This is a genomic window from Streptomyces sp. NPDC050703 (assembly GCF_040654435.1).
GTDB lineage: Bacteria > Actinomycetota > Actinomycetes > Streptomycetales > Streptomycetaceae > Streptomyces.
The window spans coordinates 290,826-338,626 of sequence record NZ_JBFAHX010000003.1; the positions used below are offsets into that span (position 1 = coordinate 290,826).

Consider the following 47,801-nt stretch of genomic DNA (forward strand, 5'->3'; position numbering starts at 1 on the left):
TATGCGCGAGCGCAGCACAGGGATTCCGCGTGACCCCGCGCACATGACCGGGCGCCGAGGCCAAGATGGCGAGCACGCACATACCCCCGCGGCCCCGCCCCAAGTCCCGCCAACCGCGCCGCGCCCCGCGCCGCGCCCCGCGCCGCGCCCCGCGCCGCGCCCCGCGCCGCGCGTTTCCACGCCACGCGTCCTCGCGCCACGCGTGCCCGCACCACGCGCCCCCACGCCGCGCGTCCCCGCACGCCGCGCCCCCGCACCACTACCCCTCCACCCCTTGCCTGATGGACCGTCAGATACCACCATGGCCGCCAGTCCGACCGAGCGGAAGGTGGCGTTGGGCATGGGTGGATTCCGGCAAGGGCGGCTCGCGTACGGGATGCAGTTGCCCGTGCAGTCGCAGAGCTCCCTCTACGCCGAGCCCTGGGAGAGAACCGCAGGCCCGGACGACCTCGCCGAGGTCGCCCGCACAGCGGACCGCACCGGCTTCGCCTACCTCGCGGGATGCGACCACGTAGCCATCCCGCGCCGCCTCGCCGAAGCCATGAGCACCGTCTGGTACGACCCCGTCTCCACCCTCGCCTACCTCGCCGGCATCACACACACCGTCCACCTCATGGCCCACGTAGCCATCGTCGGCCTCCGCCACCCCCTGGCCACCGCCAAGCAGTACGCCACCCTCGACCACCTCAGTCACGGCCGCCTCATCCTCGGCGTCGGCGCGGGCCACGTACGGGAGGAGTTCGAGGCCCTGGGGGTCGACTTCGAGCAGCGGGGCCCGATCCTCGACGAGAGCGTCGACGCCCTGCGGGCGGCCCTCGGCCAGGACGAGTACCCCGCCCACCACGGCGAGCGCTTCCACTTCGAGGGGCTCGGCCAGCTTCCCCGCCCCGCCCAGCCCCGCGTCCCCCTGTGGATCGGCGGTTCCTCACCCGCGGCCCTCCGCAGGGCCGCGACCCGCGGTGACGGCTGGCTGCCCCAGGGCGACCCGAGGGACGAGCTGCCCGCGCAGATCGACAGGCTCAGGCGCCTGCGCGCGCAGGCGGAGATCGACGAGCCGATCATGATCGGCGCGATCACCGAGCCGCTGTACGTCGGCGAAGCCGCCTGGCCCGTGGGCCGCCGCACCCTCACCGGAAAACCGGACGTCCTCGCCGAGTCCCTGCGCGCCTACCGCGCGATGGGCGTCGACCAGATCCAGGTGCGCTTCCGCAGCCGCACCCGCACCGAACTCACGGACCAGATGACGGCGTTCGCCGCAGAAGTGGCCCCGCACCTGGACGACTGACGCCCGACGGCTGACGACTGACGCCCCACACCACCCGACACAAGGGAGCACGGCATGGGCAAGCTGGACGGCCGCGTGGTCATCGTCACCGGTGGCGCGCGCGGCCAGGGCGAGCAGGAGGCGCGGCTCTTCGCCGCCGAAGGGGCGAGGGTCGTCGTCGCCGACGTGCTGGACGACCAGGGCGAGGCCCTGGTTAAGGAGATCCAGGAGGAGCGAGGGAAGGGGGCGGCAACCTACATCCACCTGGACGTCGGACAGGAGACCGACTGGCAGGCAGCCGTCACCACCACCAAGGAGACCTACGGAAAGGTGGACGGCCTCGTCAACAACGCCGGCATCCTCCGCTTCAACGAACTGCTCAGCACCCCCCTCGCGGAGTTCGAGGAGATCATCCGGGTCAACCAGATCGGCTGCTTCCTCGGCATCCGCACCGCCGCCCCGGAGATGGCCGCCGCCGGAGGCGGCACCATCGTGAACACGGCCTCCTACACGGCCCTCACCGGCATGGCGTACGTGGGCGCGTACGCCGCCACCAAGCACGCGATCCTCGGTCTCACGAGGGTCGCCGCGCTCGAACTGGCCGGGCGGAACATCCGCGTCAACGCCGTCTGCCCGGGGGCCGTCGACACCCCCATGACGAACCCGGCGCAACTCGACCCCACCGCGGACCCGGAGGAGGCCAGGGCGGCGGTCGCGGGGCTCTACAAGAAGCTGGTGCCGCTCGGGCGGGTCGGCGCGCCCGAGGAGGTCGCGGCGCTCGCGCTGTTCCTGACCGGCGACGACTCCGCGTACATCACGGGCCAGCCCTTCGTCGTCGACGGCGGCTGGCTGGCGGGCGTCAGCGTCATCTGAGCGTGCCCCCGGGCGGGGCGCGGGCCCGGGCGGGGCGCGGGCCAGGCCGGCCGGGTGTCGGCCCTTGACGGTCCACGGCCCCGGTGGAACAGTCGACGCAGCACGATCTGACGGGCCGTCAGAAAGGGTCGTCGGACACGACAAGCGGCACAGCGGACCTCTTGAGGACGGTGAACCTCCTTGGAATTCGGTCTCTTCGTACAGGGATACGTGCCCGCCGCGCGGGCCCAGGTCGACCCCGAAGCCGAGCACAAGGCGTTGATCGAGGAGACCGAGTACGTCATCCAGGCGGACAAGTCGGGCTTCAAGTACGCCTGGGCCTCCGAGCACCACTTCCTGGAGGAGTACTCGCACCTCTCCGCCAACGACGTCTTCCTCGGATACCTCGCCCACGCCACCGACCGCATCCACCTCGGGTCCGGCATCTTCAACCCGCTCGCCCCCGTCAACCACCCGGTCAAGGTCGCCGAGAAGGTCGCGATGCTGGACCACCTCTCCGAGGGGCGCTTCGAGTTCGGCTCGGGGCGCGGCGCCGGGTCGCACGAGATCCTCGGCTTCATGCCGGGCGTCACCGACATGAACCACACCAAGGAACTCTGGGAGGAGACGATCGCGGAGTTCCCCAAGATGTGGCTCCAGGACGAGTACGCCGGCTTCCGGGGCAAGCACTGGTCCCTGCCGCCGCGCAAGATCCTGCCGAAGCCGTACGGGACGTCGCACCCGGCGATGTGGTACGCCGCCGGGTCCCCCTCCTCGTACGCGATGGCGGGGAAGAAGGGGCTCGGTGTGCTCGGGTTCAGTGTGCAGAAGGTGTCCGACATGGAGTGGGTCGTCGAGTCGTACAAGACGGCCGTGCGGGACGCCGAGCCGGTCGGCGCCTTCGTCAACGACAACGTCATGGTGACGTCCACGGCGATCTGCGCGGAGACGCACGCCAAGGCCGTGGAGATCGCGGTCGGCGGCGGCCTCAACTACCTCCAGTCGCTGCTGTTCCGCTACCACGACACGTTCCCGCGGCCCGAGGGCATTCCCGAGTGGCCCGAACTGCTCCCCGCGTACAGCGAGGAGATCATCGAGCTGCTCATCGCCGAGGAGCTGATGATCTGCGGTGACCCGGACGAGGTGCTGACGCAGTGCAAGCGGTGGGAGCAGGCGGGGGCCGACCAGCTCAGCTTCGGGCTGCCGATCGGGATCTCGCCCGAGGACACGAAGAACACGATCCGGCTGATCGGGGAGCACGTGATCCCGAAGATCGACACGGACCCTGTCCACCGGACCACGAGGTTCCGCCGGGCGGGGTGAAACGTTGATGCTCCCCGGCTTCCTCTCCCGGACGGAAGCCGGGGTCTTCGCCAGACGGGCTGGTCCCCGTGCTCCGGGGCTGGTTCCCCTGGCCGGGGCTGCGTCCCTGCGCATCGCCCTGCGGGCTCGTCCTCAAACGCCGGACGGGCTTGATCGTCGCCCTGCGGGCTCGTCCTCAAGCGCCGGACGGGCTTGATTGTCGGCCTGCGGGCTCGTCCTCAAGCGCCGGACGGGCTTGATTGTCGCCCTGCGGGCTCGTCCTCAAGCGCCGGACGGGCTTGATTGTCGCCCTGCGGGCTCGTCCTCAAGCGCCGGACGGGCTGTCAGGGCTCCGGCCGCGTTGGAGTGGTTCGGAAGACCGGGCGCCGACCGGCGACACCGTACTCCGGACCGGTGAGACGTAACCCGAGTCGTCCGCTTCCTGGAAGGGATCGTCCCGTCATGCTCGACCACCTCATCAAGGGCGCGACCGTCGTCGACGGGACCGGCGCCCCCGCCCATGTCGCCGATGTCGGGCTGCGGGACGGGCGGATCGCCGTCATCGCCGAGCCGGGGACCGTCGCCGAGGAGGCGCGGTCCGCGGAGGAGGCCCGGAGGCTCGTGCTCGCGCCCGGGTTCGTCGATCCGCATACGCACTACGACGCCCAGCTCTTCTGGGACCCGTACGCCACGCCGTCGCTCAACCACGGCGTGACGACCGTCGCCGGCGGCAACTGCGGGTTCACGCTGGCGCCACTGCACCCGGGGCGGCCCGAGGACGCCGACTACACGCGGCGGATGATGTCGAAGGTCGAGGGCATGTCGCTGGTCGCCCTCGAAGAGGGGGCGCCCTGGACGTGGAGCTCGTTCGGGGAGTACCTGGACGCCCTGGAGGGCCGCGTCGCCGTCAACGCGGGGTTCATGGTCGGGCACTGCGCCCTGCGGCGGTACGTCATGGGCGCGGACGCTGTCGGCGGGCAGCCCGGGCCCGCCCAGCTCGACGCCATGGTGCGGCTGCTGCACGAGGCGATGGACGCGGGCGCCTGGGGGCTGTCCACCACCCAGTCCTCTACGCACTCCGACGGCGACGGGCGGCCCGTGGCCTCCCGGCACGCCGGGCCCGAGGAACTGCTCGCGCTCTCCCGCGCCGTCGCCGAGCACGAGGGGACGCAGCTCGAAGCGATCGTCACCGGATGCCTCGACCAGTTCAGCGACGAGGAGATCGAGCTGTTCGTCGGGATGAGCGTGGCCGCCGGGCGCCCCCTGAACTGGAACGTGCTGACCATCGACGCCGCCGTCCCCGAGCGCGTGCCGCGCCAGCTCGCGGCCAGTGAACGGGCCAGGGACGCCGGGGGCCGCGTCGTCGCCCTCACGATGCCGATCCTCACGCCCATGAACATGTCGCTCGGCACGTTCTGCGCCCTCAACCTCATCCCCGGCTGGGGCGACGTCCTCGGCCTCCCCGTGCCCGAGCGGATCGCGCGGCTGCGCGACCCGGCGGTCCGCGCGGAGATGCTGCGGCGCGCGGACAGCAAGGAGGCGGGCGTCTTCCGGCGGCTCGCCCGCTTCGACCGGTACGTCATCGGGGACACGTACAGCGAGCGGAACCAGGGGCTCACCGGGCGCGTCGTCGGTGACATCGCGGCCGAGCGCGGGCAGGAGCCCTTCGCGTGCCTCGTCGAGATCTGCGCCGCCGACGAGCTGCGCACCGTGCTCTGGCCGATGCCCACCGACAACGACCCGGACTCCTGGGCGCTGCGCGCCGAGACCTGGCGGCACGAGGACGTGCTGCTCGGCGGCTCGGACGCGGGGGCGCACCTGGACCGCATGTGCGGGGCCCCGTACACGACCCGGTTCATCGGTGACTGCCTGCGCGGCCGGAAGCTGGTCGGTCTCGAGGAGGCGGTCAAGATGCTCACCGATGACCCCGCCCGGCTGTTCGGGCTGCGCGAGCGCGGCCGGATCGTCGAGGGGTTCCACGCCGACCTGGTCCTCTTCGACCCGGAGCGGATCGACGCGGGCAAGGCCACGCTCGTCCACGACCTGCCGGGCGCAAGCCCCCGCCTGGACTCCAGGGCCATCGGCGTCAGCGCGGTCTGGGTCAACGGTGTCGAGGCCATCCGCGAGGACGTCGTCACCGGAGCCGTGCCCGGCAGGATTCTGCGCTCGGGCCGCGACACCAGGACGGTGGGCACCAAGTGAGCGGTGGCCACGGCCCGCAGCGGCTGTTCATCGGCGGTGCGTGGGTGGAGCCCGACCACGGCCACCACGAGGTCGTCGACCCCGCGAGCGAAGAGGTCGTCGGCCTCGCGCCCGAGGCGAGCCGGGAGCAGGTGTACGCGGCGACCGCCGCGGCCCGCGAGGCCTTCGCGAGCTGGTCCCGCACCACTCCCGATGAGCGGTCCGCCCTCCTCGCCCGCGCCGCCTCGGTCATGCGGCGCGACAGCGAGGCGTCCGCCCGGCTCGCCCAGGCCGAGACCGGCGCGACGACCGCCACCGCGCGCGGTATGCAGGTCGCGGTGGCCGTCGCCCGTTTCGAGCGGTACGCGAAGGGCGCGCTCGAACCGCTGGAGACCGCCCTGCCGCCGCAGATCAACGCGGCCGGGCCGATGGGGAAGGCGGCCGTCGTCGGCGCGCTCGCCGTGCGGCAGCCGGTCGGCGTCGTCACGTGCGTCACCTCGTACAACAACCCCTGGGCGAACGCCGCGGGCAAGGTCGCGCCCGCGCTCGCCATGGGCAACACGGTGGTGGTCAAGCCCGCCCCGCAGGACCCGCTCTCCGTCTACCGGATGGCGGCGGCCCTGGAGGAGGCGGGCGTCCCGCCCGGCGTCGTCAACGTCGTCTCGGGCACCGACGTCGCCGTGGGCGAGGCGGCCGTCGGCTCCCCGGACGTCGACATGGTGAGCTTCACCGGGTCGACCGCCGTCGGGCAGCGCATCGGCGAGGTCTGCGGGCGCACGATGAAGCGCCAGCTCATGGAGTTGGGCGGCAAGGGCGCGGCGATCGTCCTCGACGACGCGGACCTGGACGTGGCGGTGGCCGGCATCGGCACCACCTTCTCCTTCTACAGCGGCCAGATCTGCACCGCCCCGACCCGCGTCATCGCCCAGCGGGCCGTGTACGAGCGGCTGCTCGCGAAGTTGGCCGCGTACATCGAGCACCTGCCGGTCGGCGACCCGCGGCAGCGCGGCACCGTCGTGGGGCCGGTCATCTCGGCGGCGCACCGCGAGCGGATCGAGGCGTACGTCGAGTCGGGCCGCAAGGAGGGCGCACGCGTGGCCGCGGGCGGCGAGCGCCCGACGGGGCCCGGCTCCGGCCGCGGCTTCTACGTCGCCCCGACGCTCCTCGCGGACTGCACCAGCGACATGCGGGTGGTCCGCGAGGAGATCTTCGGCCCGGTCGTCGCCGTCGTCCCGTTCGACGGCGACGACCCGAAGGACCCCGGGTCCGCCGAGGAGGCGGCGGTCGCCCTGGCCAACGACAGCGACTACGGCCTCGTCGACTACGTCTTCTCCGGCGACGTGGCCCGCGCCTTCCGCGTCGCCCGCCGCCTGCGGGCGGGTGGCGTCGGCGTCAACACGGTGGGCCGCAACATGGAGGCCCCGTTCGGCGGCTTCAAGCGGAGCGGCGTGGGCCGCGACGTCGGTTCGTACGCGCTCCACGCGTACAGCGAGACCCAGGCGATCGTCTGGCCGGGGTGAGGCGCGCCCCCGGCCGGACGGCGTCAGGCGCGGCCCAGGAACACCGGGTTGGTGAACGCGGCCAGCGGGCCGGGCAGGCCCGGGGTCGTCGCGGGGTGGCGGACCTCGGCGCGGACGTACGCCGCGTACGACGCGGTCGTCCGCCAGACCAGCGTGCCGTCGCCGGAGGCCGGCAGGGCGGGGCCGGTGTGCAGGACGCCCTGGTCGGTGACGAAGCGGGGGACGCAGCCGGGGGCGCCGCGCACGTCGAGGCGGACGGTCAGCGGGGCGTCGCGGTCGACGTCGAGGCGTTCGCCGATGCCCGCGTGCCCGCCCTTGCCGCCCGTCGCGGTGAAGGTGAGGGCGACGTCCTTGGACTCGGCCACGTACGCGTGCCCGCGGCGCAGCCCTTCGAGGATGGCCTCGCGGGTCAAGTCGTCGGCCAGGACCACCGTCTGGGGGCCGCCGACCGGGTCGGGCTCCCGGTGGGCGTCGCTGCTGCCCATCGCGGGAATCCAGGGCCGCCCGCCGCGTACGGAGGCGACGAGTTGACTGTCCCAGTCGGCGAGGGCCACCTCGTCGTCCGGGGTGTACGGGCCGTTCCATGCCTCGATCACGTCCGCCTCGCCGAAGCCGAACTTCCAGTTGCAGCCGACGCAGGTGGCGTGCGGGTGGGCGGGGACGACGAGGCCGCCGGCGTCGCGGATCTTCCGCGCGTACGTGCCGAAGCGGTTGTCGCGGGCGCGGTAGCGCCAGTCGATGAACGTGCCGGGGTCGGTGCCGAGGGCCACCACGTGGCCGTTGCGGGTGGTGACCTCCTCGCCGACCATGATCAGCAGGTCGTCGCCCGCGTGCTCGGCCCAGTGGGCGTGCGCCGAGTGGGTGTTGTGCTCGGAGCTGTTGATGAAGTCGAGCCCGGCGGCGCGCGCCGCCGCGGCGACCTCGGCGAGGGTGCGTCTGCCGTCGGAGTGGACGGAGTGCAGATGGCAGTCGCCCCGGTACCAGGCGCGGCCCCGGCCCCTGGCCCGCTCGGGCGGGTACACCGGCCTCGGGGTGGTGCCGGGCGCCCCGTAGGTGAGCGTGATCGTCACCTCGTAGGGGAGGCCGCCGGGGGCGACGGTGTACGGGCCGAGGGCGATGTGCCAGGTGCCGGCGCGGACGCGGCCCGGGATGTAGCCGGGGGTGGCGTCGTCGGCGCGGATGAAGAACTCCGTGCGGGCGCCGCCGGACCAGCCGCGGAAGCCGCGCCCGCCGAGGCCGGTGCCGCGCTCGTCGAAGACGCCGATGTCCAGGGCGTTGCCCTGGGTGCCCGCGGGCACGGACGGCCTCTCGTACGTGTAGGCGACGCGGAGTTCGCTGACGCCGTGCGGTACCTCGACGGGGAGGTAGACGAAGTCGGGGGCGCCCGGCGGCAGCGTGCCGCGGACGGTCCTCGTCTCCTTGCCGTCGGCCGGTGCGCGCCGCTCGGCGCCGCTGGCGAAGTTCACGGTGCCCAACGTAAGCGCGGCGGCGGCTCCCGTCACGAACAGTCCTCGCCGGTTCAGCGGCTGGTGTACGGCGTCCTGGCACATGCTGCGGCTCCCCAGGGTGTCGGTGGTGACGCGGGTGGTGCGTGCAACCCTGGTATTGAGCCGTGAACAGTGGCGCAAGGGAAGGTGATTGACGTACTCAGTCGGTGTGTCGGTTCTTCGGCCCGCCCCGGAGCGTCACGCCACAGCCATGGACCAACCGGCCGTCCGGGGATAGGAAGGCCCGAGGACGTGCCGCACCCCCCGAAGCCCCCGGAGGCACCCGTGCGCATCTCGGCCACGCTGTACCTGACGGACGGCACGATCGGCCCCGCCCGGCTCGGCCGTGAGCTGGAGGTGCGCGGCTTCGACGGCCTCTACGTGCCGGAGCACACGCACATCCCCGTGCCCCGCGAGACCGTCTACCCGGGCGGTGAGCTGCCGCCCGAGTGCGCCCGCATGCTCAGTCCCTTCGTGGCCCTCGCCCAGGCGGCGGCCGTCACGGAACGGATCACGCTCGGCACCAACATCGCCCTGGTCGCCCAGCACGACCCGATCGACCTGGCCAAGCAGGTCGCGACCCTCGACCACCTCTCGGGAGGCCGCGTCACGTTCGGCGTCGGCTACGGCTGGAACCGCGAGGAGGCCGAGGACCACGGGGTGCCGTGGCCGAGGCGGCGGGCCGTGGTGCGGGACAGGCTGGCGCTGATGCGGGCGCTCTGGGCGGACCGGCCCACGGAGTACGAGGGGGAGTTCGGCTCGGTGCGCTCCAGCGAGGTGCATCCGAAGCCGTCCCTGGCGCCGCGCGAGCGGCCGGGCAGGGCACCGCTGTACGGGCCGCGCACGCTGGTCGGCGGCGCCGCGGGACCGGGGCTCTTCGCGCACGTCGCGGAGTACGCCGACGGCTGGATGCCGATCGGCGGCAGCGGGCTGCGCGAGGCGCTGCCGGTGCTGCGCACGACGTGGGCGGAGGCGGGCCGCGACCCGGACGACCTGTACGTGGCGCTGACCGGGGTGGCCCCCGAGCCGGGCAAGCTCGCGCACTACGCGGAGCTGGGCGTCGACGAGGTGATCGTGCAGCTGCCCGCGGCCGGGGAGACGGAGGTCCGCCGTGCCCTGGACGGGATGCGGCACTGCGTGACCCCGCGGGAGTGAGACGTGGTGGAAAAAAGGGAGGGAAGTGCCTGTCCGTGTCAGGTGGGGCCGCTCGTATGCTCGGGGACATGACCAACAGCGCGCAGCGACCCGAGGCCGGACGACCCACCGCGAACGCCATGCGCCGCGCGCTCAGGCGGGCCAGGGACGGGGTCGCGCTCGACGTGACCGAGGCGGCCGTGCTGCTCCAGGCGCGCGGCGAGGACCTGGGCGACCTGGCGGCCTCCGCGGCGCGGGTGCGGGACGCGGGTCTGGAGGCGGCGGGGCGGCCCGGCGTCATCACGTACTCCAAGAGCGTGTTCATCCCGCTCACCCGGCTCTGCCGCGACAAGTGCCACTACTGCACGTTCGCGACCGTGCCCGGCAAGCTGCGCAGGGACGGCCACGGCATGTTCATGTCCCCGGACGAGGTCCTCGGCATCGCCCGGCGCGGCGCCGAACTCGGCTGCAAGGAGGCCCTGATCACCCTCGGCGACAAGCCGGAGGACCGGTGGCCGGAGGCCCGCGAGTGGCTGGAGGCCGAGGGGTACGACGACACCATCGCGTACGTCCGCGCCATCTCCATCCGCATCCTGGAGGAGACCGGGCTGCTGCCGCACCTCAACCCCGGCGTCCTGACCTGGACGGACTTCCAGCGGCTCAAGCCGGTCGCGCCCAGCATGGGGATGATGCTGGAGACGACCGCCGAGCGGCTGTGGAGCGAGCCGGGCATGCCGCACCACGGCTCGCCCGACAAGGAGCCCGCCGTGCGGCTGCGGGTCCTGGAGGACGCCGGACGCTCCTCCGTGCCGTTCACCAGCGGACTGCTCATCGGGATCGGCGAGACGTACGAGGAGCGCGCCGACTCGCTGTTCGCGCTGCGGCGGGTGGCGCGGGCGTACCACGGCGTCCAGGAGCTGATCATCCAGAACTTCCGCGCCAAGCCGGACACGGCGATGCGCGGCATGCCCGACGCGGAGATCGACGACCTCGTCGCGACCATCGCCGTCGCCCGGCACATCATGGGTCCCTCGGGGAACATCCAGGCGCCGCCGAACCTCATCGCGGGCGAGTACGAGCGGCTCATCGGGGCGGGGATCGACGACTGGGGCGGCGTCTCGCCCGTCACCATCGACCACGTCAACCCCGAGAAGCCCTGGCCGCGGGTGGCGGAGCTGGCCGAGCGGTCCGCGGCGGCCGGCTTCACACTGGCCGAACGGCTCTGCGTCTACCCCGAGTTCGTGCGGCGCGGCGAGCCGTGGCTCGACCCCCGCCTCCTGCCGCACCTGCGGGCCCTCGCCGACCCGGAGACCGGCCTCGCGCGCCCCGACGCGGTGGTCGAGGGCCACCCCTGGCAGGAGCCCGACGAGGGGTACGTGGCCTCGGCGGGCCGCACCGACCTGCACCGCACCATCGACACGGAGGGGCGCACCAGCGACCGGCGCGACGACTTCGACGAGGTGTACGGCGACTGGGATGCGCTGCGGGAGCGCGCGGCGCCCGGCATGGTGCCCTCCCGCATCGACGGCGACGTCCGCGCGGCCCTGAAGCAGGCCGCCGACGACCCGACGAAGCTCACCGACGACGAGGCGCTGGCGCTGCTGCACGCCGACGGGCCCGCGCTCGACGCGCTCTGCGGCGTCGCCGACGACATCCGCAGGACGGTCAGCGGCGACGACGTCACGTACATCGTCACCAGGAACATCAACTTCACCAACGTCTGCTACACCGGCTGCCGCTTCTGCGCCTTCGCGCAGCGCAGGACCGACGCCGACGCCTACACGCTCTCCCTCGACCAGGTCGCCGACCGCGCCGAGCAGGCGTGGGGCGTCGGGGCGGTCGAGGTGTGCATGCAGGGCGGCATCCACCCCGACCTGCCGGGCACCGCCTACTTCGACATCGCGCGGGCCGTGAAGGAGCGCGTGCCGGGCATGCACGTGCACGCGTTCTCGCCGATGGAGGTCGTCAACGGCGCGACCAGGACCGGTCTGTCGATACGGGAATGGCTCACCGCCGCCAAGGAGGCGGGGCTCGACTCCATCCCGGGGACGGCCGCCGAGATCCTCGACGACGAGGTCCGCTGGGTCCTCACCAAGGGCAAGCTGCCGACGGCCACCTGGATCGAGGTCATCGAGACCGCCCACGAACTCGGCATCAGGTCCTCGTCCACGATGATGTACGGGCACGTGGACCAGCCGCGGCACTGGCTCGGCCACTTCCGCACGCTGGCGGCCGTCCAGCGCAGGGCGCTCGACAAGGGCGTCGACGGCTTCACGGAGTTCGTGACGCTGCCGTTCATCCACACCAACGCGCCCGTCTACCTCGCGGGCATCGCCCGCCCCGGGCCGACCACCCGCGACAACCGGGCGGTGACGGCCATGGCGCGGGTGCTGCTGCACCCGTACATCCCCAACATCCAGACGAGCTGGGTGAAGCTGGGGCAGGAGGGCGCCGCCGAGATGCTCAGGTCGGGCGCCAACGACCTGGGCGGGACGCTGATGGAGGAGACCATCTCCCGCATGGCGGGCTCCCGTTACGGCTCCTACCGGTCCATCGAGGACCTCGTGGCCATCGCGGAGGCGGCGGGCCGGCCCGCGAAGCCGCGGACGACGCTGTACGGGGAGGTGCCCGAGGAGCGGCAGCGGGCCGCCGCCGCCTCGGACGGCCACCTGCCGGAGCTGCTGCCACTGGCGGACTGAGAGCCCGTGCCCGGCCGGGCGGCGCGGCGGGTCAGCCGACCAGGGTCCGGCCGAAGTGGGTGCCCGTCCACTTGATCACCGTGCCGTCCGAGCCGTGCTCGGGGGCGCCGAGCGCCGCGGGGCCGAAGGACGCCACGCGGCGCGGGCCGATGCGGGGCCCCGGCCCGGAGGACGTGCCGTTCAGGACCCATGCGGCGCCCGCGTCGGGGGCGGCACCGTCCTCGCCGGGGGCGCCCACCGCCAGCTCGGGCCGGCGGTCGCCGGTCATGTCGGTCAGGAGCAGCGCGCTGCCGAAGCCGTCCCCGGGCTCGCCCGTGCCCGGCATCCCCGGCGTGTCCTGGCCGAAGGAGCGCGCGCCCGCGCCGGTCAGACCGGTGGGTGAGCCGAAGAGCAGGACCACGCCGCCCCTGCCGCCGTCCTCGCCGGGTACGCCGACCGCGACGTCCGCCCACCCGTCGTCGTCGACGTCGCCCGCCGCGAGCGCGGAGCCGAACTGGTCGCCCTCCGCGCCGGTGCCGGGAACGCCCGCGGTCTCCTGGTCGATCACGGCCGCCTCGCGCCCCGGGCCCGACGGCGAGCCGCGCAGGACGCGGATCTCGCCCTCGTCGTGCTCCGCGGACTCCGATACGGCCCCGAGCTCGCGGACGACGAGGTCGCCGTACCCGTCGCCGTCGACGTCGCCCACGGTGCCGGTGCCGTTGTAGGTGTTCAGCTCCTTCGGCTCGCGGGCGAGCCCCGCCGCGCCTCCCGCGAAGAAGTAGCCGCGGTACTGCATCTCCTCGAAGCCCTGGCCGGTGACCACGTCGTCGCGGCCGTCGCCGGTGAGGTCGCCGACGGTGACCGTCCGGGGCACGTCGGAGTCGCCCCAGGCCCTCTCCGGCGCGGAGCCCTTCCTGCTCGGCTTCCCCGAGCGGTCGAAGGGCCCGTACGAGACGGCCAGGTCCGCCGCGAGCAGGTCGGCGTGGCCGTCCCCGTCGAAGTCGCCGCCCCGGACCCCGCCGACGGCGAGCGTGCCGCCGGTGCGCAGCCCTCGGGGCGAGCCCCACAGCACGGTCCTGCCGAGCGCGAGGTCGGTGAAGCCGTCACCGTCGAGGTCGCGGGCCACGGCGTCGGTGCCGAACTGCTCCTCGCGCGCCGCGAGATCGCCGAGCGGCCCCTCGGCGGCGCGGTCGACGACCTGCGGGCGGCGCAGGTCGGGCCCCGCCGCCGAGCCGTGGACGACGGAGACGGAGCCCGCGAGCCGCACACCGCCGGCCGTGCTGAGCCGGGCGGGGACGACGAGGTCGGCGTGCCCGTCCCCGTCGAAGTCCGTGACGACCCGCTTGCCGTGCGCCTTCGCGGGCCCCTCGGGCGGCCGGCCCGTGTCACGGCCGAGGACGACGGCGCCCGCGGCCAGCGCGACCGCCACGCACACCGCGCCCGCCCACCGGGCCGCGCGGCGCCGGCGGGGGCGAAGGGCCCGCACGGGCGGCCGGTCCCGGTGGACGGGCACGCGGTCGACGGGCATGCGGTGCTCCTCGGGGAGGGTGGCGGGACGCGGGACAGCCTCTGCCTGCGGCACCTGGGGCGTGTGGCGGAAGTCCCGCCTGTCCGGCGGGCGGACGACGCCGCTTTCGCAACGCGCCCTAGCGCGCCAGCGCGCTGCCGAACTGCACGCCGCCCTTTTCCCTGGCGCCGATCGCCGCCGGGCCGAACGAGTCGATGCCGGTGGTGGTCAGGCCGTTCGCGGTGCCGCGCAGGTGCCAGACCGCGCCGGAGTCGGCGTAGGTGCCGTCCTCGCCGGGCGCGCCCACGGTCAGGTCGGCCTTGCCGTCCTTGCCGGTGTCCGAGAGCAGGACGGTGCCGCCGAACTTGTCGCCCTTCTCGGAGGCGCCGGGGACACCGGCCTTGGACTGGTCGAAGGCCTGCGCGCCGGTGCCGGTCAGGCCGGTGCGGGAGCCCTTGAGGAGGACGACGCTGCCGGCGTCGGCGGTCGTGCCGATGTCCTCGTGGGGGACGCCGATGGCCACGTCCGCGTAACCGTCGCCGTTCACGTCGCCCGCGCTGACGGCGGTGCCGAACTCGTCGCCCTCCTCACCGACGCCGGGGACGCCCACGGTGTCCTGGGTGATCTTCGTGGTGCGGTCCGAGAGGCCGGACGCCGCGCCGTAGCGGACGAGGACCGTGCCCTTCTGGTACGGCATGTCCTCGAAGTTGCCGCCGATGTCGCGGGTGACGAAGTCGCCGTAGCCGTCGCCGTCGACGTCCGCGACCGCGCCGCCGAGGGAGGGCGCGAGCTTCTGCGAGGTGGTGGCCACGCCGTTCTTGCCGCCCTTCCACAGCTGGCTCTTGTGCGCCGCCTCCTCGAAGCCGTGGCTGGTGACGATGTCGTCGGCGCCGTCGCCCGTCACGTCGCCCGCGACGAAGTCGCCGGGGCCGAAGGTCTGGCTCGTGACGACCTGCTGGGTGCTCGCGGCCCTGCCGTCCCGCTTGAAGGGCCCGTACGCGATGGTCATGCCCTCGTCGTCGTTGTCCATCGGGTCCTCGGGCTCCGGGTACTCGGCCGTGACGAGGTCGCCCTTGCCGTCGCCGTTGAAGTCGCCGGCGGTGACGCCGGCGCCGTTCGAGTCCAGCGTGGAGCTGCCCGAACCGGTCAGGCCCTGGGCGGAGCCCCACAGCACGACGGGCTTCTTGCCGCCGGTGACCACGAGGTCGGTGTAGCCGTCACCGTCGAGGTCGGCCGCGGCGGTCCGGTTGCCGAAGTGCCCGCCGTCCGCGGAGGAGCCGGGCACCCCGGCCGTGGCGCGGCTGATGGTGACGGCGTTCGCCTTGTCGGGACCGTTCGCCGAGCCGTACACGAGGGAGACGCTGCCGGGCACGTCGCTGTCGTACGCGCCCGGGGCCGAGATGGCGAGGTCTGCGTATCCGTCCTTGTTGAAGTCGACGACCGGGGCCTTGGCGGCGCGCGGGGCGGCTGACGCGCTGCCGGTGGCGGCCAGGGCGAGCGGGGCGGTGAGAGAGGCGACCGCCACGGCGGTGATGAGACTGCGGCGCACGTGCTTGTCCTCCTGTGGGGAAAGTGTGTGACACAGCTTCAGACGCCCGTTCCGCGAATTCGGTTGTACACCGCAGAGACTTTTTGGGGGCAACGTGCGGTAACCGTCCGTTCACGGGGCACTTCCCGTCGCATCTGCGAAGCTTCCGTGAACGCCTTCCAAAAGCCGCCTCAAGGGCGACTCTTCGCATACCACTTGACGTCCGAACCGATCGTTCGCAGTCGATTACAGTGCTGCGCAGTCGCAACCGGTCGAGGCACGGAGGGAGGTCCCGGTGGGCACTGCAGCAGCCACCGGTGTCTGGGGCCGCGCCGAGCAGCAGAACTTCCGCAGCCGGGTGCGGGGCACGCTCCTCGGGGCCGCCGTCGGCGACGCCTTCGGGGCACCCGTCGACGGGCTCTCCCTGGACGCCATCCGCGCGGAGCACGGCGCGGATGGCCTGGTCGACCCCGTGCCCGCGTACGGCAGGCGCGGCGCGGTCACCGCCGCCACCCAGCTCACCCTCTTCACGGTCGACGGGCTGATACGCGCCCAGGTGCGGCGCGACACCGGGGCCTGGCACCCGCCGACGGACCTGCACCGCGCCTACCGCCGCTGGGCCGCGACGCAGAGCGACTGGGGCCCGGACGAGCGGCGCGAGGAGGACGGCTGGCTGGCCCGCGAGGAGTGGCTGTACGCGCGCCGCGGCCCGTCCCGCGCCTGCCTCCTCGGCCTCGGCAACGACGTCATGGGCACCCTGGAGGCCCCCAAGAACCCCGGCGAGCGCGGCCCCGAGGCCGCCGTCAGGTCCGCGCCCTTCGGGCTGCTCGTCGGCTGGGAGCCGCAGCTCGTGCTCCAGCTCGCCGTCGAGTGCGCCGCCCAGACCCACGGCCACCCCGCCGCGTGCCTGGCGGCGGGCGCCCACTCCGTCATCCTGCACGGCCTCGCGCGCGGGGAGTCCCTGGACGGGGCGATCCAGCGGGCCCTGGCCCTGCTGGCCTCGCGTCCGGGCCGGGAGCCCGTCACGGACGCCCTGCGGCACGCCCTGGGCGCCGTACGCCAGGGCATGCCCACGGCGGCCCGGGTGGAGGAGCTGCTCGGTGACGGGGCCGCCGAGGGTGCGCTCGCCGTCGCGGCGTACTGCGCCCTGGTCGGCGAGGACATCCGCCACGGGGTGCGGCTCGCCGTCAACCACGGCGGGCCCTCGTCGGCGACGGGCGCGCTCACCGGGGCCCTGCTCGGCGCGCTGCACGGGGAGACGGCGCTGCCGCCCGGCTGGCTCACGGAGCTGGAGGGCCGGGCGACGATCCTGGAGCTGGCGGACGACTTCGCGATGGAGATGACCCAGGGCCCCGCTCTGCACGGCCCCGCGGCCTCCTCCCCCGGCTGGCTCGCCCGCTACCCCCGCGCCTGATCAGTCCTTCACGGGGGTGCCCACCGCGCCGTCCCGCGGCTCGGCGGGCGAGGGGACGGCCGCCGCGGCGCCTTCCGGTCCGTCGTCGTCGGTGTTGATGCGCTCGATGAGCGCGTCCCGCTCCGGGGTGTCCTCCGGCTTCACGTGACCGATGACGATGTAGAGGACCAGCGAGACCGCCAGCGGGATGGACACCTGGTACTGGAGGGCGACGCCGCCGTCGATGGCGTCGTTGATCGGGTAGTTGACCAGGTAGAAGGCGAACAGTCCGGCCGCCCAGCCGGTGAGGGCCGCGGTCGGTCCCGACCTGCGGAAGGTGCGCAGCAGGCCCAGCATCATCGGGATCGCGATGGGGCCCATGAGGCCGGCGACCCACTTGATGACGACGGTGATGATGTCCTTGAAGGCCGGCGAGTTCACCTGTGTGGCGACCGCCATCGACAGGGCGAGGAAGACGACGGTGGTCAGCCGGGCGGCGATCAGGCCCTTCCGCTCGCTCCACGCCCGGGCCCGCGCGGAGAACGCGGGCGCCACGTCACGGGTGAAGACGGCGGCGATGGCGTTGGCGTCGGAGGAGCACATCGCCATGGTGTGCGAGAAGAAGCCGACGATGACCAGGCCGAGCAGGCCGTGCGGCAGGAGCTGCTCCGTCATCAGCGCGTACGCGTCCGAGCCGTCGGGCTTCTCGGCGTCGACGAGCAGCGGCGACATCCACATGGGGAAGAAGAGGACGAGGGGCCAGACCAGCCAGAGGATCGCGGAGAGCTTCGCGGAGCGCGCGGCCTCCTTGGCGTTCGCGGTCGCCATGTAGCGCTGCGCCTGGTTGAGCATGCCGCCGTTGTACTCGAAGAGCTTGATGAAGAGGAAGGCGAGCAGGAAGACCGTGCCGTACGGGCCGACCAGCGGCTTTCCGTGTCCGGCCAGCTCCGGTTCGTCCCAGACGCCGAAGAACCCGCCGAACTCGCCCAGCTCGGCGACGACCGCCACGAACATGGCGATTCCGGCCAGGAGCTGGATGACGAACTGGCCGAGTTCGGTCAGCGCGTCGGCCCACAGGCCGCCGATGGTGCAGTAGATGGCGGTGACGACGCCGGTGATCAGGATGCCCTGGTTGAGGGAGGCGCCCGTGAACACCGAGAGCAGCGTCGCGATGGCGGCCCACTTGGCGCCGACGTCCACGATCTTGAGCAGCATCCCCGACCAGGCGAGGGCCTGCTGGGTCTTGAGGTTGTAGCGGGTCTTGAGGTATTCGAGCGGCGATGCCACGTGCAGCCGTGAGCGCAGCCGGTTGATGCGGGGCGCGAAGAGGCGGGCGCCGATGGCGATGCCGAGCGCGATGGGGAACGACCAGGTGACGAAGGACGTCACGCCGTAGGTGTACGCGATGCCGGCGTAGCCGGTGAACATCACCGCGCTGTAGCCGGACATGTGGTGCGAGATGCCCGACAGCCACCAGGGCATCTTTCCGCCGGCCGTGAAGAAGTCGCTGACGTTGTCGACCCGCTTGTGGGACCACACGCCGATCGCGACCATCACGCCGAAGTAGCCGATGAGCACGGCCCAGTCGAGACTGTTCATATGGCCCTCCAGGGGTCCGCCTGGTGAACTGCGCATGCATGGCTCGCACTCCGCCGGTACCGGCCGACGGGACCATGAACGCCCCGGAAGTGCCCGCTCATCGTGGGTTCGGCCACAGCTCCCCGACAACCGCGCGACAGGTCAAGAGCGAGTAAAATGGTTCGGTTAGCTGACCTGTGTTCATGTACGTGACCTCGCTCGGATGTGCCCGGAGCATGAAAAAGCGCCCCCGGAGGGGCGCCGTGGTCGAGGGGCGTCAGCGCATCAGCTCACCCGCGTTGACCAGCAGGGACTGCCCCGTGATGGCCCGCGCCCGGTCCGAGGCGAGGAAGGCCACGGCATCGGCCACGTCGCCGTCCGTGGCCAGCTCGGGCAGCGCCATCCGCGACGTCAGGCGGTCGACGACCTCCGCCTCCTGCACGCCCTCGGTCGCCGCGGTGTACTGGACGTACGCCTCCACCGGCGGGCCCCACATCCACCCCGGGAGCACGGTGTTGACCCGGATGCGGTGCGGCCCGAGCTCGCGCGCCAGGGAGTACATGGCCGAGGTCAGTGCCCCCTTCGACGCCGCGTACGCGGCCTGCCGCACCTGCGAGGGCGCCGCGACCGCGGACTGCGTGCCGATGAAGACCACGGAACCGCCCCGCCGCTCCTTGAGCGCGGGCAGGCACGCCCGCGTCATCCGCAGCGTGCCGAGCAGGTTCACGTCGAGCACCCGGTGCCAGGTGTCGAAGTCGGCGTCCTCAACCCCGCCGAAGTGGCTGTCCCAGGCGGCGACGTGCACGACCGCGTCGATCCCGCCGAACCGGTCGGCGGCCAGCCCCGCCAGGGCGTCGCACTGCCGCTCGTCGGTGATGTCGGTGGCCAGATGGGCGGTGCGCGCCCCCTCGGGGTCGATCTCCGCGGCCGTCTTGGCGAGGTGCGCCGCCGTGCGCGCGCCCAGCACGGCGTTGCCCCCGTCGCGGATGACGGCCGCCGCGACCCGGTGGCCGAGCCCCGCGCCGACGCCCGAGACGACGACGGTCTTTCCCCGAAGGAGCGACGACGGCATGGGGCGCCTCCCGGCTCTGGCGGTTTCGCTGACGGGGCGTCAGAGTATGGGCGTGCGCCGGAGGAAGGAAGAGGGAGACAGGGGAGAGGCATGGCCGAGGAGACCCGCAGTGACGTCTACGCCGAACTCGCCGCCCTCGGGCCCTACGGAGTGCGCCCCGGGCACGCCCTGATCACCATGGTCGAACCGCACCCGGGCCACGAGTACGCGTACAACCGCTGGTACGAGGACGACCACTACTACGCCGGCGCGATGGCCATGCCCTGGATTCACGCCGGGCGCCGCTGGGTGGCCACCCGGGACCTCCAGCTCCTGCGGCGCCCCGAGAAGTCCGCCGTCGCCGAGCCGGTCACCGCCGGGTGCTACCTCTCCACGTACTGGGTGACGGAGGGGCGCTACGACGACCACATGAAGTGGACCGTCGGCATCAACAAGCGGCTCAACCGCGACGGCCGCGTCTACCGGGAGCGCCGCCACGTCTTCACCGCCTTCCAGGACCACGAGGCGACCGTCTACCGCGACGGAGCCGCGGGCCCGCGCGACGTCCACGCGCTCGACCACCCCTACCGCGGCCTTGTCCTCGAAGTGATCGACGCCGAGGACGCCGCGGGGCGGGCGGAGCTGCTCGCATGGCTGCGCTCGCGGAACCTGCCGCGCGCCCTGGCCGGTTCGTCCGCCGCGATGGTGACGGTCTTCCGGCCGACACCGCTGCCGGGGGACCGCATGGCGTACGTGAAGCAGGTGGAGGGCGTGGACACCCGGCTGACGCTGCTGTGGTTCCTCCAGGACGATCCGCGGGAGTGCTGGGAGGCATGCTTCACGGGGCGGGAGGAGGCGGTGGCCGGGTCAGGGCTCGGACGCGTCGAACTGCTCGCGCCGTTCGTCCCGACCGTGCCGGGAACCGATCTCTACGTGGACCGGCTGCGCTGACCGGCCGGCTCGGCGGCGGGCGGGCCAAGGACCGAGCCCCCTCGGCCGGGACGGCGGACCAGTCGAGAGGGCTCATGCGATGTTGCCTTGTGCGGAGACGCGGACCGCGGACGGCGCCGCGTCACGCGAGTTCGGCGGCCCCTCGGCTCACCTCGCTGACGAACGCGTTCCAGGACGCCGCGGGGAAGGCGAGGACCGGCCCCTCGACGACCTTGGAGTCCCGCACGGAGATGCCGGTCTCCACAGGGGACCTGACCTCGACACACGCACCGTTTCCGGTGGAGTGGGAGGACTTGGTCCACGTGCTCGAAGAGCCTCGCTGAATTGCCATGTCTGCTCCGGTTGCCCAGTTGGTGAGTTGATGTCCACCGCGTGACCGCGGTCGGCGCCGACGTGCCTGCTCGCTGCGGGCTCGATGGCGTGAATGACGCTACTCGCCAACATCGGCGGGTGAAGAGGGCGTTCACTCGACCGGATGGCATATTCCAGGTGGGTCTTCCGCCCCGCCCGGGCGAGGGTGTACCTTGCCGCGGTTTCTGCCGGGACGACCGCCGGAGGCCCGGATTCAGCGGGCGTACTCCTTGGCGATGTCGGCGATGAGCTGGCGTGACTGGTCGACGTTCAGCGCCTGGGCGCGCAGGTGCTCGTACATGACGCTGTACTGCTGCACGTCGTTCGCCTTCTCCAGGTACAGGTCGCTGGTGACGCCCTCGATGTAGACGACGCTGGAGTCCGCCGCGTCGGGGAACTCCAGGATCGCGTACTGGCCGTTGAGGCCGGGGTGGGCGCCCATGTCGAAGGGGATCACCTGCACCGTCACGTGCGGCAGCTGGGACTGCTCCACGAGGTGTTCGAGCTGGTCGCGCATGAGGTGGCGCGAGCCGACGACGCGGCGCAGCGCGGACTCGTCGAGGACGGTCCACAGCCGCAGCGGGTTCTCCGGCGCGGAGATGCGCTCCTGGCGGCGCATGCGCACCTGGACGCGCTTCTCGATGTCGGTCGGCGTCGTCTCCGGGAGCGCGCCGGTGATCAGCGCCTCGGCGTACGCCCGGGTCTGCAGCAGACCCGGCACGACCTGCGGGTCGTACACGCGCAGGGACGCGGCGTCCGTCTCCAGACCGATGTAGACGCTGTACGGGATGTCGCCGAAGGAGTGCCACCAGCCCTGCTGCCGGGAGTCCTTGGCCATCTGCATGAGGGAGTCGACGATGCGGTGGTCGTCGACCTCGTAGACCCCGCACAGGTCGCGTACGTCGCGCTGGCTGATCGAACGGCGGCCGTTCTCCAGCCGGCTGATCTTCGACTGCGAGACGAGCAGCCGCTCGGCGACCTCCTCGGCCGTCATGCCCTTCAGCTCACGGAGCCTGCGGAGCTCCTGGCCGAGTCGGCGGCGCCTGACGGTGGGATTGACATTGGACGCCACGGGACGTGCACCTCCGGCTTGCCTGCCTCGAATTTACGTATCTACTGCTCAGCAGAGTGCCACCAACGTGTGCGGCACCGCTGGGAAACAGTGGATGTACGTGATCGAGGCCGATGTCGGGGGTGCGGTGGTCCTGCCCTGCGGCACCAACGGGTGTGTGGCCGCGCGGAGGTGGGGCCGGTGCCGTCGCACGGACGGTCCGGCGCCACGCCCCGCGCGGCTCAGCGGCTCCCGAACCGGGCCCGGGGGACTGCGGTGCGGCGCTGATGCGGGTGGTGCGAGCGGTGCGAGCGGTGCTTGGTGCTGAACGGTGCGTGATGAGCGTGATGTGCGTGGTGACGCCTGGCGGTCGCCCGGCCGTGCCGAGCGGTCACGCCGTGCTCAGTGGGCCACGGCGCGTGCCATGGACCCGCGGCGCGGCTGCATCGGAATCCGGTCGGGATCCGCTGCCGCCCTGGTCGGCTGCCGCCCGCCGGGGCCCACTGGGCCCGCCGGTGCGGCGCTGCGGCGCGGCTGAGCCGCCACGCCGTTCTGGACGTCCATCACGGCGTGCGCCACGAGGCCGCCCATGGGGTCGTGCCTGATGAGGTCCCGGAGGCGGGAGCGCGATGAACGCCCCTCGTTCCCGGGGTAGAGATGCTTGCCGAGACCGACCGCGTGGGCCAGCGCGGCGAGCGCCGCGGTCCGCGGGTCCGGCGGTACACCGGTGCGGATCGCCGAGTCCAGCCGGGCCCTGATGTCCCGGCTGATCGCCGTCTCCGTCGCTTGGTAGCGCGTCGTCGGCAGCACTCCGCACATCTGGCCCGCCACGGCATGCACCATGCCGCACCGCTCCAGGTGCGAGAGGTAAATCTGGCGCAGCCCCAGCCGGGGCCCGCCGATCCAGTGGACGGCCCGGACCGGGCTGCCGCGCCTGCGCAGCAGTTCCAGTGCGGAGTCCAGAGTCGGATCTCCGGTCGGCCGTGGCATCACCACGGCGATACGATCCCCGTCAGGGGCTATCCGTCCGGCCAGTGCCAGCTCTACTAGCTGCGCCCCGGCCAGACCCAGGTCGAGCGACTGCGGCTGCGCTGTGGTACCCGTGGCCGGGTCCAAAGCGAGCAGCAGAAGCTCCTCCGGAATTGTTCTGCGGCTCCTGCCCATCCATGCCTCCCCGCGTGGATGAATGACAGGGTGACCCCTCTCACATTGGTCTGTCGAGAGCACGTGGGTGGGATGTACGGGAACCAGTAGGTATGTCGTTCTCGTCTACCACGGGGGTTAAGCCCTCACACAGGACACTGGTACACGGTTCGGACAGTGGGGTCCGGCCGGATTTGGCGCAGGGCCGGTCCAGGGTCAGCATTCAGCATCGGCATACGGCATGGCGTACGAGGAGGCATCGGTGGCGGGCGAGACCCCCGACAGGTCGAAGCAGCGGAAGTCGTCGGGGAAACCCACTGCGGCGTCTGTGCCGGCAGCGGCAGCGGATGAACGGGACCCGCGGCTCGCGGTGAGCCGGGAGATTCCCGCGGCGCGGGAGGACCGGGCCACGGCGGTCTTCTCCACGAAGGCCGTCGCCGGCCGGGAGGAGCGGGCGGAGGACTCCCCGGAGGCCGCCGAGCCGCCGAAGGACCCGGAGTCCCCGGAAACCTCCGAAACCGCGGAGTCCCCGAAGGCCGCCTCGGCGGAGACCCCGGAGACCCCGGCCGGCGGCGGTGACGCGCGGCTGCGGGACGCCGTGGCGGCGTGGGTGGCCGGCGACGACGACGCGGCCGAAGCGCCCGCGAAGGACGGGGCCGACGACGTGCCCGGAGCTTCGGCGAAGCCCCGGTCCGATGACGCGGCCGATGACGCGGCCGACGGTGAGCCCGTCGCCGACGCGAAGGCGGAGCCCGCCGAGAAGCCCGCGGCTGCTTCGGCGAAGCCGGACGCGGACCAGAAGCCGGACGCCGACGCGAAGCCGGACGCCGACGCGAAGCCCGAGGCCGGCGCGAAGCCGGACGCCGACGCGAAGTCCGAGGCCAAGAGCGCGGCCCCGGACAAGTCCGACGCCCAGGCCCCCGCCAAGGACGGCCGGGACGCCGAGGGCTCCGACGCCGAGGACGCCAAGGCCCCCGCCGGGGACGCCGAGGACGACGCCCCCAAGACCTCCGGCGTCGACCAGGCCACCGCGGTCTTCAAGGCCCCCGTACCGCCGAGGTCCGTCGACCAGCCGACGACCATGCTCAAGATCGGCGACCACAAGGAGCCGAAGGGCCCGAAGGGCGCCAAGGACCCCGAGGACGCCAAGGACCCCAAGGGTGCCAAGGACCCGAAGACCTCCCAGAGCGACAAGAACGATTCTGCAAAGGGCGGTGCAAAGAGCGAGCGTGACGCCGAGCGGACCAGCAAGTTCGTCGCGCTGAAGCCGCTCGACGGACCCGCCGCGCGGCCGGCGAAGCCCGCGGGCCCCGGGACGCCCGCGTGGGCCAGGGTCACCGATGAGGACGCGCCGAGGGCCGGGCGGAAGCCCGCGGTCGCCGGGCCCGAGGTGCCCGCGCCGGGCCCCGCGCCGGTGGAGCGCACGACCCAGCAGCCGCTGCCGCCGCGCCCGCCCATCGACCTGCTCGCCGAGCTGACCAACACCCCGCCGCCGCCGGAGACCCCCGTCCGCACCGCCGTGCGCCGGGTCAAGATCTGGACGCCGCTGGTCCTGCTCCTGGTGATCGTCTTTGCGGTCGTACAGGCTGTGCGTCCGCTGCCGGCGCCCACCCTCGCGCTCACCGCGGAGCAGTCCGTCTCCTTCGACGGAGGCAAGCCGTCCATGCCGTGGCCGAGCCAGGGCCAGGCCGCGATGGACGTCAACGGCATCGGCACGTTCGGCACCTCGGGTGACCAGAAGCCCGTACCGATCGCGAGCATCGCCAAGGTCATGACGGTCTACGTGATCCTGCGCGACCACCCGCTGGAGAAGGGCAAGGACGGCCCGAAGATCCCCGTGGACGCGGCGGCGGAGAAGCACTACGAGACGGGCAAGGCGGAGAACGAGTCCGTCGTCCGGGTCTCCGAGGGGCAGCGCATCACGCAGTACGAGGCGCTGCAGGCGGTCATGCTGCCGTCCGCGAACAACATCGCCAAGCTGCTGGCCCGCTGGGACTCCAAGAGCGGCTCCGAGGACGCGTTCGTCGCGAAGATGAACGAGACCGCCAAGGAGCTGGGGATGAAGAACACCCACTACACGGACCCCAGCGGCCTGGACAAGACGACGGTCTCCACCGCCGAGGACCTCGTGAAGCTCGGCCGCGCCGCGATGAAGGACCCGGTCTTCAACGAGATCTCCCGCCAGCCCAGCTACATGGACCTCAACGACGAGAAGCAGAAGAACTTCTTCGGGCTCGTCCCGACCGTCGCCATCGGCATCAAGACCGGCACCACGACGGCCGCGGGCGGCAACATCCTCTTCGCCGCGGAGAAGAAGGTCGGCGGCGAGACCCAGACGATCATCGGTGCCGCCCTCGGCCAGTACGGCAAGAACGGCGTCGCCAACATCGACGAGGTCACCGGCGTCGTGCGGAAGCTCATCGAGGCCGGACAGGACGCGCTGACGTCCAAGACCATCGTCAAGAAGGGTGACGTGGTCGGCCGGGTCGACGACGGTCTCGGCGGCACGACGCCGGTCGTCGCCACCGAGGACGTCGCCGCGGCCGGCTGGGCGGGCCTCACGGTGAGGTTGCACCTGACGGAGAAGAAGGGCGACCCCGTGCCGCACTCGGCGAAGGCCGGCACGGAGGTCGGCGTGCTGAGCGTCGGCGACGGCAAGGGGGACGCCGTGAAGGTGCCCGTCGCCCTCCAGGAGGACCTCGCGGAACCGGGCCTCGGCGCGAAGCTGCAGCGCGTCGGCTGACCCCCGGCGACAGCCCGCGGAACGGACGCGGGGGGCGGCCCCACCCCGGGCCTCCCCCCGCGTCTGCGTGCTAGCGTCACAAGCTCGGGGGGCAGTACGCCGGGGCCGAGCACGGGGGGACCGGGACCACCCCCCATCGGAACGCACCCGGCGACTCCGGAGACCACGGACGACACGGGGAGAGCCAGCAGTGGCCACAGCGGAGCCGACGCGCGCCGACGACGACGCACAGCCGGACAGCGGCAAGGGCGAGGGCCCCGGCGCCGCCGGGCGAATACCGCTGCCCGCCGCGAAGTCCTCCCGCGTCGCCTCCTGGACCGCCGCCCTGACGGAGCGCGCCGAACGGCACCCGGTGATCAGCGTGACGCTGCTCGCCGCGGTGCTGCACCTCATCTGGTTCTTCATCTTCGCCAACGGCGGCGGCGACCTCGCGGCGCAGGACGCCTGGGCCGAGTTCGTCGGGCGGCACCCCGACTCCGCGTACAACCTCGCCTGGTACGGCGGGATGCACCCGGTGTCGTACAGCGTCATCTCGCCGTACCTGATGTCGGTGCTCGGCGTGCGGACGACGATGATGATCGCCGGGACGCTCTCCGCCGCGCTGCTCACGATGATCCTGATCCGCAGCCGTGCGGTGAAGCATCCGCTGGTACCGGCCCTCGCGGGCGTCTTCGCGCTGTTCTGCAACGCCGTGTCGGGCCGCGTGACCTTCGGCCTCGGCCAGATGTTCGCGCTGATGGCGGTGGCCGCGGTGTTCTGCTGGCCCCACCGCTGGCGCTACAAGCGGTGGGCGAAGGCGCTGGTCGCCGCGCCGTTCGCCGCGCTCGCCACGATGGGCAGCCCGGTCGCGGGCCTCTTCGTGGGTCTGGTCGCCGTCGCGCTCTTCCTCAGCAAGCGCTACCCGGGCGCCTACGCGCTCGGCATCGCGCCCGCGATCGTCGTGGGCCTCTCCGCCTGGCTCTTCCCGTTCTCCGGCACGCAGCCGATGTCGTTCGGCTCGGCGTCGCTGCCGCTGCTGTTCGCCGTGCTCGTCTACTACGCCGTGCCGAAGGACTGGAAGACCGTACGGATCACGACGGCCGTCTACGCGGCCTTCGTGCTCGGCGTCTGGGTGATCAGCTCCCAGATCGGCTCCAACATCACCCGCCTCGCCATGTCCTTCGCGGGCGTCGCGCTCCTGGCCGCGCTGCCGTACACGGTGCCGAAGTCACGCAAGTGGTACGTCGTCGTCGTGGCGTTCGCGGGCTTCACCGGATGGATCGGCTTCAAGTCCGTCGACGACATCGTGCACACCCACGCCACCGCCTCCTGGACGCGCGAGGTGGCACCGCTGGTGCACGAGCTGAAGGAGCGGGGCGCCGCCAAGGGCCGCGTCGAGGTCGTCCCGGCCCGCAACCACCGCGAGGCGTCCGCCCTCCCCGCGTACGTGCAGCTCGCGCGCGGCTGGAACCGGCAGGCCGACATGAAGCGCAACCCGCTCTTCTACGACGACACCCTCAACTCCGCGAACTACCACGAGTGGCTCCAGCGCTGGTCCGTGCATTACGTGGCGGTCCCCAAGGGCGAGCCCGACGGCGACGGCGGCAAGCGCGAGACGCAGCTCATCACGGACGGCCTGCCGTACCTGAAGCAGGTGTGGGTCGACACCAACTGGCGGCTGTACGAGGTGAAGGACCCGAGGCCGCTCGCCGAGCCGAACGCCGTGGTGGAGCGCGCCGAACAGGGCGAGATGACCCTGCGCGTGAAGAAGCCGGGCCGCATCCTGATCCGCATCCCGTACTCGCCGTGGCTGAGCGTCGTCGACGCCGAGGGCAAGGGCGTCGAGCGGCCCCAGGAGACCGAGCGGTCGAAGCGGGACCGGCAGCGCGACGAGTCGCTGCCCAAGAAGTACACCAACGTCAACGGCTGCCTCCTCGAAGCCGAGGAGGACCACCACGGCGACGAGTGGGTCGAACTCCTCGCCCCGAAGGCGGGCACGTACCGGCTCGGCTCGCCCTACCAGATCCCCCGCGGCACGCCCTGCCCGGAGGAGATGCGCCGCTGAGCCGCGGGCGCCTCAGCCGCCCGGCGGGGCGCAGACGCCGGACGAGGGCGGCCGGCCGGGGCCCGTGTCCCGGGCGGCGTCCTCGCGGACCGTGTCGAGCTGTCCGAGGAGTTCGTCGAGGCGCCTGCCCGTGGGGTCCCTGACGTACTGCAGGACGGCCCGGTGGAAGGCGTCGCGCACGCCCGGCGGCATCACGTCCGACGCGTCGAAGCAGAGCGTCCGCGCCTTGCCGGTGAGGATGCCCGCGATGCGCCGGCCCGTCGGGTCGGTGGGCTGCGGGTCGGCGGCGGAGGGGAAGAACGGGCGCAGTTCCCGTTCCGCCTCCGCGCGCCACAGCCCGCGCGCCTTCGCGCCCGAGAGGCGCTCGACGAGCGTGCGGGCCGCCGGGTCCTCGCCGAACACGGCCGCCATGTCGCCCGCCACCTCGTACGCGCCGTCGTACGCGGCCCGGCCGCGCAGGAACCCCGCCGACGGCCGTACGTCCACGGGGTCGCCCGCGTAGACGTACCGGATGAACGCGCTCTGGTGCTCGTGCGTGCAGCGGGGCGTCAGGGAGTACAGGAGCCCGCGGGGGCCGCCGCCCTTCGCCGGGTCGGGCGTTCCCACGTACGGCGTGGTCAGCGACTGGTCGACGGCGGCCCGTGAGCGGTCGCCGAGGAGCGCCGCCCAGGTCGTCCAGGCCTCGCGGACCCGGCTGTCGCGCCAGCTCAGCCGCCCGGTGGCCCACTCGGTGTAGACGTCGGGGCCCGCCCGGTGCAGCAGGATGTCCTCGACCCAGTCGGTTCCGGGCCACCCGGACGTCGCCTGCGAGGCGAGGCCGACGCACCACTTCGGGGACGTCGCGGGCCGGTCGCGCGCGCTCCACACCAGGCTCTTGAGGTCGACCTTCAGCGGCACCCAGTAGGTGCGGCGGGCGCCGTCGACGTCCAGGGCCGGGGCCCAGGGCGGGTAGGCGCGGGCGGTGGCCGCGGGGGTGAGGGGCTGGAGGCGTCCGGCGCGGGCGTACTCGGTGAGCTCGCCGACGCTGTTGAGGATCGCCACGTCCGGCGGGGCTTCCGCCTCCAGCTGCGCGACGAGCGTCTCGCGCAGGGAGCGGGTGCCCTGGTAGGTGTACGTCCGTCCGGTGCCGTCGTCGAGCCGGTGCAGCATCGCCTCGAACGCCTCGCCCTCGTCGCCGGTCCAGGGGCCGAGGACGACGAGCGGTTCGGGGCGTTCACCGGCGCAGGCCCCGGCGGTGACGGCGAGCAGGCACGCCGCGAGGGCGGTGCGCAGGGCCGCGTGGGCGCGGCGCGCGGGGCGGCGGCGCAGTGGGCGGTGGCTCACGGGGCGGCTCCGGGGCGGGCGATGTGCACGTACTCGCGGCGGTAGCCGTGCAGCGTGGCGTAGATCAGGGCGGCGCAGAGCAGCCCGGTGGGCGCCACCCAGGGCGCGGCGCCGTCGAGCGCGGGCAGGCGGCCCCTGGCCAGGTCACGCCGGGCCCGGGACTCCAGGGTGCCGATCAGGCGGGGGTCGGGGCGGGCGCGGGGGTGCGCGTCGGCGCGGGACTCGACCGCCGGTGACGTGCGCTCGGACAGCTCACGCGCCGCGGTCACGACGCGCTGCTGCGCGCGCTGGGCGAGGACCGCGTCGGCCGTCAGGAACGGCACGGCGAGCAGCGGCAGCGCCGCCGCCGCGAGCGGCAGGCTGACGCGCAGGTGGAAGCGGTGGTGGAGGAAGACCTGGGTGCGCCAGAGGCCGACGGCGAGCAGCGCGAGCGCGGCTCCGGCGACGGCGGCGGCCGCGGTCACGCCCGGGCCGGTGCGGGCCCGGTCCGCGACCCTGCCGCGCAGGCTGTTCTCCAGGGCGGAGATGCGGTCCACCACGGTGGTGGCGTCGGAGCCCGTCCTCGGCTCGCAGGGCGGGAAGCCGCCGGGTGCCGTCCTCGGCGGGGCCGCGGGGGCGGTGCAGAGCATGCTGCGGGCGTAGCCGAGTCCGGTGTCCCGCAGCACCGGGTCGCCGGCGTTGTTCTGGGCGAAGGCGATCCAGTTGCCGTAGTCGGCGACGAGACCGGAGACGACGTCGAGTTCCTGGCGCTCGGCGGTGGTGAGGGCACCGCTGCGGGCCACCTGGTTGAGGCTCTGGGTGGCCCGTGTGGTGCGGGTCAGATAGCGCCTGCCGATGCCGCTGAGCCGCACCGACTCCCCGGCGCCGAGGCTGAGGGCCGCCTCGCGGTCGGCGATGCGCAGGGACATCTCCGCGTCGGCCAGGTCGCCGAGCGCGGGCGTGTGGCTGCCGCGCAGCGCCGCCGAGTCGGCGCGGACCTCCCCGTACGCCCAGCCGGTCGCGAGGGCGGCGACGACGGCGAGCAGCGGCAGGGCGATCATGCGTTCCCGCAGGTAGACGCGGTTGCGGAGGTGTTCGGTGGGCCGGGCGGGCCAGAGGTGGGCGCGCAGCCGGAGCAGCGCGCCCGTGGCGGTCGCGCGGACGGTGCGCCAGGGGATGGTCACCGGGGGCCCGCCCGCCGGGCGCCGGGCAGGACGGTCACGCTGGACTGGATGCGGGCGGCCTCCACGTCGAAGCGGGGGATGTGGTCAAGGAGTTCGACCCGGCCGCGCTCGGGGTCCGTGACGCGGACCAGGCGCAGCAGGTGGTCCCGCATCGCGGTGTCGCCGGCCTGCCCGGCGAGCCGCCAGGCGGCGCCGAGGAGGGCCTGCGCGGCGTCCCGCGCGCCGCGCTTCAGCTCGGCGCAGGCCTCTTCGAAGGTGCGGTGCAGCTCCTCCTCGTGGCGGTAGTGGGCGACCTGCGGGTCGAGGCGGCTGTAGAGGTCGGCGTCGTCGGTCCAGCGCACGAGGACGGGCCGCGGGTCGGGCAGTTCGAGGTGTCCTGCGGGGCATTCGGTGGTGATCTCGACCTCCGTGAGCAGGAGTTCCTTGCCGAGCTGCGCGGGGTCGTAGGGGGCGCCGACGCAGAGCAGGTAGGCGCGGGTCTCCTCGCCGCAGGGTCCGAGACCGTACTCCTCGACGGGGCCGCCCGCGCCCGTCTCGACGCCGCTGAGGTCGGTGCGGTCGGGGGCGAGCGCGGCCCGCGTGGGGTGAACCCGCTCGAAGGAGTACGGGCGCACTCCGGCCCGGTGGTAGAGGCGCAGGCGCAGCCCGGTCACATCGCGCTCGGCGGCGCTGCCGGCGAGCGCGGCCAGCTCGTCGGGGAGCCGTGTCAGGTCCGCCACGGCCCGCGTACGGCCGCCCAGGGTGCCCGCGATGAGCAGCAGTTCCTCCGTCTCCCAGGCGTCGCCGATGCCGACGACGTCACAGTCGAAGGCGCGGGCGCACCGCTCGACGCGTTCGCGCAGCTCCGCGGGCGACTCGTAGCCGGGTTCGTTCCTGCCGTCGGTGAGCAGCAGGGCGTGGCGTACGTAGCCGCCGGGCTCGGTGGCGGGCAGGTCGCGGAAGAGCTGTCTCGCGCGCTCCAGCCAGGTGCCCATGGCGGTGCCGCCGCCGGGCGTGCAGTCGCGCAGGGCGGCTTCGGCGGCGGTCCGCGACTCGGCGTGCGCCACGGCGAACCCGGGCCGCCCGGGGTAGATCATGGCGGCCCTGTCGCCGCCGGCGACCACGGCGAAGAGCGCCCCGTCCGGGATGCGGGCCAGCGCGGAGGAGGCGGCGGCGCGGGCCGCGGCGAGGCGGCTCGGCGGGATCACCATCGAGGAGGAGTGGTCGATGAGCAGCACCTCCGCGAGCCGGGGCCCGGCGTTCCCCGACGCGCGCGCCTCGCCGGGCGCGTGAGCCGTGCCCGGCCGGTGGACCGTGACGGTGACGACGGCGTACATCCGCGCCGGTTCCCCGTCGCCGGTGTCGCGGGGGCGCGGCAGTTCGGCGACCTGGCTGACCTCCAGGCCGACGCGGGTGCGCGCGGGCCCCGGCGCCGGGCTCAACCGCGCCTCCGCGCCGAGGAGCCGTCCCTGACCCGGTCCTTGATCTTCTTGCCCAGCCATGGGGTGTCCCTGTGGTGTCGTAGGGCGAAGGGGCGTACCGCGTAGGCGCGGTCGAGGAGCAGCTCGGCGAGCGGCACCCCGGCCTCCGGCGTCGGTGCGTCACGCGCGGCCTGGTGGGCCAGGACACGGTAGAAGCGGGACAGGTCCTTGCGCAGCGTCCGCTCGTCGGCGGGGAACTCCAGGCGCGGATCGGCGCGCGCGGCGACGGCCCGCAGCTCGGCGCCGGTCAGCGCGGGGCCTCCCTCGGGCGGGGCGAGCAGGCGGTGGGCGGTGTCCCACACCTCCGTCTTCATCCGCACGCGGGCCTGCTCGTCGGTCAGGCCGTGCTCGAAGAAGAGCCCGGCGAGTGCGCGCACCGCCGTGCCGAGCCCCTCGGCGTCCCGTGCGTGGTCGGCGCGGACGCGCACCGCGGCGGTACGGGCGGCCGTGCGGTGCCGGGAGTGCTGGGGCACCGCGTCGAGGGCGGCGATGGCGTCGGCGAGGGCGTCGGGTCCGCCGAGCGCGAGCCGTGCGCGGGCGGCGCCGAACGCGGCGCTGCCGAGCGAGGGGTTGCGCAGCCGTACGGCCTCGTAGAACGTCAGGGCCTCGTGCCGCCGCTCCAGGTGCTCGGCGCAGTGGCCGAGGGCGAGCTTGGGCGCGTACTCGCCGGGGATCGCGGCGTAGACCCGGTCGAAGTGGTCGCGGGCCGCGCCGACGCGGGTGCGGGCGAGTTCCAGCAGGCCGCGGTGCCAGTCGAGCCGCCAGTCGTGCGGCGCGCGCGCGGGCCCTATGGCGTCCTCGGCCAGGGCGAGCGCCGTCTCGGCCGCCGAGAGGGCCTCGGTGCCCGGCGGCCCGTCGTCCGCGCGCGGCGCGAGCCGCAGCCGCAGGCGGCAGCGGAGCAGATGGACCTCGGGGGAGTCCCGCCAGTCGCCGGTGTGCTGGAGGAGCGCCTCGGGGTCGTCGTCGGCGAGCCTGCTCAGCTCGCCGTGGTGGTCGTCGTCGGGGTCGGGGCGCGGCACCGGCAGGCGCCGGGCGACCTGGGCGGGGGCGGGCGCGGGGTGGCGGGCGGCGGCCCGGGGCGCGGCCCAGCGCGAGAGGCCGGGGGCGGAGCCGAGGCCGCCGTCGAGGGCGTGGGCGGACTGGAGGAAGAGCGGGGACGGCTCGAAGGTCTCGGCGCCGGTCCGCAGCGACCGCAGTTCGCGGAAGACGCCGCGGAGCTGGTCCTCCATCTCCCTTGCGGTGGCGAAGCGGTCGGCGCGGCGGGTGCGGGTGGCGCGGCGCAGCACGCGGGCGAGGGAGACGGGCCCGAGGCCGCGGGGCCCGGCGGAGGGTTCGTCGAGGGGGCCGAGCGCGCAGAGCGCGGCGAGCTCGTGGCGGTCGGCGCCGACGCCGCACAGGGTGCGCAGCGTCTCGCCGAGGCTGAACAGGTCGTCGCGCGGGTCGGACTCGCCGTGGTCGCCGACGCTCGGGGCGCGGTAGTCGTCGGTGGTCAGGCCCGGTGCCCCGGCGCGGCGCACGCTGCCGACGTCGATGAGTTTGATGGTGGAGCCGTCGTGCATGACGTTCGGCGGCTTCAGGTCGCCGTAGACCTTGCCGCGCCCGGGGGCGTGCAGGTGCGCGAGCCCGGCGAGGACGCGCATGCCGTAGGCGAGCGTGAACTCCCGGAACCGCTCGTGCCCGAACTCCTCGGGGTGCGTGCGGGCGCGGTCCCCCACCTCCTTCAGGGTGAGCCCGTCGACGTACTGGAGCACCAGGAAGTCGCCCACGCCCGCGTGGTGCCCGTAGTTGAACACCCGGATGAAGGCGTCGTGGTTGAGCTCCACCAGCTCCTTGCGCTCGCCCCGCAGGAGGCTGTACGAGTCCGCCGCCAGCTCCGCGTGCAGCATCTTGACGGCGACGGCACGGTCGTCGACCTTCGTGTCGTGGGCGAGGCAGACGTCGCCCATCCCGCCGTAGCCGAGGAGCCGCACCAGGCGGTACTGCCCGGCGAGCAGGGTGCCCGGCGGCAGCGGGAGCCCGCCGGGGTCGGCGAGGGCGCCCGCGCTGTCCGCCCGCTCCAGGAGCGTGATCTCGGGCAGGACCGTGGGGTCGGGGCTCTCCGGCGGCAGCGTGACGCGGGCGGGGCGCGGCGGGGGAGCGGCGGGGCCGGGGTGGACGATCCAGAACTGGGACGACTCGCCCTGGACCTCGCCCTGGTCCTCGTCCCCGGAGGGGTACAGCGGGGCCGGGGACGGCGGCGCGGCGGGGGCCGGCGCGGAGTGCCGACCCGTCCCCGGGTCCACGCGCTCGCCACTGGCCAGGCAGTACCCGGCGGGCGTGACGGTGCCCGAACAGCCGGGGTGCGGGCAGGAAGCGACCGGCGTCACGCGGCACCGCCCCCCGCCGCGCCACCCGCGCGAACGCCTCCACCGCCCGCTCCGCGTCGGCCAGCGGGCAGGGCCCCGCCATCAGGAGCCGCTGCGCCTCGCGGTAGGGGCCGACCGCGTCGGGGTGCTCGGTGAGGCCGTGCCCGGCGAGGAGCGCCAGATGGTCGCGGAGCAGGGCGCGCAGCCGCAGATGCGCGTCGAGGACCGCCCGCAGCCCGCTCTCGGCGGCCTCGGCCCGCAACAGGTGTGTTTCCACGGCCTGTTCGGCGTACGAGAGCTTCTCCAGGAGGCGTGGCCCGCCCCGCCCGGTCAGGGGCCGCAGCTCGTCGCTGAGCTGCACCGTCCACAGCGCGGCCCGCGCCGCGTACCCGGTGGCCACCGGGGGGTCGACGACATGCGGCTCGACACGGTGGAAGAGCCGCCGGGCGCGCCGCTCGGCGTCGGCCAGCTCGTCGACGCGGGCGCCGATCCGCTGCAGCCACTGCGCGGCACGCCCCGCGGGCAGCAGCCGCTCCGCCATGGCGTAGGGGAAGCCGTGCGCACTGTCACGCACCACGAGCAGCAACCGCGCACCGGCCTCGGCCAGTTCCGCGAGGACGCGCGCCGCCGCGGCGGGTTCCGTGGCCGACCGGTCGGCGTGCAGCACGGCCACGGCGGGCCTGCGCCGCGCCGCGGGGTGGCGCTCCGCGTGCCGCAGCTCGTGCCGCAGCACGGCCAGCGCCTCGCGCAGTTCGGGCCGGGCGGGATCGTCGAACGCCACGCCCTCCAGATCGAGGACGAGGCCGATGCTGCCGACGCGGGGCGTGATCCCGGCGCGGGAGAGGAGCGGGGCGCCGGTGGCCTCGGGCTCCCGCGGTTCCGTGCCGTCCGCCGGGTCCGGCGGGCCCACCGCGAGCTGCGGGGCCTGTTCGCGGTCGGCCATGTTCAGGACCACGTACAGCGCCTGTCCGGCCCGCTCGTCGTCCTGGGCGATGAAGACGACCTCGGTGTCCCAGGCGCCCGGGTCGCCGTTGAGCCAGCGGGTGACGGTGCGCTGGAGGCCGTGCGGGCGGGCCGTCCGCGCCGCCTCCGCGGAGACCACGCGGTGTCCCGGCACGGCGTGCGGCCCGGTCACGTACCGCTCGGCGAACCGGCGGAAGTACTTGGCGACGGTCGCCGCCGGGATCATGTACCCGTGCCCGCCGCTCCCGTCGGCCTGCGCCACGATGCCGAGCAGCCGGTTCCCGCCCTCCTCGCGCACCCCCGCGCCGCTGAACCCGCCGCGCAGGCCGCCCGCCCCTGTCACGTCGATCTGCACCCGCTCGTCACCCTCGCCGCCGGGCCCCATGCAGGCGCCGGTCAGCCACTGGCCGCCCGACCGATACTCGGGGAAGCCGTCGATCAGGACGGCGGCGCCCCGGTAGTCGAGCGTGCGGTGCAGCGTGACCGGCGACGGCACGGGCGCCGGCTCGTCCAGGACGAGCACCGCCAGGTCGCCCTCCGCCTTGCCGAAGGGCGGCACCCAGTGCCCGGCCTCGACGGTCGCGGTACGGCACGGGGTGCGCGCCAGGCCCTGGAGCAGCGGGAACTCGACCTGGACGCGGTCGGGGCGCCGGCCCGTGGCGGGATCGCGGACGACATGGGCGCAGGTGAGCACGCGGTCGCTGCCGAACAGCACACCCGCGCCCAGGACCTCACCGCTGCCCGAGGCGGCCCACCGCCGCAGCCGGACACGCCAACTCCCGTGCTCGGCGCGCCCTTCGAGTCCCGTGCCGACCGCTTCCCGGCCGTCCCCGTCCCCCATGCTTCCTCAGGATAGGCGCGGGGAACGGCGATGACGCCTGGGCTGCATGGGGAGGCGGGGGGAAGGGCCGCCCCTCACCCCACCCCGATGAGTATTCTCCTCAGGCCCGCGACACCGGGAAGGCGACGTCGCAGACCTCGTCCTCGGGACCACAGGAGTCCCAGTCGGCGAAGTACACCTCACGGCAGGGCCCCGTCACGGTGAGCCCCTGTCCGGCGGCCCACGCCTCCACGGCGTCGAAGGCCGCGATGATCTGCGGATACGCCACCTGCGCCTTGGTGATCCTGGTGTAGGCGAGCCGGTGTGCGGGCTCGGCCCGCACCTGAGCCGCCGTCGCGCGGCCCTGCTCGGCCGCCCAGGCTCGGGCCGCCTCCGCGTCCACGACCGGCACACAGGACTCGGCGGGACCGTCGCTCTCCTCGGTCACCTCCGCGTGGTAGACGACGAAGTGCGGGGCGGCCATGCCCCCGCACCGCTCCACGGCGGCCCGCTCCAGGCGCTCCGCCGAGGCGCCGATCCAGGCGGGCAGCTCGCCCGCGCTCACGTGCCGTGTCTCACTGAGGACGTACGTCTCCGGTACGTCCACGGTCTTCACCTCGAATGTCGCGTACAACTCGGTGTTCCTTCCCGAAAGGCGTCCACGGAGGTACCGCGCGAGCGTCCGCTGCTCGGCGAACCGCTCCTCGACCCCGGACCAGTAGGCGTCGAGCGACCGCGCCGCCCGCTCCCCGTCGAGCCCCACCACCTCGGCGATGCCCGCGAGGGGCATGTCGAGGCGGCGCAGCAGCGCCACGGTTCGGGCGCGTTCGACCTGGTCGGCCCGGTAGTAGCGGTAGCCGCTCGCCTCGTCGACGTGCGCGGGCGCGAGCAGCCCGAGGCGGTCGTAGAGGCGCAGCGCCTTCGGCGAGAGCCGCGCACGCGCGGCGAACGCGCCGATGGAGAGCAGCCCCTGCCCCGGTTCCTGGTGCACGCGATCATCCTCCGTCACCGGGCCGGCCGGCCCGGTGCCCAGGACTCTGGGGTCTGCCCCAGGGACAAGGTCAACGACCGTCCGGCCGCTCCCTACTTCGGGCCGAGCCCCGTGTACGCGCCCCAGACGCGCGGCGGCAGCGTGTTCCCCCGCCGGGACTTCTCGCCGCCCACCCCGGAGAGCGGCAGCAGCCGCGGCTCGTCCGGGCGGAGCCGGAACAGCGTGACCGCCGTCGACAGGTCCTTGGTGAACCCCGTGAACCAGGCGGTCCGCAGCCGGTCCTGGTCGCCCGTGCGCCCCGCGGAGACACCGGGCGCGAAGCCCTTGGCACCCACGCGCAGGGCATCGGCGACCTCCCTCGCGACCTCGGGGTCGAGGGCCCGCCCCGCCGCGGGCCGCGTGAGGCCGGGCAGGGACGTGCCGTCCTTGACGACCTTGGTCACGGAGTACGGGGCGTGCCGGGTGCCGCCGCTCGCGAACGTCCCGTACGCGGTGGCCATCCGGATCGCGCTGGGCGTCGACGTGCCCACGGGGAACGCCGAGTCCGGCTCGGCCATGCTCTGCGGCAGCAGCCCCGCCGCGACGGCGGTCCCGCGGACCTCGGCGTGCCCGACGTCCTTGCCGAGGCGTACGTAGGTGGCGTTGCCGCCCGGATACAGCGCCTCGCGGAGGGTGGGGCGGTCCGGGTCGGACGGGCCCGACGCGGGCCGCAGGGAGCCGTCGGCGGCATAGCGGCTGCCGGCCAGGCCGCTCTGCCGCTGGAGCGCGGCGGCCAGCACGAACGGCTTGAAAGCCGAGCCCACGGGCACGCCGGACGTGTCGGCGTTGTTGGAGAAGTGCTCGGTGGCGTCGGGGCCGCCGTACAGCGCCACCACCGCCCCGTCGGACGGCCGCACGGAGGCGGCGCCGATCTGCACGTGCCGGTCGGCGGCCCGCCGCGCGGGGTCGATGTCGCGGTCGAGCACCCCCCGCACCGCCTGTTCGAGGCGCCGCACCTTGGCCTTGTCGAAGGTGGTGTGGATCTGGTGCCCGCCGCGCGCGAGGTCCTCGTCGGTGAGCCCGGCGCGCTGCTTCAGGTACTTGTTGGCGACGTCGACGAGGTAACCGGTCTGCCCGCCCAGGCTGGTGGAGCGCGACTGCCGCCGCGGCTCGGGGAAGGTGCGGTACCGCGCCCGCTCCCGCTCCGACATCAGCCCCACGTCGACCTGCCGGTCCAGTATCCAGGCCCAGCGCCCCACCGCACGCCGGTGGTTGGCCTTGCCGCCCGCGGGGTCGTACAGGTCCGCGCCCTTCAGGAGCGCGGCGAGCAGCGCGCCCCGGCTGGGGTCCAGGTCCTTGGCGGACATCCCGTAGTAGGCGTGGGCGGCGGCCTCGATGCCGTTGGCCCCCCGCCCGAACCAGCTGCTGTTCAGATACCCCTTGAGGATCTCCTCCTTGCTCTTGACCCGGTCCACCTTCAGGGCGATGACGAACTCCTTGACCTTCCGCGTGACCGTCTGGTCCTGGGAGAGGTAGGTGTTCTTCACGTACTGCTGGGTGATGGTGGAGCCGCCCTGCGTCTCCCCGCCGCTCGCCATGCCGACGACCGCGCGGCCCAGACCCTTCAGGGAGACGCCGGAGTCGTCGTAGAACGTCTCGTTCTCGGCGGCGATCACCGCGTTCACGGCGGCGGGGGCGATCTCGTCCAGCTCCACGCTCTGCCGGTTGACCTCGCCGGTGCTCACCATCTGGGTGCCGTCGGACCAGTAGTAGACGTTCGCCTCACGCCGGGCGGCGGCGTTCTCGTCGGGGATGTCCACGCTCATGTACACCGCGAGGAAGGCCGCGACGAGCGTCAGCACGCCGAGGCCGGCCGCGCCGAGCCACTGCCGCCACGAGGGCAGCCAGCGCCACAGCCCCGCCCGCCCCGCACGCGGATAGTCCACGCGCCGCCGCCGGACCGCACGGCTGCCGGGATGCCGCCGGCCGCGGCGACGCGGCCTCTTCCCCTGAGCATGTGTCCCCATGCCGGGGAGGAGGGCGCCGCTCGCGGCCGGGTTGTCAGGAAGCTGTTTTCCCTGCGTAACAGCAGCCGGTCTCCGTACGCGGGGAGGGCGTCAGCCGGCCTTGCTCAGCGCGCCCTGCTCCTTGAACAGCGCGAAGCCGTTGGCCCAGAGCTGGTTGACCCGCGCCCGCTCCGTGGCGTTGGGCTGCGCGTTGGTGCACGAAGGGCCGGGGCCGCCGCCGGACATCAGCTCGCTGCACGGCCCCGAGTAGTGGTCGGGGAGACCGAGGACGTGCCCCGTCTCGTGGGACGTCACGCGCGTGGAGTTGTACTGCTGGTTCTGCCGGTAGTCCAGGAAGATGTAGCCGCGCCCGTGCCCGTCCGTGGAGGCGTACGAGCCGCGCGAGTCGTTGCCCTCGCGGTACTCGAAGTCGTAGCCGCTGCTGACCTCCTGGAGCCGCACGTTGGTGACCGCGGAGTTCCAGATGGACGTGGACTGGGCTATCTGGCTGCGGAAGCTGGGCGCCCTGCTGGTGCGGTACCGCACGGTGACGGCCTGGATGCCCGGCTCCGCCGCCTGCTTCTTCAGGGCGGACTTCATCACGGCCTCGAAGAACTGCCGGTTCTCGGCCGCGTTCTCCGCGCTCGCGCTCTTCGACGGGGTGTACGCCGAGACGGCCGTGCCCGCCGGGACGGCCGGGGCGGGTGCCGCGAACGCCGTGGGGGCGGTCAGGGTCGCCACGAGCGCGGCGGAACCGAGGGCGGCGACGGCGTACGTTCTGGTCTTGTTCATGGGGGTGTCCCTTCCGGGGGCTGGAGGCCTGCGGGTGCGACCTCCGGTCGGGACGAGTATCGGGAGCGCGGCGGGAGTTGCCCCGATGTCATTGGGCGATAGCGCGATGACATCAACTCCCTTGGTGCGGCGGTTCAGTGAACGCGCCGAATCCGACGGATGTCCCGTACGCAGAGATTGAGGGCGGTGGCGACCAGAATGATCCCCGCACACACGACGAGCACGGCCCGGTCGGCGAAGACACCGGCGAAGAGGGCGACGACGAGGTAGCCGAGCGGGATGGCGAGCCGCTCACCGACCTGGTTGAACGAACTCATGCGCCCCAGTTCGGCGTCCGGTACGTGCTGCTGGAAGGCGGTGACCCACGTGACCCCCGCGATGTCGAGGCAGACGCCCGCGAGGGCGGCACAGACCAGCAGCCAGGGCAGCGGCAGGCCGAGGGCCAGCCCGGCCAGGGGCAGCGCGAGACCGCCGCTCGCGGCGACGGCGACGACGAGCAGCCGGCGGGGCCGCCACCGCAGGCACACGACGGCCCCGGCGAGGAGCCCGAAGGAGAAGGCGCCCTGGACGAACCCCCAGGTACGGGCGCCGTCGTACCGCTCCTCGGCGACGACGGGCCCGAGGAGCTGATACCCGGCGAGGAAGGCGGCGACGAGGACCGTCCCCGCCGCCGTGTACGTCCACAGCCACGTCCGTGACCGGAAACCGCTCCAGCCCTCACGCAGATCGGCGAGCGCGGAGCCACGGGGGACGGGGGCGCCGAGGCGGAGCCCGAGGAGCAGCAGGGCGGCGACGGCGAAGGTGAACGCGTCGAAGCCGAGGGCCCACGCGGGCCCGCTGAGGGCGACGACCAGGCCACCGGCCACGGGCCCGGCCACTTTGACGGCGTTGACGGGCAGCCGCAGCAGGGCGTTGGCCTGCTGGAGCCGGTCAGGCGCGACGAGCTGCGTCACGACGCCCTGCGCGGCGGGCGTGGTGAAGGCCACGGCGACCCCCGAGACGAAGCCGCAGGCCGCGATGGAGGCGGTGCCCGCGTGCCCGGAGGCGACGACCAGGGCGAGCGCGCCCTGCGCGGCAGCGGCGAGCAGATTCCCGCCGAACAGCAGCCGGCTACGGGAGAGCCGGTCGGCGAGGACACCGCCGACGAGCAGGAAGACCACGGTCGGCACGGTGTTCACGGCGAGCACGAGCCCCAGCGCCCCGGCCCCGCCACCGGCACCGATCACGGCATAGGCGAGAGCCAGCGGCGCCATGGCCGACCCGGCGGCGGAAACGAACTGAGCGAGGGCGAAACGCCGGAAGGCGGGGATGCGGAGGGGCGGGGGTGTGGGGGTTGTGGGGGGTGAGAGGGGTGCGGGAGGTGCGCCTGATTCGGCCTCGGTATCGGCCTCGGCCCCGCGGCTGATGCGCCTGCCGCTGCTGCTGTCACTCATGCGCCCCTGCTCACGTAGTACCGGCGTAAGGCTGCCCGTGGCTCTGCTTCTCTGCTTCTCTGCTTCTCTGCTTCTCTGCTTCTCTGCTGCTCCGGTGCTCCGGTGCTCCGGTGCTGTCGGGGCGAGGACTTGGACCCGGCCCGGCGGGCAGCATAGGGGGAGTGGGGTGTGGCTGAACGTAAGGGACCGCCGGGTAGCCGTACGTGATGCCGGTACCGGAACCGTGGGCGCGCCGAGTCACCGTGTCATCCTGGTGCCTGCCCCCCCCAGACCCCGGAGGCGATGTGACGGCATCGGACGAGAACGCGGCACGGCGACAGGACGCCCCCGGGGCGCCCGGACAGGACGGCGGGGGCGCAAGGGCGGAGCAGACCGCGAGGGCGGACCAGGCCGAGCAGGCCGAGCAGGCCGAACAGGCCGAGAAGGTCGTGGAGCTGGAGCGCAAGGTGAGCCAGCTGGAGCGGGCGGTCGAGTCCCACGCCGCGGTGGACCAGGCGATCGGCATAGTGGTCGCCGTGGGCAAGCTGACCCCGGACCAGGGCTGGACGGTACTCCGCGAGACGTCCCAGCACACGAACACGAAGCTGAGCCGGATAGCGGACATGATCGTCGACTGGGGCTGCGCCGGGGACCTGCCGGAAGACATCCGCAGGGAACTGGACGCGAGCCTGGCGAGGGCCCAGGCGAAGTCGAACTGCGCGGAGGCACCGGGCTGACGCCAGAGCCCGCGTACGGCCGGAGGCCCTGCTGGGCGCTACGAGGCGGAGGGCGGGGCTTCGGCGAGGGTGTGGGCGACGAGCGCGTTGGCGTGCCCGTGCCCGAGCCCGTGCTCATCCTTCAGCCAGGCGACGAGTTCCATGTGCCGGGTGAGCGGCGACTCCCGTATCAGCGCCTTCCATTCGGCCACGGGCCGCCCGTACTTCTTCTCGATGGAGGGGAAGTAACTGGCGGGACCCTGAACCTTGGCGGCCATGTGGGGCGATCCTTCCGGTCGTACGCGAAGTGTGCGGTCACGGGTATGACGCCGTGACCGCCCGCGTCTCATCGCCGGAAGACAGTGACCTGCACCACATCTCGTATCCCCGGTTCCGCTGCCGCCCCCCCACACTCACGTCACTGGTACTCACTCAGGTCGATGGAGGAGACGCTCAGCGCGTGACCATGGACGGGGTGGCTGATCTCCCGCTCGGGGACCATGCCGAGCTTGCGGACGACGTTGGCGGAGGCGGTGTTGCCGATCCGGTCGACGCTGACGACCCGGTCGAGCCCACGGTCCTGCAGGGCGAACTCCAGGGTGGCCTGCGCGGCCTCGGAGGCGTACCCCTGCCCCCAGAACTGTGCTCCGAGCCGCCAGCAGATGGCGACGGCGGGCAGCAGCTCGGGCAGATCCTCGGGAACGTGGAGTCCGACGGCCCCGGCGAGTTCCCCCGACCCGAGCAACTCCACGGCGAAGATCCCGAACCCTTCGTCGTCCCACTCCTCCTCCCACCGCTCGATGTCCTCGGCGGTGGCCTCCAGATCCCGGACGTCCCCGTCCCCGACCCACCGCATGACGCGGGGATCGGCATGGATGTCAGCGAGAGCGACGAGATCGTCGTCGTCCCACTGACGCAGGAGAAGGCGTGGGGTACGGATTTCGGTCATGGGGGTCATGGTGCCGAAGGGAGGGGCGGTACCGGTAATCGGCGGACACGGGCAGCGCTGGGCCGCCGGGCCGCTGGGGCGCTGAGCCGCTGGGCCGCCGGGCCGCTGGGGCGCCGGGTCGCCGGGTCGAACCGCGTCCCGAGGGTGCTGCCGTGGTACGTCCACCACGCCCGCTACGGGCCTGGGCCGGCGTCGAGGATTCCCCGTTCACGGCGTGCTGCGGCGCTGAGGCCGGCGGGCCAGACCGTGGTGGCATCGGCGTGGGCGCCGGTCAGCAGCGCTTCGTCGAGCACCGTGCCGCTGAGATCGGCGCCACGCAGGTTCGCGCCGCGAACGTCGGCTCGGCGCAGGCCGGCCCCCTGGAGATGCGCGCGGGAGAGGTTCGCGCCCTTCAGGCTCGCGCCGTCGAGCAGCGCCCCGCGAAGGTCGGCGTCCGTGAAGTCGGAGCGATCGAGCCGGGCGCCGGTCAGCGCGGCCCGAGCGAGGTTGGAGTGCCGGAACAGGGTGCGGCCCAGTCGGGCGCCGCGGAGGGAGATGCCGCGCAGATCCACGCGCGACAGGTAGAGCGCGGGGTCATCGGGGGTCCTGATGCGACGCTCCAGGACCCACATGGCCGCCTGGACGTCGGGGGCACGGACATTCATCACGGGCAGCCGGTCATCCACCGACGGGGTGGGGTGCTCCGGCCCGTCGGCAGAGCCGACCAGCCACGTGAGTCTGCCGCGGACGAAGGCACCCAGGAGGAACTGGATCGGGTCACGATCGGCGTGGGAGTTCTTGGCGATGTGCTCAAGGGCGTAGATCCCGCCGATACGGACGTTGACGTCACTGCTGCCGATCTGGTCCACGGCCCGGGTGAAACGCTCGGTCAGCTGGCTCTCGCGGCTGACGTGGACCTGGCGCCAGGTAGCCGCGGCGCCGATGACCACCACCAGCCCGACACAGCTCTGCAGCATCGCGGTCCGCGCGTCATTGGCCAGCCGGTACTGGGCCTGCCGCAACTCGATGCGCGCCTGTGCGCTGCGGACGCCGCGCAGGTCGGCTTCGCTCAGCGGAGGGTAGAGCAGCCGGGGCACCAGGAAGATCACGCTCACGACGACGACCAGCACCCCGGCCGACGCCAGCACCAGACCCCAGACGACCGACCGCCTCACGGCCCCGCCCCCGTCCCCGGCCCGTCCCCCCACGACACCTCCTGGTCGGTCGGCCCCTGGCGCCGCGAGGGAAGTACCGCGTGAGCCACGGAGGCGTACGCGCGCAACGACCAGGCGAACCCACCCTGGGCCCCCGGAGCGCGTCCGGAGTGGCACGGCCGCCGGTGTCAGCCCTGCTGTCACGGATCAAGCGTCTGCTCGACCGATGGCCGCCCCGCTTCCTCGGCACGGCAGAGCATCCGATGGGCCGGAACCACCCGCTCCCCCGGAAGGGGGTCGATTCCCCGTACGCGAACCGCCACGGTATCGGTCACCACCGGCGAATGGGGGCCGACGATCGGAACGAGGCGCCACCGATAGGCGGGAGGAACGTCCTTGGCCGGCAGTTCCAGCACGGCCAGGCTGATCCACCGGTCATAGACCGTCGGGTAGACGCGGACATCCGCATGACACTCGGGGCAGGTCGGCGGCTCTACGAAGCTCACGTCGTCAGGGCCGGGTTCCGGCCGAGGAAGTGCTGTGGCCCCGTCACTCATCGCCATGTCGTTGGCGAGCCGGTTCCAGCAGGCGTCACAGACGACGGCCAGCAGGTCGATGCGCCCCCTGCTGCGCACAGTCGCGTCAAACTCCCGGCACCGCTGGCACAAGAGCTGATCGCGACCGGTTGGCCTCCGCATAAGTTCGATTGTGAACGAGCGATGGCGAGCGCCAGTAGGTCGCGTTCAGGACGTCTTGAGAACTAGATACCAAATTACTGGTTCCGCCCCAATGGCCCACACGACACCTCCACTCCCTGGACCGACCGGCATCACCGTGAACACCTGAACGACGACTGCCACCACGTGCTGTCGTCCACGGGCCCCACACCGTGCTGCTCGGTCGGTCGGAGCGACGGGCGCTCGCCCGGCGCGACATGGTCAGGCGTTCCAGCGCCACCCGTTGTAGTCCTCGCACGTGGCCATGCGCCCGTTGCTGGCCTTGAGCGTGCGGCCGCGATCAGCCCCCGCGCAGAACTCACCCTCCACGACGACCTTGCCTGTTGAGGTGCAGGCATAACCGGGCTGGCTGCCGTCACCGGGGCAGGTGCGCGGACTCGTGGACCCGGCTTCTTGGTGGCGGGCCCGGCTGCGTCGCCGTCCAGGGTTCTCCAGAAGCACACCGCCGCCTGCACGGCTCCGCGCTGCTGCTTCTCCGCTGACTACGACAGTCGCGCCGCCGCCGAGCTGGCCGCCCGTACCCATCGCTGCCCCGTCCGCTGAAAGGACCCGCACACCGTGACCGTCAGCCTGCCGCTCGTCGTCCTCCTCGGCTCCTTCGCCTGGGGAGCCGTCAAGTTCCTCGGCGTCCGCACCTCGTGTGCCGCCGGGACGGAGCGCCACAGCCCTAGCCCGGCGGCGAGCCCACACCGCAGGCAGCCCTCGACCCCACGCGGCGCCAGTACTGAAAGGGCCCCCTTCCGCCTTCGGGCGGGAGGGGGCCCTCTCGTCATGTCGTACGGCGGGGGCTACACGCCGCGCAGCCGCGCGAGCATGAGCAGCGCGGCGACCGCGTTCGCCGAGCGCACCTCGCCGCGCGCGATCAAATCGGGCACCGTGGCGAGCGGCACCCACTCACGACGCGCCGACTCGAAATCATCGACGGGCAGATCCCGCACCTGCTCGGCCGAGTCAGACCAGTACACCCGGTGGTGCGACGTCGAGATCCCCGGCATCGGGTCGACGGCGAGGAGCAGCTGCATCGGGCCCGGCCGCCACCCGGTCTCTTCCTCGAACTCCCGCGCGGCGGCGGTCGCAGGGTCCTCGCCCGCACCCGTACCGCCTGACGGGAGCTCCCACCCCCACGCGTCGGTGATGAAGCGGTGCCGCCACAGCAGCAGTACCTCGTTCGCGTCGTTGACGACGGTGGCCACGGCGACGGGGCGTAGGCGGATCACGGTGTGGTCGAGGTGCCGACCGTCGGGCAACTCGACGTCGGCCATGGCCACGTTCACCCACCGGTTCTCGTACACGGTGCGCTCGCCGAGGTTCCGCCACACTGACACGCTGCTGCCTCTCGCTCGGGTACCACCCCATCCGACCACACCGGCTACAGCGGGATGCGGAGGGTGTCGTCGATCCGGCCGACGACGTCCCGGACGCTGCTGCTGCGGGTGGCGGCGAGACTCCGGCGGACCCCAGCGAGCCGGTCGTACAACCGGTGGGACTCCATGCCCTGCACCGTGTCGAGCATCCGCTCGGCGGTACCCGCGGCGTGGTCGACAGAACCGGCCCGCATCTGGCAGTCGGCAAGGGTGGCGAGCCGGTGTACCCGGCCGCGGGCGTGAGCCTGGATACCGACAGCCTCGGCTGCGAACTCCTGGGCCGGCCCGGTGTCGCCGAGCCGCATGAGGGTGTCGGCGAGCGCGGTCTCCAGCAGGCCGGGCTGTACGTATCCGGTCTCGGCTGGCTCCTCGTCGGGCCTGATCCGCCCGGCGGCCGTCTCGGCCTGCTCGATGGCCGAGCGGGCCCCTGCCTGATCGCCCATCCGCGCGTAGGCCTTGGCCTGCATCGCGTGTAGGTCCGTGGCGAGTGCGGGAGAGACGGCGTGCCCGGCGGTGCGGAGCCCTGCCTCGGCGAACGCGACGGCCTGCCGGTGCTCGCCCATGAACAGGCTGTGGTTGACGAGGAGCGCGACGACGTACCCGCCGAACGCCCGGTCACCGCTGGCCTTCGCAAGGCGCAGCGCCTGGTGGTAGTACCGCTGCGCGAGCCCCTGCGCGTTGGAGTCGTAGGCGCAGATCCCCGCGATGGCGACCAGGCCGCCGACGGCCCGGTGCAGCTCGCGGCCGGTGCCGTCGGTGTACGTACCGCGCATCAGCGGCGCCGTGTCCTGCACGAGATAGCGCACCACCCGGGCGCGCGTCGCGACACCGCCCGCCTTGCGGTACATCTGCTCGTAGTGACTTCGCGCCGTGCGGAGCTGCTCCACGTCGGGCAGGCCCACGCGGATCGCGCCGCGGCTGGACACGTCGACGTCGTCGGGCGGGTTCTCCCACTCCCATACGGGTCCGACCGCAGGGAGTCCGGTGATGACCGGGACTTGTTGGAGGTCCTCGCGTTGCTGGTGGTCACCGCGCCACAGGGCGGTGGCCTTGCCGATGAAGCCCTCCAAGGGAGCACCGGGGGGGAGCAGCTGCTTGTCCCATGCCGATGTCGTCGAAAGTCAGCGTCCGTCCTAGGCGCGGGCCCAGAACCTCCGCAATCAGGTCCGGGACTATCCCGCGCGGGCGCTCGCCTCTCAGCCAGCGGATGACAGAACTGTGGTCGTAGCGCATTCGCGTCCCTCGTGCCGCTCCGGCCTTGTTCACCCGCGTGGCCAGACCGACGCGGGACATGCCGGCTTCGTGCAGGAGGGCGTCGAGCAGGGTGTTGGGCTCCATCGGCGACCCGCCTTCACGTCACTGTCAGTGCATGGAGCGTAGCGCCGAACGATTCACACACTGTGTGAACTCGCCAACGTCGACACTCCGTTGCACACACTTCCCGACACCCTGACCAGCGCGAACGATGTGTGTGAACGGAACTGGCCACGCACGTGGAGGCCCAACGCATGTCCATCACACCCGGCACAGACGTACCGTCACTACCGATCGATCTGCCTGCTCCCGGTGGCCTGGCCGAGGCGCAGGTCTGCGGTCGCGCCTGCGTCTGGTGTGCAGTCGTCCTCGACAACACGACCGCCATCGACCTCGGCGCACGCGAGATCGACGCGCACGGCAGCGTCACCCGCTGGTTCCCCCGCAGCTGCGGCCCCTGCGGACGCGCGCGCTTCCGCGACGCCTTCACCGCCCATCGGTCGGAGTGCCCGGTGTGCTCGACCAAGCTGCCGTGGTGCACCACGGGCAAGCGCCTGTTCGGGGCCTTCCTGCGCGCCGACCGGCCGGAGGCGCCGCGATGAGCGAGGGCACCCGGTTCTGCTGGCGCTGCGACGA

Annotated in this window: 34 protein-coding genes and 3 pseudogenes; 14 read left to right on the plus strand and 23 right to left on the minus strand. The window is 73.2% G+C overall.

The window, feature by feature from the left end; translation table 11 throughout:
• Positions 1-340: 340 nt before the first annotated feature.
• The 5 genes from AB0I16_RS04570 (at position 341) to AB0I16_RS04590 (ending at position 7,119) form a co-directional block, all read left to right on the plus strand.
• Positions 341-1,285, plus strand: a complete 945-nt coding sequence (locus AB0I16_RS04570) for an LLM class F420-dependent oxidoreductase (RefSeq protein WP_363247886.1) — start codon at positions 341-343, stop codon at positions 1,283-1,285.
• 54 nt (positions 1,286-1,339) lie between these two features.
• Positions 1,340-2,137: an SDR family NAD(P)-dependent oxidoreductase gene (locus tag AB0I16_RS04575; protein WP_363247836.1), complete on the plus strand. Its 798-nt coding sequence runs from the start codon at positions 1,340-1,342 to the stop codon at positions 2,135-2,137.
• A gap of 180 nt (positions 2,138-2,317) precedes the next feature.
• Entirely contained in the window at positions 2,318-3,439 is a 1,122-nt protein-coding gene (locus AB0I16_RS04580; protein ID WP_363247837.1) for an LLM class flavin-dependent oxidoreductase, read from the plus strand.
• 441 nt (positions 3,440-3,880) lie between these two features.
• Positions 3,881-5,620 (plus strand): D-aminoacylase, encoded by a 1,740-nt coding sequence (locus AB0I16_RS04585; RefSeq protein ID WP_363247838.1) that lies wholly within the window; start codon positions 3,881-3,883, stop codon positions 5,618-5,620.
• Entirely contained in the window at positions 5,617-7,119 is a 1,503-nt protein-coding gene (locus AB0I16_RS04590; RefSeq protein ID WP_363247839.1) for an aldehyde dehydrogenase family protein, read from the plus strand. The genes AB0I16_RS04585 and AB0I16_RS04590 overlap by 4 nt, the downstream gene beginning before the upstream one ends.
• A gap of 23 nt (positions 7,120-7,142) precedes the next feature.
• Here the strand turns inward: AB0I16_RS04590 and AB0I16_RS04595 are convergent, their stop codons facing one another.
• Complete coding sequence (locus AB0I16_RS04595; protein WP_363247840.1) at positions 7,143-8,669, minus strand: CehA/McbA family metallohydrolase; 1,527 nt, start codon at positions 8,667-8,669, stop codon at positions 7,143-7,145.
• 222 nt (positions 8,670-8,891) lie between these two features.
• Between AB0I16_RS04595 and AB0I16_RS04600 the strand changes: the two genes are divergently transcribed.
• Both AB0I16_RS04600 and AB0I16_RS04605 read left to right on the plus strand, forming a co-directional pair.
• Positions 8,892-9,761, plus strand: a complete 870-nt coding sequence (locus AB0I16_RS04600; RefSeq protein WP_363247887.1) for an LLM class F420-dependent oxidoreductase — start codon at positions 8,892-8,894, stop codon at positions 9,759-9,761.
• 56 nt (positions 9,762-9,817) lie between these two features.
• Entirely contained in the window at positions 9,818-12,439 is a 2,622-nt protein-coding gene (locus AB0I16_RS04605; protein ID WP_363247841.1) for a bifunctional FO biosynthesis protein CofGH, read from the plus strand.
• 31 nt (positions 12,440-12,470) lie between these two features.
• Here AB0I16_RS04605 and AB0I16_RS04610 read toward each other — a convergent pair whose 3' ends face one another.
• Both AB0I16_RS04610 and AB0I16_RS04615 read right to left on the minus strand, forming a co-directional pair.
• Positions 12,471-13,946 (minus strand): FG-GAP and VCBS repeat-containing protein, encoded by a 1,476-nt coding sequence (locus AB0I16_RS04610; protein WP_363247842.1) that lies wholly within the window; start codon positions 13,944-13,946, stop codon positions 12,471-12,473.
• Between the two features lie 118 nt (positions 13,947-14,064).
• Positions 14,065-15,474, minus strand: a complete 1,410-nt coding sequence (locus AB0I16_RS04615; protein ID WP_363247843.1) for an FG-GAP-like repeat-containing protein — start codon at positions 15,472-15,474, stop codon at positions 14,065-14,067.
• Positions 15,475-15,748: 274 nt separating this feature from the next.
• Here AB0I16_RS04615 and AB0I16_RS04620 point away from each other — a divergent pair, with 274 nt between their 5' ends.
• Positions 15,749-16,867, plus strand: a complete 1,119-nt coding sequence (locus AB0I16_RS04620; RefSeq protein WP_363247844.1) for an ADP-ribosylglycohydrolase family protein — start codon at positions 15,749-15,751, stop codon at positions 16,865-16,867.
• Here the strand turns inward: AB0I16_RS04620 and AB0I16_RS04625 are convergent, their stop codons facing one another.
• A complete protein-coding gene (locus tag AB0I16_RS04625) occupies positions 16,868-18,445 on the minus strand; it encodes a sodium:solute symporter family protein (RefSeq protein ID WP_363247845.1) in 1,578 nt (525 codons plus the stop codon). It lies immediately after the preceding gene.
• Positions 18,446-18,701: 256 nt separating this feature from the next.
• Positions 18,702-19,496, minus strand: a complete 795-nt coding sequence (locus AB0I16_RS04630; RefSeq protein WP_363247846.1) for an SDR family oxidoreductase — start codon at positions 19,494-19,496, stop codon at positions 18,702-18,704.
• Between the two features lie 90 nt (positions 19,497-19,586).
• Here AB0I16_RS04630 and AB0I16_RS04635 point away from each other — a divergent pair, with 90 nt between their 5' ends.
• Positions 19,587-20,426 carry a hypothetical protein gene (locus tag AB0I16_RS04635; protein WP_363247847.1) on the plus strand — a complete coding sequence of 280 codons (840 nt, stop codon included), beginning with the start codon at positions 19,587-19,589 and terminating at the stop codon, positions 20,424-20,426.
• A 121-nt stretch (positions 20,427-20,547) separates the two neighbouring features.
• On the opposite strand, the gene AB0I16_RS04640 is transcribed toward AB0I16_RS04635, so the two are convergent.
• From AB0I16_RS04640 to AB0I16_RS04650, 3 genes are all read right to left on the minus strand, one after another.
• Entirely contained in the window at positions 20,548-20,757 is a 210-nt protein-coding gene (locus AB0I16_RS04640) for a DUF397 domain-containing protein (protein ID WP_062780803.1), read from the minus strand.
• A gap of 234 nt (positions 20,758-20,991) precedes the next feature.
• On the minus strand, positions 20,992-21,849 hold the full coding sequence (locus tag AB0I16_RS04645; RefSeq protein WP_363247848.1) for a helix-turn-helix transcriptional regulator: 858 nt from the start codon (positions 21,847-21,849) through the stop codon (positions 20,992-20,994).
• A gap of 381 nt (positions 21,850-22,230) precedes the next feature.
• Entirely contained in the window at positions 22,231-22,992 is a 762-nt protein-coding gene (locus AB0I16_RS04650) for a GPP34 family phosphoprotein (protein ID WP_363247849.1), read from the minus strand.
• A gap of 349 nt (positions 22,993-23,341) precedes the next feature.
• On the opposite strand from AB0I16_RS04650, the gene AB0I16_RS04655 reads away from it, so the two are divergent.
• Positions 23,342-25,714 carry a D-alanyl-D-alanine carboxypeptidase gene (locus tag AB0I16_RS04655; protein ID WP_363247850.1) on the plus strand — a complete coding sequence of 791 codons (2,373 nt, stop codon included), beginning with the start codon at positions 23,342-23,344 and terminating at the stop codon, positions 25,712-25,714.
• 190 nt (positions 25,715-25,904) lie between these two features.
• Positions 25,905-27,758 (plus strand): glycosyltransferase family 87 protein, encoded by a 1,854-nt coding sequence (locus tag AB0I16_RS04660; protein WP_363247851.1) that lies wholly within the window; start codon positions 25,905-25,907, stop codon positions 27,756-27,758.
• Positions 27,759-27,770: 12 nt separating this feature from the next.
• On the opposite strand, the gene AB0I16_RS04665 is transcribed toward AB0I16_RS04660, so the two are convergent.
• The 9 genes and pseudogenes from AB0I16_RS04665 to AB0I16_RS04705 form a co-directional block, all read right to left on the minus strand.
• Entirely contained in the window at positions 27,771-29,081 is a 1,311-nt protein-coding gene (locus tag AB0I16_RS04665) for an extracellular solute-binding protein (RefSeq protein WP_363247852.1), read from the minus strand.
• Entirely contained in the window at positions 29,078-30,244 is a 1,167-nt protein-coding gene (locus tag AB0I16_RS04670) for a hypothetical protein (RefSeq protein ID WP_363247853.1), read from the minus strand. Before AB0I16_RS04670 ends, AB0I16_RS04665 begins: the two co-directional genes overlap by 4 nt.
• Positions 30,241-31,725: a vWA domain-containing protein gene (locus AB0I16_RS04675; protein ID WP_363247854.1), complete on the minus strand. Its 1,485-nt coding sequence runs from the start codon at positions 31,723-31,725 to the stop codon at positions 30,241-30,243. The genes AB0I16_RS04670 and AB0I16_RS04675 overlap by 4 nt, the downstream gene beginning before the upstream one ends.
• Positions 31,662-34,070, minus strand: coding sequence for a tetratricopeptide repeat protein (locus tag AB0I16_RS04680; protein ID WP_363247855.1), 2,409 nt, complete (start codon positions 34,068-34,070; stop codon positions 31,662-31,664). Before AB0I16_RS04680 ends, AB0I16_RS04675 begins: the two co-directional genes overlap by 64 nt.
• 1,264 nt (positions 34,071-35,334) lie before the next feature.
• A pseudogene (locus tag AB0I16_RS04685) lies at positions 35,335-35,853 on the minus strand (trypsin-like peptidase domain-containing protein); the annotation flags it as partial.
• Between the two features lie 100 nt (positions 35,854-35,953).
• Positions 35,954-36,823 carry a MerR family transcriptional regulator gene (locus AB0I16_RS04690; RefSeq protein ID WP_363247856.1) on the minus strand — a complete coding sequence of 290 codons (870 nt, stop codon included), beginning with the start codon at positions 36,821-36,823 and terminating at the stop codon, positions 35,954-35,956.
• A 92-nt stretch (positions 36,824-36,915) separates the two neighbouring features.
• Positions 36,916-38,628, minus strand: coding sequence for a transglycosylase domain-containing protein (locus AB0I16_RS04695; RefSeq protein ID WP_363247888.1), 1,713 nt, complete (start codon positions 38,626-38,628; stop codon positions 36,916-36,918).
• A gap of 291 nt (positions 38,629-38,919) precedes the next feature.
• A complete protein-coding gene (snpA, locus tag AB0I16_RS04700) occupies positions 38,920-39,600 on the minus strand; it encodes a snapalysin (protein ID WP_363247857.1) in 681 nt (226 codons plus the stop codon).
• 134 nt (positions 39,601-39,734) lie between these two features.
• Positions 39,735-40,910 (minus strand): MFS transporter, encoded by a 1,176-nt coding sequence (locus AB0I16_RS04705; RefSeq protein ID WP_363247889.1) that lies wholly within the window; start codon positions 40,908-40,910, stop codon positions 39,735-39,737.
• Between the two features lie 407 nt (positions 40,911-41,317).
• Here AB0I16_RS04705 and AB0I16_RS04710 point away from each other — a divergent pair, with 407 nt between their 5' ends.
• On the plus strand, positions 41,318-41,749 hold the full coding sequence (locus AB0I16_RS04710; protein WP_363247858.1) for an ANTAR domain-containing protein: 432 nt from the start codon (positions 41,318-41,320) through the stop codon (positions 41,747-41,749).
• A gap of 38 nt (positions 41,750-41,787) precedes the next feature.
• Here AB0I16_RS04710 and AB0I16_RS04715 read toward each other — a convergent pair whose 3' ends face one another.
• From AB0I16_RS04715 to AB0I16_RS04730, 4 genes are all read right to left on the minus strand, one after another.
• Positions 41,788-42,006 (minus strand): DUF4287 domain-containing protein, encoded by a 219-nt coding sequence (locus AB0I16_RS04715; protein ID WP_363247859.1) that lies wholly within the window; start codon positions 42,004-42,006, stop codon positions 41,788-41,790.
• Positions 42,007-42,146: 140 nt separating this feature from the next.
• Positions 42,147-42,677: a GNAT family N-acetyltransferase gene (locus AB0I16_RS04720; RefSeq protein WP_363247860.1), complete on the minus strand. Its 531-nt coding sequence runs from the start codon at positions 42,675-42,677 to the stop codon at positions 42,147-42,149.
• Between the two features lie 173 nt (positions 42,678-42,850).
• Positions 42,851-43,831, minus strand: a complete 981-nt coding sequence (locus AB0I16_RS04725; RefSeq protein WP_363247862.1) for a pentapeptide repeat-containing protein — start codon at positions 43,829-43,831, stop codon at positions 42,851-42,853.
• A gap of 179 nt (positions 43,832-44,010) precedes the next feature.
• Positions 44,011-44,445, minus strand: coding sequence for a DUF6083 domain-containing protein (locus tag AB0I16_RS04730; RefSeq protein WP_363247863.1), 435 nt, complete (start codon positions 44,443-44,445; stop codon positions 44,011-44,013).
• 534 nt (positions 44,446-44,979) lie between these two features.
• Here AB0I16_RS04730 and AB0I16_RS04735 point away from each other — a divergent pair.
• Positions 44,980-45,090, plus strand: a pseudogene (locus tag AB0I16_RS04735) (mobile element transfer protein); the annotation flags it as partial.
• Between the two features lie 245 nt (positions 45,091-45,335).
• Here the strand turns inward: AB0I16_RS04735 and AB0I16_RS04740 are convergent.
• Positions 45,336-45,872, minus strand: coding sequence for an NUDIX hydrolase (locus AB0I16_RS04740; protein WP_363247864.1), 537 nt, complete (start codon positions 45,870-45,872; stop codon positions 45,336-45,338).
• Between the two features lie 44 nt (positions 45,873-45,916).
• Positions 45,917-47,249 (minus strand): annotated as a pseudogene (locus tag AB0I16_RS04745) (transcriptional regulator).
• Between the two features lie 170 nt (positions 47,250-47,419).
• Here AB0I16_RS04745 and AB0I16_RS04750 point away from each other — a divergent pair.
• Positions 47,420-47,767, plus strand: a complete 348-nt coding sequence (locus AB0I16_RS04750; protein ID WP_363247865.1) for a hypothetical protein — start codon at positions 47,420-47,422, stop codon at positions 47,765-47,767.
• Positions 47,768-47,801 lie beyond the last annotated feature (34 nt).

Coding starts and splice junctions, on each gene's coding strand:
- AB0I16_RS04570 (WP_363247886.1), top strand. CDS start 341: ATGGGTGGATTCCGGCAAGGGCGGCTCGCGTACGGGATGCAGTTGCCC.
- AB0I16_RS04575 (WP_363247836.1), top strand. CDS start 1,340: ATGGGCAAGCTGGACGGCCGCGTGGTCATCGTCACCGGTGGCGCGCGC.
- AB0I16_RS04585 (WP_363247838.1), top strand. CDS start 3,881: ATGCTCGACCACCTCATCAAGGGCGCGACCGTCGTCGACGGGACCGGC.
- AB0I16_RS04595 (WP_363247840.1), bottom strand. CDS start 8,669: ATGTGCCAGGACGCCGTACACCAGCCGCTGAACCGGCGAGGACTGTTC.
- AB0I16_RS04605 (WP_363247841.1), top strand. CDS start 9,818: ATGCTCGGGGACATGACCAACAGCGCGCAGCGACCCGAGGCCGGACGA.
- AB0I16_RS04610 (WP_363247842.1), bottom strand. CDS start 13,946: ATGCCCGTCGACCGCGTGCCCGTCCACCGGGACCGGCCGCCCGTGCGG.
- AB0I16_RS04625 (WP_363247845.1), bottom strand. CDS start 18,445: ATGAACAGTCTCGACTGGGCCGTGCTCATCGGCTACTTCGGCGTGATG.
- AB0I16_RS04630 (WP_363247846.1), bottom strand. CDS start 19,496: ATGCCGTCGTCGCTCCTTCGGGGAAAGACCGTCGTCGTCTCGGGCGTC.
- AB0I16_RS04635 (WP_363247847.1), top strand. CDS start 19,587: ATGGCCGAGGAGACCCGCAGTGACGTCTACGCCGAACTCGCCGCCCTC.
- AB0I16_RS04640 (WP_062780803.1), bottom strand. CDS start 20,757: ATGGCAATTCAGCGAGGCTCTTCGAGCACGTGGACCAAGTCCTCCCAC.
- AB0I16_RS04650 (WP_363247849.1), bottom strand. CDS start 22,992: ATGGGCAGGAGCCGCAGAACAATTCCGGAGGAGCTTCTGCTGCTCGCT.
- AB0I16_RS04675 (WP_363247854.1), bottom strand. CDS start 31,725: ATGGCTGGGCAAGAAGATCAAGGACCGGGTCAGGGACGGCTCCTCGGC.
- AB0I16_RS04695 (WP_363247888.1), bottom strand. CDS start 38,628: ATGAGCGTGGACATCCCCGACGAGAACGCCGCCGCCCGGCGTGAGGCG.
- snpA (WP_363247857.1), bottom strand. CDS start 39,600: ATGAACAAGACCAGAACGTACGCCGTCGCCGCCCTCGGTTCCGCCGCG.
- AB0I16_RS04715 (WP_363247859.1), bottom strand. CDS start 42,006: ATGGCCGCCAAGGTTCAGGGTCCCGCCAGTTACTTCCCCTCCATCGAG.
- AB0I16_RS04720 (WP_363247860.1), bottom strand. CDS start 42,677: ATGACCGAAATCCGTACCCCACGCCTTCTCCTGCGTCAGTGGGACGAC.
- AB0I16_RS04750 (WP_363247865.1), top strand. CDS start 47,420: ATGTCCATCACACCCGGCACAGACGTACCGTCACTACCGATCGATCTG.